The following is a 57,671-nucleotide window of genomic DNA, read 5'->3' as shown; positions in this document are numbered from 1 at the left end:
GAAGACTTTCATGTCTTGTCCTCATTGCCAACTAGATGCTGATTCCTGCCCCATGTTCGACATCACCCCAGTGCTTGTTTGGAGGCAACTTCTTTGCCCGCCGCGCGATATCGGCAAAGGTGACTGGCATGAAGTCCCAAACATCAACGCCAACATTCACGGAATTGCGCGACCCGCGCCAGTTGTCGTGAACGTGACCGAAGAACTGCAGGGCGCCTCTGCGGGCGTGGTTCCAAGTGATCATTGGGTAGTGGCTAAGTGTGTTGAGCTGGTTGTGCGGCCCGTCTCGAAGCTCTGCGAAATGGGAAACTGAATCCCAGGGTAGCTCCAGTGTTGGATTGTGATCGTGGTTACCAATAACCAGATGACGTTCTGCACCCGGCAATTGGTTGAAAATTTGCTCGACATAAGCACTGTCCTTAGCCTTGGAGCCAAAAGCAAAATCGCCCAGAATCCATAGCTGGTCTTCTGAGCCAACCACCTTCCACATGTTTTCCAGCATCGCTGCATCCATCTGTGATGCTGACACGAAAGGGCGGTTACAAAATCGCATGATATTTTCGTGGCCGAAATGCGTGTCGGCTGTATACCAGATTGTCATTGAGCGTTCTCTCGGTTCAGTTAGCTCGCCAGAGCCCGAAATTCCTCCGGAGTGTAGTCGAGCGCCAATAATTTCAGAAAAAGCAGATCCAGAGGCAATTGAGTCTCCATCCACTGCACTTTTTCAGCGTCAATGCTCAGATTAAAGCCATCAAACTTGTTGAGAGAAATGCAAATTTCTCGCCCGTTTTGAAAATCCCAAAGCAACTCGCAAAATGGAGCTTTTCCATTGTTGGGATGCGTTGAAAGGCCAGAACACTGAGCCAAGATTGTTGGCAATACATCCGCAAAGACAGCCCATACCTGTTGTTGCTCCTGTGTTTTCAATGTTTGGAAATTAGAAGTGGACCGCGATGCGGCCGACTTTAACGCAAGTACAGGTGCAAGCTTGGATAGGATAGCTTCCTTGGTGCGTGAGACATCGCCTGCTTTCACACTTACCATCTCACCATCCCACCAGTGAGCGGTCGATGGCGACTGAACCTAGAGATACTTGCGAAACACCCAAAGCGCAAAACAAGTCTGCATGGTTTGTATGTATACTTGGCATCACTACCCACCTTATATTTATAATCTGATTTTTAGATAATCTGAAAATGAGATTACTGGAAGTGTCCGAAGCATCTTACGGACACTCAATTGACCAAAACACTTCACACCAGCGGACATTTGGCGCTCATTGAAGCGCTCATTTCTGCCCGTAAATCCCAAAAACTCTCTCAGGCAGCCTTGGCAGAACGGTTGAGGTGTCATCAATCGTTCGTCGCGCGGATCGAGTCGGGTCAGCGGCGTATTGATGTGCCAGAATTGGTGATCATTGCGCGGGCGCTCGATGTTCCTGCGGAACACTTTTTCGAAGCCGTCATTAAAGCTGTACCGCCCGGGGAGCGACTTTAAGACTCTGATTTCGTTGATCAATCACGAATACCACAAAGGGTTTGTACAGCTTTGGGCGTGACCAAAGCATGACTTTTCGCGCCCAAAAACTCCCTCAAACCCCGTACTCAACATAGAGACGACTTTACCCCGAAAACATCGGTGTTAAGCCGCCTAATGTACAACCTATGTGTAGATAATGGACCCGAGTTAGAACGAAATGGGCAACCTATGGGTCACTTCACAGTCGGACAAACCCCCTAAACCTTGGATCAGCCGCATTTGGAATACCCGCAGGATCCGCAGGTCATACACCCTTCGACCATGCGCAGGTCGTATTGACCGCAGCTTGAGCAGGCCTGCCCGCGTGGTGCGTCCAGACCGACAACCTGGGCTTGCGGATCGGTTTTCAAGCCCATCCCCTCGCCGGCGATAAACCCGGTCGCGATCAGGTGTTGTTCGATCACCCCGCCGATGGCCGCAAGAATGGAAGGAATATATTTCCCCCCCATCCAGGCACCGCCGCGCGGGTCAAAAACCGCTTTCAATTCTTCCACCACAAAGGACACATCCCCACCCCGGCGGAACACGGCCGAAACCATACGCGTCAGCGCCACGGTCCAGGCAAAATGCTCCATGTTCTTGGAGTTGATGAACACCTCGAAGGGGCGGCGGTGGCCGTTCAGCACGATGTCGTTGATGGTGATATAAATCGCGTGTTCGCTGTCAGGCCATTTTACCTTATAGGTGTTGCCCTCCAACTCCTCGGGACGGTCCAGCGGTTCGGACATATAAACAACCTCGCCGCCTTCCGGCACGGGCACCGGCTTGTCCGCTTTGGTGTCATCAGAAACCGACAGAACCGACCCTGTGACGTCGTTCGGACGATAGGTGGTACAGCCTTTGCAGCCCGCGTCCCATGCCTCCATATAGACCTCTTTGAAGCTGTCAAAACTGATGTCCTCGGGGCAGTTGATCGTCTTGGAAATGCTTGAATCAATCCATTTTTGGGCAGCGGCCTGCATTTTCACATGTTCCAGTGGCGGCAGGGTCTGGGCGTTTACGAAATAGTCGGGCAAAGGCGCGTCACCCTTCAGTTCGCGCCAGAGCTGCACGGCGTAATCGACAACTTCTTCCTCGGTCCGGGTGCCATCCTTTTGCAGAACTTTGCGGGTGTAGGCATAGGCAAAGACCGGTTCGATGCCCGAGCTGACATTGCCGGCATAAAGGCTGATCGTGCCGGTAGGCGCGATTGAGGTCAGCAAGGCGTTGCGGATGCCGTGTTCGCGGATCGCGTCGCGCACGTCATCATCCATCTGCGCCATTGTGCCCGAGGCAAGGTAGGCGTCAGCGTCAAACAGCGGAAATGCGCCTTTTTCCTTGGCCAGATCGACAGAGGCCAGATAGGCTGCCCGCGCAATCGCCTTCATCCATGCTTCGGTCTGGGCTGCGGCCTCATCAGAGCCATAGCGCTTGCCAACCATCAACAGCGCGTCGGCAAGGCCAGTCACCCCCAAACCGATGCGGCGTTTGGCCTGCGCCTCGCGCTCCTGTTCCGGCAGCGGGAATTTCGATACATCCACCACATTGTCCATCATGCGTACCGCGGTCGCGACCAGCTCTTGCAGGGCGACCTCATCCAAATGTGCCTCTGCGTCAAACGGCTTGGCAACCATCCGCGCCATGTTGATCGACCCAAGCAAACAGGCACCATAGGGCGGCAGGGGCTGCTCGCCGCAAGGGTTTGTCGCGGCAATCGTTTCGCAATAGTTCAGGTTGTTGGCCTTGTTGATCCGGTCGATGAAAATCACCCCCGGTTCGGCATAGCTATAGGTCGCCTGCATGATGGTATCCCACAAGACGCGGGCCTCCACTGTGCGATAGACCTTGCCGTCAAACACCAGATCCCATGATCCATCCGCCTTGACCGCTTCCATGAACGGGTCGGTAATCAGCACGGACATGTTGAACATCCGCAAACGTGCCGGATCGGACTTGGCAGCGATAAAGGCCTCAACATCCGGGTGGTCGCAGCGCATGGTGGCCATCATCGCCCCGCGACGCGAACCGGCGGACATGATCGTGCGGCACATGGCGTCCCAGACATCCATGAAAGACAGCGGGCCAGAAGCATCCGCCGACACCCCCAACACATCCGCGCCCTTGGGCCGGATTGTGCTGAAATCATAGCCGATGCCGCCGCCCTGCTGCATGGTCAGAGCCGCCTCTTTCAGCATGTCGAAAATCCCGCCCATGCTGTCCGGCACTGTGCCCATAACGAAACAGTTGAACAGGGTTACCCGGCGTGCGGTACCCGCCCCTGCGGTGATGCGGCCTGCGGGCAGATATTTGAAATCTTCCAGCGCTTCATAGAACTTGCCTTCCCAATGATCCGGCTTGTCCTCGACCTGTGCAAGATCGCGCGCGATGCGCCGCCAGGTATCCTCGACCGTGGCATCATGCGGCGTTCCGTCAACGGCCTTGAAGCGATACTTCATGTCCCAGATTTGTTCGGCGATAGGGGCGGCAAAGCGGGTCATGAGGCAGTCTTTCTAAGCTGGGAGGCGGGCTGAGGTTCTAGCATAGGCACGCACAGGGGATTCGGGAACGGCAAAAGAAAAGCGAAGCAAGGGACAGGTTTACGCCCTCAGGCTTAGATCAATATATTGTGTGCCGCGCACGATCAACCACTACATGGGCGAATTTTCGATTTTCTACCTCTTGTAAATCAGTTCAGGAACTGCAACAGAAAGGCATGACCAAAACCGTGAATCTGATCAAACTTTCCGTCGGCACTGAAAGTGTCGAAGGCTTGACCAACTGGCAGGCAAGCAAGCAAGCCCAGACCACTGATGGTTTGCCCCGCCACGTGACACGAATGTGGCCCAAACGCGAGGCCGAAATTCTGAATGGCGGGTCAATTTACTGGGTCATCAAAGGGACAATTCAATGTCGTCAGGTCATCAAACGGCTGGACGAGGTCATAGGCAGTGATGGCATCCGCCGCTGCGCGATCGTGTTGGAACCGGAACTGATCCGCACCCAATCCAGCCTAAAGCGCCCATTTCAGGGCTGGCGCTACCTGACGCCAGAAGACGCCCCCATGGACCTGCCCGAAGGGCGCGAGGAAGAAGACGCCTTGCCCATCGAGCTTAATCAGGCCTTGGCCGAAATCGGCGTGCTTTAGACCAACCGCGCCAATAGCGCTTCCATCACTTGCACATCCCCATCTTCCAGCTCTGCGGTGCGGCTGCGCCATAATGTGGCCTGCGATTGCAGGACAAGTGCGTCGCCCAGCACTTTCAAATGGTTGGCACGCAGGGTTTCACCACTTGAGGTGATATCGGCAATTGCCTCGGCGGTTTCATTCGCCACTGTGCCCTCGGTCGCGCCCTGACTGTCCACCAACGCATAATCCGCTACCCCACTGGCCTGCAGGAACTCGCGCACCAGCCGGTGGTATTTTGTCGCGATCCGCATCCGGTGCCCATGGGTGGCACGAAACGCTGCTGCGGCGGCATCCAGATCGTCCAGTGTATCAACATCGACCCAACAATGCGGCACCGCGATGATCAAATCCGCATGGCCAAAGCCCAAAGCCTCGACCGGTTCGACCAGCTGTTCCCAAAGGGCCAGTTTTTCCTGAACCAGATCCGTGCCTGTCACCCCCAAGTGAATACGCCCTGCCGCCAATTCGCGCGGAATTTCACCCGCGGACAACAGGATCAGGTTCACCCCGTCGATCCCGTCAACGCGACCGGCATATTCACGTTCCGATCCGGTACGCTCAAGCGTGATTCCGCGCGCGCCGAACCATTCAAAGGTCTTGTCCATCAGCCGCCCCTTAGAGGGCACACCCAGTTTGAGCGTCATGTCGCGCCCTCCAGTTCCAGCATCAAATCGGGCCGCATTACACCACCCACGGCAGGGATCTCACCGCCCTGCCCCAATTGCCGCGTCAGCGCGTCATAGCGACCGCCGCTGGCGATGGCAGGCAGATCGGGGCGACCATTGGCACGGAACCCAAACACAAAACCGTCATAATATTCCATCGACGCACGGCCAAAGCTGGCTTGGAATTGCAGAGTTTGCACGTCTATGTCTCGCGCAGCCAACGCAGCCTCGCGGGCGGCAACACGCTCGACCGCTTGCGCAATCTGCGGCATGTCCACGCAAAGGTCGTGCAGTTGTTCCAAGGCCACAGGCATGGTGCCCTTGAGGTCCAGCAAAACGCCGATCAGATCAACTTCCTGTGCGGAAATCGGCGGTGCCTTGGCATCCGCACGCAGCACCGCGATACGTTGCTGGATTTCTGTTTCGCTGCGCTTGCCAATCGAGGGCGCGTCGGTTTCCACTTTGCCGGCCAGTAATGCGGCGCGGGCGGCGGGCACCGTTGTGCGCCCTGCAAAACGATCCAGCAATTGGCGAAACCGCTTGGGCCGCCAGATGTGACGCATCAGCGCATTCTTGCGGGCTTGGGTGGTTTTCAGCGCCGCCACCGCAGCCATCAGCACACCAATATCGCCGGTCACCGGCGTTACCGGCAACCCGCGAAGCGCCTCGGCGATCAGTGCAAAAACCTCGGCATCTGCTGCCGCCGGCCCCTCGCGGTCAAACACCTCATAGCCGACCTGCACAAACTCGTTGGCGCGGCTGGCGTTGTCTTCTTGGCGGCGAAATACTTCACCGGCGTAGGTATAACGTGCAGGTTCCGCACCGTGGGCCATGTGCATCTGCACAACGGGCACGGTGAAATCGGGCCGCAACATCTGTTCGCCGCGCAGGGCATCCGAAGTGACGTAAGCCCGGCCGCGAATATCCTCACCGTAGAGATCCAGCAAAGTATCCGCCGGTTGCAGGATCGGTGGCTCGACCAAAGCGGCGCCCTGCGCTTCGAACATCGCGCGCAGCGCTGTGGCACGGGCCAGTGTTTGTGAACGTGTTGGCATCAGTTTTGCGAGTCCAAGATTTCGCGCACTTTGACGACCAGTTGATCGCGCGGCACTTCGTATTGGCTGGGCAGTTCTTTGTATTCTTCCAAGCTTGCGCCCTCTGCCATCTGCGCACCAAGGATCAAATCCTTGATCTGGATTACGCCTTTTTCATGCTCGTCGCCACCTTCGATCACGGCAACGGGGGAACCGCGTTTATCCGCGTATTTCAACTGGTTACCAAAGTTCTTGGGATTGCCCAGATAGACTTCGGCGCGGATGCCTGCTTGACGCAGCTCCGCAACCATCGCCTGATAATCCGCCATCCGCGCCTTATCCATAACGGTGACGACAACAGGGCCGTCTGCCGTTTTGTCCAAACGTCCCTTGGCATCCAGCGCCGCCAGCAAACGGTCGACGCCGATGGATACCCCCGTCGCGGGCACTTCCTGTCCGGTGAAGCGTTTGACCAGATCGTCATAGCGCCCGCCCCCTGCGACAGAGCCGAAGTTGCGGGTGCGGCCCTTTTCGTCTTTGATCTCGAAGGTGAGTTCCGCCTCGAAAACAGGACCAGTGTAGTAGCCGAGGCCGCGCACCACCGAGGGGTCAATCTCGATCCTATCAGGACCGTAACCCGCTGCCGACATCAAGTCTGCGATCAGTTCCAACTCGTCAACGCCCTCTATGCCGACTGTGGAATCCGCAACCAGTGCACGCAAGCGCTCCACCGTTTGGGCACCGCTGTCCCGCTTGGCTTGCATAAAGCCCATCACGACGTCAGCCTGAGCGTCGTTTAGCCCAGCCCCCTTGGTAAAATCACCACTCTCATCCTTACGCCCTTCGCCCAACAGCGCACGAACGCCATCAACGCCCAGCCGATCCAACTTATCAATCGCGCGCAGCACTATGCCGCGTTCGGCCTCTTTGTCGACGCCCGACAGCCCAGCGACCTCCATCACGCCGTTCAACACCTTGCGGTTGTTGACCCGCACAATGTAATCGCCACGATCGATCCCGACTTCCTCAAGGCAATCCGCCAGCATCGCGCAAATCTCTGCATCAGCCGCCACGCTCGACGCGCCAACCGTATCCGCATCACATTGATAAAACTGGCGAAACCGCCCCGGTCCCGGCTTCTCATTGCGCCAGACCGGCCCCATCGCAAAGCGGCGGTAGGGTTTCGGTAAATCATTCTGGTGTTGCGCATAGACCCGCGCCAAGGGGGCCGTCAGATCATAGCGCAGGGCCAGCCAGTCGCCGGGCTTGTCGCTGTCGGCGTCCTCTTGCCATGCAAAAACCCCCTCGTTAGGGCGGTCCACATCAGGCAGGAACTTGCCCAGCGCCTGCACTGTTTCCACACCAGAGCTTTCCAGCGCGTCAAAACCATAGCGATGATAGACAGCCGCAATTTTGCCCAGCATTTCGGTACGATGGGTGACCTCTGCGCCAAAATAGTCGCGAAACCCTTTGGGGGTCTCTGCCTTTGGGCGGGGGGACTTTTTTTGCTTGGCCATGGGGCACCTCTGGGGGCAATCTGGAGTTGCTGCGCGTCTAGCCGATGGGGCGGCGCGGGGCAAGGTGCCCGCCTGCCTCTGCCCCCTTCCGGTGGCACAAAACCCGTGCTAAAGGCGCGGTTATGGAAAAGCTTGAAGAACAAATAGCCCATCTGACCCGCGCGATTGACGACCTGAGCGATATCGTGACACGTCAGGAGGAAGAGATTACCCATCTTAACCGCCGTGTGCATATGTTGATGCAGCGCGAGGGCGAGCGCGAGGCGTCAACCGGTGGTGCTGTGGTGATGGGGGACGAGCGGCCGCCGCATTATTGAGCGAAATACAGGCCAAGGGGTGTGGTTTCTTTAAAAGAAACCAGCCGGAATTTTCAAAAAATTCCGCCCCCTCTCAGCCGTTGGATTTCATCTCGCTGGCGACCACTTCACCATCGTGGATCAACTGCTCTGACCAGCGGGTATTGTCGTTAAGCCGCTCATAAGCGTTCACAAATACCGTTGCGCGCTCAAGTTTTTTCATCTTGGCACCACATGGCTTTCCCTTGCGCACGCCACAGACGCTTCCCTTAACCTTTTCATAAGCCTTGTCTGTCTCGCCGAAGGCCAGATGCTGGCCCGCCGGGCCATAGTGCAGCTGTTCGTAAAGTGACGGCGCACCAAGCAAAACCTGCGCGGCGGTCACCTGACGGGGACAGCCATCGTCAAAACCGGTAATGTAAAACGTGCGTTTGCCCGCCGTCCCGGGTTTGGAATCAAACAGTGTGTACCCGCTATCACTATTGCTATCCACCTTGCGCCCCAGAGGCTGGCGTTTCGCGGCACAGTTGCGCGCAATCACGCCGTAGGGCAACACCGTGCCATAATCCACTTCCGGCAGGTTACTTTTGGCGGTCTCAGTGGGCGCAACTGGGATCAGCCGGGAAAAGAAACCACCTGTCTTTGGCGCAGCAGGGGCAACCTCGGGCTTGGGCGCAATTGCGGCAAGTGCCACACCCTCGCCTGCGGGGGATTGGACTTCGGCGGTCTTGGCGGTCTCAAATGCTTCTGCCGAAAGGGTTCGCTTCGCCCCACCGGTCGCCGGTTTGTTTCGCGGGATGGCGCGCCGCAAAAGGCCGAACACCCCGCCTTGCGCCACCGGTTCGCTCGCCTTGGGCTGCGCCGGTGTATCGCTGCCTGCGTACGTGGGATCAGGGGGCACCGCACTGTTGACCGGTGCCACAGCCGCAGTGCCAAAGAACCCTTCGCGGGCAATTTCTGCATCACTCGGAAGGGCCTGAGCGGTTGGGTCACTTTCGACAAGGTCCACATCTGAAATGCGCATGACGCCATTCAAAGGATCGCCACAGGCTGACAAGACCAACAAAACGCCAAGTGATACACCAATTTTACGCACGATTACCCCGCAACTTGAACAGCCCACACTGTTGACGGATTGTTTACATTATCCATCCATGGCCGTCCACTTGTGATCAAAAATCGGCGTGTTTCCGGTCTAGATTTCCTCGACCTCCTGCACCCCGCCTAAAGAGCGGATCGCGCTTTTGACTTTGGGCGTCACGGGGAATTCCAACCCCAGATCAACCTCGACTTCCCCGGGCAAGGCCGGATCCCGCAGGCACAGTTGCACCGGCCCGCGCCCGGCTGAACGTGCCGCCTTACGTGCCCCCTCAAGCACATCAGCAACAGCAGAAATCGCCTCCGGTCCGTCGATAAACACCCGCAATCCCATGCTGCCCGCATCCTCGACCGCCAGTTCGACTGACGAAACCGAACGGCCCAACAGCTTAAGCTGGTCACTCTCCATCGTTGCCTCAACGGTGACCACCACCTTTGATCCGGTTTCCAGATGGTCACGCGCGGCCTCAAGCGTGTCAGAAAACAAGGTGACCTCATACCCGCCGGTAGGATCGGACAATTGCGCAAAGGCAAAACGGTTGCCGCGCGCGGATTTGCGTTCCTGACGCCCTGCCACGATCCCGGCCAACCGCGCGTTCATCGCACCACGATCGGCAACCTTCTCCGTCAACTCGTCCAGCGTCAGGAACGGCACCCCGGCATCCCGCCCCCATTTGCGCTTGAGCGGTGTCATGTAATCGTCCAGTGGATGGCCAGACAGGTAAAACCCGACAGCTTTGAATTCCTCGGTCAGCCGCTCTGCGGCCTCCCAGTCATCACAAGGCAACATGCGCGGTTCCGGCAAATCATCCCCAGCCTCCCCAAACAGGGAGACTTGATTGGATGCTTTCTGTTCGTGAATTGCCGCTGAATAACTAACCAATGGATCAAGCGAACGAAAGACGCGGGCACGGTTGTTGTCCAGCTGGTCAAACGCCCCTGAACGGGCCAACATCTCCAAGGGGCGTTTGCCAACCCGTTTCAGGTCAACCCGCCGCGCCAGATCGAACAGCGTAGCAAAAGGCTTTTCCACACCCTCAACTTTGCGCCCCTCGGTGATCAATTTCATCGCCTCGACGCCGACGTTTTTCAGCGCGCCCAGCGCATAGACCAACGCCCCATCCACCACCTTGAATGTCGCATCCGACCGGTTCACACAAGGCGGCACCCATGGCAGTTCCAGCCGCTTGCGCACCTCTTCGAAATACACCGAAAGCTTGTCCGTCAGATGAATATCGCAGTTCATCACACCGGCCATAAACTCAACCGGATGGTTCGCCTTCAGCCAAGCGGTTTGATAAGATACAACAGCATATGCCGCCGCGTGGGATTTGTTGAAACCGTAGTTGGCGAATTTTTCCAGAAGGTCGAAAACCTCCGCGGCCTTTTTCTTATCGACACCATTGGCCATCGCGCCTTTTTCGAATTTCGGACGCTCCTTGGCCATTTCCTCGGCGATCTTTTTACCCATCGCACGGCGTAACAGATCAGCCCCGCCAAGGCTGTAGCCCGCCATGACCTGCGCGATCTGCATCACCTGTTCCTGATAAACGATGATGCCTTGGGTTTCTGCCAGAAGATAATCAATCGACTCATGCACCGATTCAATCTCGCGCTGGCCGTTCTTGACCTCGCAATAGGTCGGAATATTCTCCATCGGCCCGGGACGATAGAGCGCCACAAGGGCCACGATATCTTCGATACAGGTCGGCTTCATCCGCTTCAGCGCGTCCATCATGCCGCTGGATTCAACCTGAAACACGGCCACCGTCTTGGCACTGGCATAAAGTTTGTACGACGCTTCGTCATCCAGCGGGATTGTCGCAATGTCGTCCATCAAGCCTTCGGGCGGTGTGAACAACTCCGTGCCATCCGCCGCGATGTGTAGGTGACGGCCAGAGGCCTTGATCTGGTCAACCGCATTCTGGATCACGGTCAAGGTCTTGAGGCCCAAAAAGTCGAATTTCACCAAGCCAGCCTGCTCGACCCACTTCATATTGAACTGGGTGGCGGGCATGTCCGAACGCGGATCCTGATAGAGCGGCACCAGCGCGTCCAATGGCCGGTCACCGATCACCACCCCCGCCGCGTGGGTCGAGGCGTTGCGCAACAATCCCTCAACCTGCTGACCATAATTCAACAGCCGCGCGACAACTTCTTCGTTCTTGGCCTCTTCGCGCAAACGCGGTTCATCCGCCAGTGCCTTTTCGATGCTGACGGGTTTTACCCCCTCAACAGGAATCATCTTGGACAGGCGATCCACCTGCCCATAGGGCATCTGCAAAACCCGTCCGATGTCGCGCACCGCCGCTTTCGACAAGAGCGCACCAAAGGTGATGATCTGCCCAACACGGTCACGCCCGTATTTCTGCTGAACGTACTGGATGACCTCCTCGCGCCGATCCATGCAAAAGTCGATATCGAAGTCCGGCATCGACACACGTTCCGGATTAAGGAAACGTTCAAACAGCAAGGAATAGCGCAGCGGATCAAGGTCGGTGATCAACAGCGCATAGGCCACAAGCGATCCCGCACCCGACCCCCGCCCCGGCCCGACCGGTATGTTCTGATCCTTCGACCATTTGATAAAATCCGCAACGATCAGAAAATAGCCGGGAAACCCCATGCCTTCGATGATGCCCAGCTCGAATTCCAACCGCGCCTCATATTCTTCCACACTTGCCGCATGTGGAATAATGGCCAGCCGGCCCTTCAGCCCCTCTTGGGCCTGCCGGCGCAATTCGGCAATCTCATCATCGGCGAACTTTGGCAGGATCGGATCACGACGATAGGTCATAAACGCACAGCGTCGCGCGATTTCTACCGTGTTCTCAAGAGCTTCTGGCAGGTCCGCAAATAGGGTGACCATTTCAGCTTCGGATTTGAAATAGTGCTGCGCCGTCAACCTGCGCCGGTCTGCCTGTTGATCCACATAGGCCCCTTCCGCGATGCAGATCAACGCGTCATGGGCCTCGTACATATCCGGTTTGGGGAAATAAACATCATTGGTGGCAACCAACGGGATGTTCATGGCATAGGCCATTTCCACCAGTCCCCGTTCGGTCAGGCGCTCGGCTTCGGGTTGACCGTTTTCGCCGGGGTGACGCTGCAACTCGATATACAGACGATCGCCGAATGCACCATGTAACCGTGCCATCAGGGCCTCTGCCGCGGGGCGCTGCGCGTTTTGCAACAACCGCCCCACCGGCCCGTCTGGCCCGCCCGTCAGGCAAATCAGATCCCCCGACAGCGCCTCCAGCTCCTCCAGCGTCACAGCCGGCAAAGCCCCCCCCTTGTCCACATAGAGACAGGAGTTCAGTTTCATCAGGTTTTCGTAGCCGGCTTCGGTTTGCGCCAGCAAAACCACCGGCGCGGGGGCTTTCTCCCGCTCGCCAGGTTGCGCCGTGACATAAGCCAGATCTACCTGACAGCCCATAATCGGCTGTACCCCCGCGCCGGCCATCGCCACGGAAAACTCCAATGCGGCAAACATATTGTTGGTGTCGGTCAAAGCCAGCGCCGGCATGCCCGCCGCACGGCACATATCCGGCAGCTTTTTCAGCCGCATCGCCCCTTCCAGCAAAGAGTATTCCGAATGGGTGCGCAGGTGAATGAATCGGGGGGACTGTGTCATGCCCAAAGACTAAGGGACGCGCCCCCCCTCTGCCAGTACCTGCGCCACCTGCCGCATCATTTTTCTTGCAACAGACCACCCGCCCCGCTTAGCTTACCTAAACAACGCCTGCGCACCCCGCGTTCTACGCCGCATCGAACGTCGCGCATCTTTTGGGCCAATTGTACCGCGGCAGGTTGATCCCATGGACATCACGTTTTCGCTGAACGGAAACCCCGTGTCTCTCACTGACGTATCCCCGACAATAACCCTGCTGGACTGGCTGCGCGAAGAACGCCACCTGACCGGCACCAAGGAAGGCTGCAACGAAGGGGATTGCGGAGCATGTACGGTGATGATCAGTGATGCGGATGGATCGCGGGCGCTCAACGGCTGTATATTGTTCCTGCCACAGGTGAATGGCAAACATGTCACCACCGTGGAAGGGCTGGCCGCGCCCGATGGTGCCCTGCACCCGGCCCAAACCGCCATGATCGACCATCACGGCAGCCAATGTGGCTTTTGCACCCCGGGCTTTGTGGTCTCCATGGCGACGGCCCACCTGAACGGGTCTGCCGATCACGATACCCAACTGGCCGGAAACCTTTGCCGCTGCACCGGCTATGCCCCGATCATCCGCGCTGCAGAGGCGATCACAGATCAACCTGTCCCCGATCACCTCCTCTTTTTGGCTTCAAATACTGAAGCACCACAGCCCGCCCAAACACTCCCTCTCGACAGTACGCTGGTCCAACCCCGCTCGGCTGACGCCCTCGCCACATGGTACGCCGCCAACCCTGACGCGACCCTGATTGCCGGGGCCACCGATGTCGGACTTTGGGTGACCAAACAGTTCCGTGATCTGGGTAAGGTGGCCTTCCTCAATCAATGTAGCGACCTGCGCGGGATCACAGAAACCGATCACGAAATCCGCATCGGGGCCATGACCACGTTGAGCGACCTTGAAACAGCCATCGCACCGCACCACCCCAGCTTTGCCGCGATGATCCGCCGCTATGCCTCTGTGCAAGTGCGCAATGCGGCAACCATCGGCGGCAATATCGCCAACGGTTCACCAATAGGCGACGGGCCGCCCGCGCTGATTGCGCTTGGGGCCACCCTTCACCTACGCCAAGGCGACAGGCGCCGCGCCCTCGTGATTGAGGATTACTTCATCGACTACGGCAAACAAGACCGCAGCCCCGGTGAATTTGTCGAGGCCATCACCCTCCCGAAACAGCCCGACACGCTGCGCTGTTACAAACTGTCAAAACGCTTTGATCAGGATATCTCTGCCGTCTGTGCCTGCCTGTCGATCACCCGCGACGGCGACACCATTGCCGCTGCGCGCCTTGCCTATGGCGGCATGGCCGGTATCCCAAAACGCGCCAGCACAGCCGAGGCGGCTCTGATCGGCAAAGCGTTTACCGAAGCAACCATACGCGAAAGTATGGGCGCGATGGTGCAGGACTTCCAACCGCTTTCGGACATGCGCGCCTCTGCCGGTTATCGCCTGCAAACTGCGCAGAACATGTTGCTGCGCTACCTGCACGACGCGCAGGGTACCGCCACAAACGTGCTGGAGGTTGCGCCATGAGCATTGCCAAACCCCTGCCGCATGACGCCGCGCGCCTGCATGTCACCGGCACGGCCCGCTACACCGATGATATCCCGACACCAACGGGGACGCTGCACCTTGCCTTTGGCACCAGCACACATGCCGCCGGCACGATCACAGCGCTGAACCTTGATCCGGTCAGAAACGCGCCCGGTGTGATTGACGTCCTTACCGACACCGACCTGCCGCATGATTGCGATGTCTCGCCTTCAAATCACGACGAGCCCCTGTTGGCCAAGACATCGGTCCACCATGTGGGCCAGCCCGTTTTCCTTGTCATCGCAACCTCGCATCTTGCGGCGCGACGGGCCGCGAACTTGGCTGAAGTTAACATCACCGAGGCCAGACCGATCCTGACCATCGAAGATGCGCTTGCTGCCAATTCGAGGTTCGAGGATGGCCCGCGCATCTATCAAAAAGGGGATACTGAAACCGCACTCTCTGCTGCGACGCATAGGCTGAGTGGCCGGATCGCCATGGGCGGGCAGGAGCATTTTTACCTTGAGGGGCAAGCCGCCCTTGTTCTGCCGCTGGAAGGCGGCGACATGCTGGTGCATTCATCTACTCAACACCCGACCGAAATCCAACACAAGGTCGCCCATGCCATTGGCAAGCCGATGCACGCTGTTCGGGTGGAAACCCGCCGCATGGGCGGCGGTTTCGGCGGCAAGGAAAGTCAGGGCAACGCGCTAGCTGTTGCCTGCGCTGTGGCCGCAGCACGCACCCAACGTCCCTGCAAAATGCGCTATGACCGCGATGACGACATGATCATCACCGGCAAACGACATGACTTCCGCATCGACTATACCGTGGGCTTTGACCCCGACGGGCGCATCACGGCGCTGGACCTGACCCATTACACCCGCTGCGGCTGGGCGCAGGATCTTTCGCTGCCGGTTGCCGACCGCGCCATGCTGCACGCAGACAATGCCTATCATTTGACCGACATCCGCATCACCTCGCACCGGCTGAAAACCAACATGCAATCCGCCACCGCCTTTCGTGGGTTCGGCGGGCCGCAGGGTGTGGTGGGAATTGAGAAGATCATGGATCATGTCGCGCAGCATCTGTCGCTTGATCCGCTGAGCGTGCGCCGCAGGAACTACTACGCTGATCTGATCGCGGATGTCGAAACACCTGCCACGGCCCCTGTCGCCCCCCCCTCGAACACCGATGCCGACAATGCGTCCCGCGGCGCAGACAAACCGCACCCGATGGCCCTGCCCTCAGCCCCCGACGGCCTACAAACCACCCCCTATAACCAGCCCGTTACCGATTGCATCATCAACGCCCTGACCGACCAACTTGCGACCGGTTGCGATTATGAGGGGCGCCGCCGGTCCATCGCGGCATGGAACGCGGAAAACCCGATCCTGAAACGCGGCATTGCCCTGACACCGGTGAAATTCGGTATTTCCTTCACCCTTACCCACCTGAACCAAGCCGGTGCTTTGGTACATGTCTATCAGGACGGTTCGATCCACCTGAACCACGGCGGCACTGAAATGGGCCAGGGGTTGTTCCAGAAAATTGCCCAGGTTGCGGCCAGCCGTTTCGGTGTGCCGGTTGACGCCATCAAGATCACTGCCACGGATACCGCAAAAGTGCCCAATACTTCGGCCACAGCCGCCTCGTCTGGCACGGATCTGAACGGCATGGCAGTGCAAAACGCCTGCGATGAAATCCGCGCACGGATAGAGGCCCACCTTGGCGAAAAATTCAAAACCAAAGACATTACCTTTGTCGATGGCATGGTAAAGGTTGGCGCAGAAACACTGACCTTTGCCCAAGCTGCCGCCTCGGCCTATGAAAACCGCATCTCCCTGTCGGCCACCGGGTTCTACAAGACCCCGGATATCCAATGGGACCGCATCGCGGGAAAGGGGCGACCGTTTTTCTATTTTGCTTATGGTGCAGCCTGCACCGAAGTTGTCATCGACACGCTGACCGGTGAAAACCGCATTCTGCGCACTGACATCCTGCACGACGCCGGCGCATCCCTGAACCCCGCGCTTGATATCGGCCAGATTGAAGGCGGCTATGTTCAGGGTGCGGGATGGCTAACCACCGAGGAACTGGTCTGGGACGATCTGGGCCAGTTGAAAACACATGCTCCTTCAACCTACAAAATTCCCGCCTGTTCGGACCGGCCCGATATCTTTAACGTCGCACTTTGGGACAAACCAAACCCGGCGCAAACGATTTATCGGTCCAAAGCCGTGGGCGAACCGCCGTTCATGCTGGGCATCGCCGCTTTCATGGCGCTTGCGGATGCCGTCTCGGCCTGTGGCAGCACCTATGGTGACTTGCAAGCGCCCGCCACAGCCGAAGAAGTGCTGGCCGCAATTGGGCGCGCCCGCGCATGACGGCGCTTTGGGTTGAAATCACCGAAACACGCGGTTCTGTCCCGCGTGATCCGGGCACCGCAATGCAGGTGACAGCGCAGGGCATTGCCGGCACCATCGGGGGCGGCACGCTGGAGTATCAGGCCATCGCAACCGCCCGGAAGATGCTGGGGAACGGACAGACGCGGCACAGTGAAACCCTGCCGTTGGGCCCCAATCTTGGCCAATGCTGTGGCGGGGTTGTGACCCTGCAATACACGGATGAACCACGCCAAACTGACGAAATGTCGGCGGTTGACTGGCCACTGGCTGGCCTGCCAACGGTGCCACAAAAACTTTGGCTTTGGGGGGCTGGCCATGTGGGACGCGCCGTGGTGCGCGCCGCCCCGCCACAGGCCTTTGACATCCAATGGATCGACAGCGCGACAGACCGCTTTCCCACGCAGGTTCCGAAACATGTCAGCGCACTGCCCACAGCGGATATGCCGCGCCTTGCCCCCCACGCCCCGCAAGACGCGCATCACCTGATATTCACCTATGCGCATGACATCGACCTTGCGCTTTGCGCAGCCCTGCTCAGACGGGGCGCAGCCAGCATCGGGCTGATCGGTTCGGCAACAAAATGGGCCCGTTTTCGCAAGCGACTGGCCGCAACAGGGCTTGACCCTGCGCCCATCACCTGCCCCATTGGCGACAAACGCCTTGGCAAATCACCCGACCAGATTGCAAAAGGGGTTGTTGCCGACCTGCTCGCTTTGCCCCAACCCGAGGCCCACTTATGACCGACACGCCGCTTCTTGACCTTTCGGGGCTGACCAAAGCCTATCCCGGCGTGATCGCCAATGACGATGTGTCGTTGAGCATCGCACCCGGCGAGGTCCATGCCCTGCTTGGGGAGAACGGGGCCGGCAAATCAACATTGGTCAAAATGATTTACGGACTGGTGAAACCCGACGCGGGCACGATGCATATGTTCGGCGCGCCTTTCACCCCTTCCGAACCGCGTGCGGCGCGTGCTTCTGGAGTCGGGATGGTGTTTCAGCATTTCTCCTTGTTCGACGCGCTGAGCGTGGCCGAGAACATCGCATTGGGCATGGAAGACGCCCCCAAGATGGGTGCCCTCAGCCAGCAAATTCGCGACGTCTCCGATACCTACGGCCTGCCGCTGGCCCCTGATCGTGTGGTCGGCGACCTCTCCGCGGGGGAACGCCAGCGCGTTGAAATTATTCGCTGTTTGCTGCAACAACCCAAGCTGTTGATCATGGATGAACCGACATCCGTACTGACCCCACAAGAGGTTGAAATCCTGTTTAAGACCCTGCGCAAGCTGAGCGCCGAGGGCACCGCGATCCTCTATATCTCACACAAGCTTGAGGAGATCCGCGCACTCTGTGACAGCGCGACCATTCTGCGGCTTGGCAAGGTTGTAGGCCATTGCACACCAGCCGAAACATCAGCCCGAGACATGGCAGAGATGATGGTTGGCAAGCTGTTGCAGACACCAACCCGGGCCGGAAAATCCCCCGGCGAGGTGGTGCTGGAACTGGCAAACCTGTCCGTAAGTTCTCCCAATGCCTTTGGTATGCCGCTGCGCGGCATTTCTGTCGAAGTCCGGCGTGGCGAAGTTCTGGGCATCGGCGGGGTTGCGGGCAATGGGCAGGACGAATTGCTTGCTGCGCTGTCGGGAGAAATGCTCAGCACCCCCGGCATGATCCGCTTCGAGGGTCAGAATATCGGCCTGTTGGGGCCAACTCCGCGCCGTGCCATGGGCATCCTGAGCGCCCCCGAGGAACGGCTGGGTCATGCTGCCGCCCCGGATATGTCGCTGACCGAGAACGCGATGCTGACCGCCGCCGCCCGCGAAGGGCTGGAAAGCGGCGGCATCCTGAATTGGGGCAAGGCGCGTGGCTTTGCCGAAAAGATCATCGAAACCTTTGATGTCCGCACCCCCGGCCCGTCAAATGCGGCGCGCTCGCTTTCAGGCGGAAATTTGCAGAAATTCGTGATTGGCCGTGAGGTTTTACAGCGGCCTGACCTCTTGGTCGTGAACCAGCCGACATGGGGTGTTGATGCCTCGGCGGCGGCGTCAATCCGTCAGTCATTGCTGGATCTGGCGCAGAACGGCACCGCCTTGGTGGTGATCTCGCAGGACCTTGATGAGTTGATGGAGATTTCAGACCGTTTTGCCGCCCTGAACGAAGGCCGCTTGTCAGAGCCGCGTCCCGCACAGGGGCTGACCGTGGAAGAGATCGGATTGATGATGGGGGGCGCACATGGGATGGAGGTTGCGCATGTGTGATCTGGAACGCCGTGAGTTTAAGGGCAAGATGAAGATGGGAGACAGCACTTGATACGCTTGGAAAAGCGCCCGCAGCCGAGCCGTGCATTTTCGCTGGCAACGCCGGTGTTGGCGGTTATTGCGACGATGTTTTTTGGCGGGCTGTTGTTTATGGCTCTGGGCAAAGAACCGCTATTGGCGATCAAGACGATTTTCTGGGAACCGTTGTTTGGCGAGTTTTCGTTTTTCTATCGCCCGCAGCTGATGATCAAAGGCGCACCTTTGGTGTTGATTGCCATCGGGCTTTCGCTGGGGTTCAAGGCCGGCATCTGGAATATCGGGGCGGAAGGCCAATACATCATGGGTGCCCTGTTTGGCGCAGGCGTTGGGCTGGCGTTTTATCCGGCCGAGGGCCACTATATCTTTCCGCTGATGGTGCTTGCCGGCGCGTTTGGCGGATGGGTCTGGGCGATGATCCCGGCCCTGCTGAAAGTGAAGTTCGGCACCAATGAAATTCTGGTGTCGCTGATGCTGGTTTATGTAGCAGAGCAGTTTCTGGCATCTATGTCTTTGGGGTTATTGAAAAACCCTGAAGGCTTCGGTTTTCCGGGGTCACGCAACCTGCAACAATATGAAAGCGCGTTTAACGCTGACCTGATCGAAGGCTCCGGTATGCATTGGGGTGTGGTTGCCGCGATGATTGCAGTGATCTTCGCCTATGTTCTACTCAGCAAGCACCGGCTGGGTTTTGCCATTCGGGTAACCGGAGAGGCCCCGCGTGCCGCCAAATTCTCGGGCGTGAATCCAACGCGGCTGGTGTTGTTCTGTCTGGGGACATCAGGGCTGTTGGCCGGTCTGGCAGGGATGTTCGAAGTCTCCGGCCCTGCCGGTCAGGTCACGATTGATTTCAATGTAGGCTACGGGTTCACCGCCATCATCGTTGCCTTTCTGGGCCGCTTGCATCCCATTGGCATTTTGCTGGCAGGCCTCTTGATGGCGCTGACCTATATCGGTGGTGACATCGCGCAAAGCCAGCTGGGCCTGCCCGCTGCCGCCATTCAGGTGTTTCAGGGGATGCTTTTGTTTTTCCTTCTGGCACTGGATATGTTCACAAATTACCGGCTGCGCTTTGGCCGGACAGAGGTGGCGTAATGGATCTTTCCGCAATCAATCCTGTCCTCTTTGTTGCAGGCTTTCTTGTGGCGGCGACGCCCCTGATCTTTGCCGCCATCGGCGAACTGGTGGTCGAAAAATCCGGCACCCTGAACCTTGGCGTTGAGGGAATGATGATCACCGGTGCGATCTGTGGTTTTGCCACCGCCGTGGAAACCGGGTCGCCCATCTTGGGCTTTGCTGCGGCAGCTTTAGGGGGTGCGCTGCTCAGCCTGTTATTTGCCTTTCTCACCCAGATCACACTGGCCAATCAGGTGGCTTCGGGCCTTGCCCTGACGCTGTTTGGTCTGGGGCTGTCGGCACTCTTGGGACAGTCCTATGTCGGTATCAAACCGCCGCGCCTGAATGACATCAACTTTGGCCCGCTGGCGGATATTCCTGTGATCGGGCCGATCCTGCTTACCCATGATATCATCCTTTACCTTGGCATCGCCTTGGTGGCGGCAACCTGGGCGGTGCTGAAATTCACCCGCGCGGGGCTGATCCTGCGGGCGGTGGGCGAAAGCCATGATGCAGCCCATGCGCTTGGCTATAAGGTCGTGCGCATCCGCACGCTGGCGATTATGTTCGGCGGGGCCTGCGCCGGGATCGGCGGGGCCTACATCAGCTTGATCCGCGTGCCGCAATGGACCGAGGGGATGACTGCCGGGGTTGGCTGGATCGCCCTTGCGCTGGTGGTATTCGCCAGCTGGAAGCCGTGGCGGCTGCTACTGGGTGCCTATCTTTTTGGCGGCATCACCCAATTGCAGCTGAATCTTCAGGGCGCAGGCGTTGCCATTCCGGTAGAGTATCTGGCAATGTCGCCCTATCTGATCACGATCATCGTTCTGGTGATCCTGTCACGCGACAAGTCGGCCGCACCGGCCTGTCTTGGCCGCACTTTCCATGCCTCTTCCTAGAGGCCAATCTGCAAACACCCGCCAAGGGTGAAACAACTGGGGAACACTATGACACTCACCAAACTCCTGACCGGAGCCGCCATGGCACTGGGTCTGGCCACCACAGCGATGGCCGAAGATAAAACCAAAGTCGGCTTTGTATATGTCGGTCCGATCGGCGATGGCGGCTGGACCCATGAACACGACAAAGGACGGTTGGCCGTCGAAGCAGAGTTCGGTGACAAGGTTGAAACCGTTTACGTGGAATCCGTGGCGGAAGGCCCCGATTCAGAGCGCGTGATGACGCAGATGGCGCTGGACGGTGCCGATCTGATCTTCACCACCTCTTTCGGGTACATGGACCCGACCATCAACGTCGCCAAAAAGTTTCCGAACGTAAAATTCGAACATGCAACCGGCTATAAGCAGGCCGAAAACGTCGCGACATATTCTGCGCGTTTCTATGAAGGTCGCGCCATTCAGGGCCACATCGCGGGCTCCATGACGGAATCCAACATCATCGGCTATATCGGATCCTATCCGATTCCCGAGGTGATCCGTGGCATCAACTCGGCGTTCATCCACGCCCGCAAGGTGAACCCGGACGTGCAGTTCAAGATCGTCTGGGCCTACACATGGTTTGATCCGGCCAAAGAAGCGGACGCAGCCAAGGTTCTGATCGAACAGGGCGCGGATGTGGTTTTGCAGCACACCGATTCCACCGCACCACAGGCCGCAGCACAGGAAGCCGGCAACGTGATCACCTTTGGTCAAGCATCTGATATGGCGCAATACGGTCCCAAGCCGCGCGTTTCTTCGATCATTGATGACTGGGCACCCTATTACATCGCCCGCACCAAGGCGGTTATGGATGGCACATGGACAACCGGCAACACGTGGGACGGCATTGGTGCCGGCATGGTTGGCATTGGCGAGATTTCAGATGCGGTGCCCGCCGAAGTCAAAGCTGAAGCGCTGGCGTTGAAAGCGTCACTGGCAGACGGTTCCTATCACGCCTTTACCGGTCCGCTGAACAAGCAGGACGGCACGCCGTTTCTGGCAGAGGGTGACACCGCGGATGACGGCACATTGGCTGGCATGAACTTTTACGTTGAAGGTATCGAAGGCGATATCCCACAGTAAGCCGGCAGACGGTTACAACAAAAAGGGCCAGCGTTTGCTGGCCCTTTTTCGTTCTACACACCACAGGATGGCTGCGATTTATGGAAACTTCTTGCGCACGCTTTCCGGTATCGGCCAGACTAAGCCGGTCTTGTCATCAAAGTGGTGGCACTTAATCCCCTCGGAATTGCCGTCAGTCTCGGCCAGATAGCGCATACACATACCAAGAGCCTTGATGATCTTCTTGTCAGTCGAGGTCGAGATATCAACCGCCTGCCCTGTCATATGTCGCGAGACAGACCCCCACGGGGCCTTATCTTTCATACATTTCACAAAACCGGCCTTGTCCTTGGCCGCATGGAAATCATCCAGTTCCTTCCATAAATCCTGATACCTCGACTGGCGGACAAACCAATAGATGTCACCGTTCTTGCCGTATTTATTCAGATGCTTGGCCCAGCCATTATACATGGCACTGGCCTGTCCTGCTTTGTTGCGCAGGCCCGACACAACCTTGATGGTTGTCCCCTCGTAATGCGATGAAACCTCAGTCAGAATGTCGATGATCTTTTTGTTAACTCCCGAAACCTTACCCTCGACGCGGCCGGGATACAGCGTTTTGCCAGTGTCAATCTTCTTCAGCTCTTTCTTGACGTCGGTCATCACCTCTTTGGTACACATGTCGGAAATCTTGGGCGCAACTTTGCTGGGGGCATCGCCTTTCTTTTCCGCTGAGGCGATGTAGGTGTCGTAAAAACTATCCGCCTTCTTCTCGATGTCGCTCCACAGACTTTCCCACATGGTTGGCGGCACGTTCTGGGCCTTGGCCTGTGCTTCCATCTGCTTTTTTACCGTGGTCTTCATTTTCTGGCGCTGGTCTTCCTTGGCCTTCTCCTCTTTCTTTTCCTCCGCCTTTTTCTCTGATTTCGCTTTGGACACACCGGCATTTAGTTTCTTGATGGTGTTTTTACCCGGATCCACCCGACCATCAGCCCGAAATTTACAGACACTGGTCTGAAATTCACTGATCGCCGCCTCCAGTTTCTTGGTATTGGCCCCGTCTGTCTTGAGTTTTGCAAAACCTACTTCCCCGGCGAACGGGTTCAGAAGCTTCTGTACGATTGCTACATCTGCAGCGTTGTTTTTTCCGCCTTTGCCAACGGAACCACTAAGCTTTTCTGCCATGGCTGAATTCCTTATCAATCAAAATGAATTGTAAACTGGCGTCAAAATACTCGCCTACGTTGGATTTTGGCGGTTTTTGGGGATTCTGGCAAGTCAGGTGATCCCCGCCGCACCGCTCTCACCTGTCCCTGCCCCCTCAAGATGGCCGCCGCAGCGTCACGCCGCCGCCCCCCAATCGTGGCCTTTCCTTTCGCCTTTCCGGCGATAGACTACGGCTGAAATCCCCAAGGAAAGCCCGCATTATGATCCGCCTGCATCACCTGAACCGCTCCCGCTCGCATCGCATATTCTGGTTGCTCGAAGAGATCGGGCAACCCTACGAAATCGTCGCATACGAACGTGACGCCACCACCAATCTGGCCCCGCCAGAACTGCTTGCGGTGCATCCATTGGGCAAATCACCTATGATCGAACTGGATGGCCGTCTGATCACCGAAAGTGGCGCGATTGTTGAGGTTCTTTGCCAGAAATACGCGCCGCATATGATCCCCGAGGCCGGTAGTGACGCCTATTTCAGCCACCTTGAAATGATGCATTTCGCCGAAGGTTCGGCAATGACGCCAATCCTGCTGAACCTCTATGTCGGTCGGCTCGGAGAGGCCGGTGCCCCTTTGCAACCGCGCATCAACGCCGAATTGGAAAACCACTTTAGCTATATGGAAAAGATGCTGCGCCCTTCGGGTCATTTCGTCATGGATGATCTCAGCGCCGCCGACATCATGCTCAGCTTTCCCGCCGAAGTTGCCCTGCGCATGGGGCGCGGCGAAGATTTTCCCGGCCTTGCGAAATTTGTCGAGGCCACGAAAGCCCGCCCCGCCTATGAGCGCGCAATGGCCAAGGGCAACTGCTGAACCAAAGCGGCGCGCAGGCACAGCCGGGCGCGCCGCCCTTTGGGTGCGAAACAGAAGGTTGATGCCTGTGCCGCTCCCCGCACCATGACGGCATAAGGCACCACCAACTGCCGATTGCACCCACGCGCAAGCCGTGCAACCAATTGCCCATGAAACACACGCTCACCTCCCCCGATGGCACCCGCGCCAGTCGCCTTGCCTTTGGCACCATGCAATTTGGCGGGCGCGCTGATGCCGCCCATGCACAAGAGATGTTCGAGGCCTGTTTGCACGCTGGCATTACCCATTTTGACACGGCCCATGTCTATACCGACGGGGCCTCTGAAACCCTGCTGGGCCAGTTCGTTCAGAACCACCGCGACCGGCTGATCATCGCGACCAAGGCGGCCTATGACGTTGCTGCCACCCGCAAGAATATCTTCGCCTCGTCGGAAACCTCGCGCCAGCGGATGCAAATCGACACTTTGGATGTCCTCTATCTGCACCGGTTCGACCCGCACACCGATCTGACGGAAAGTTTTGCCGCCTTTGCCGATCTCAAGGCGCGCGGCCATATCCGCCACATCGGCCTGTCCAATTTCGCCGCATGGCAAGTGGTCAAAGCCGCACAAATCGCTGCCGGTTTCGATCTGGAGGTCGCTGTGATCCAACCGATGTACAGCCTTGTCAAACGTCAGGCCGAAGTCGAAATCCTGCCGATGGCCGACGACCTTGGCATCCTTGCTGCGCCCTACTCACCGCTGGGGGGCGGGTTACTAACGGGGAAATATGCGCAAGGGGGTGCTGCGGGCCGGCTGACCGAAGACGACCGTTATGCCGCGCGCTATGGGCAGGACATGATGCACAGGGCGGCACAGGGCCTGAAGGAAATCGCCGCCGCCCGCGATGTACACCCCGCCACCCTGGCCGTGGCCTGGGCCACCCGCCACCCCACGGGGCCCACCCCAATTATTTCGGCCCGCTCGGCAGCACAATTGCAGCCTTCGCTAGAAGCCTTGACCTATGAAATGCCTGATGATCTTTACAATGAGATTGCCGCGCTTTCGCCAACACCTCCCCCTGCAACCGACCGCTTGGAAGAACAAAAATGAGTGACATTATTATTATCGGCGGTGGTATCGCCGGCCTGTCTGCCGCAGCACGCCTGTCAACAGACGCAAGGGTTACCGTGCTGGAGCAAGAAGCCAGCACGGGCTATCACGCCTCTGGCCGCTCAGCCGCGCTTTATGAAGAAAACTACGGGCTGCCCAGCACGGTTGCGCTGAACACAGCCAGTAAATCATATCATTACGAGGCCAACGGCGGATACCTAAGCCCACGTGGTTTTCTGATTGTCGCACAGGCTGACGAAAAAGAAGCCTATGAAAAAGACATGACGGCCTTGGGGCTGGACGCCATTTCCATTGACCGCGCCTGCGCCTTCCTGCCGATCCTGAACCGTGATCAGGTCGCCTTTGCCGGATACCATGCGGATGCATTGGATATTGATACCGATCGCCTGATGCAGGATTTCATCCGGGTGCTGAAGTCCAACGGCGGACAGGTCGTGGCGAAATCGCCGGCCTCCGCGATCAAACGCACTGCGCAGGGCTGGACCGTAACGGCGGGTGGCACCGATTACACCTGCGCGACATTGGTGAACGCAGCGGGTGCCTGGGCCGATCCTGTGGCCCAAATGGCCGGCATCGCGCCTCTGGGCATCGTTCCGCACCGTCGCTCGATGGCGCGCATCCCGGCCCCGGGCGGACATGACGTGGCCCAATGGCCGATGTTCTTTGGTGTAAACGAAGCGTGGTATGCCAAACCCGATGCCGGCGCTCTGATCGTCTCTCCCGCTGAAGAGGATGCCGTCGAACCGCATGATGCATGGGCGGATGATATGGTGCTGGCTGAAGGCATCGCGCGGTATGAAACCATGATGACAGAACCGGTCACCCGCTTGCTGGCCTCATGGGCGGGACTGCGCAGTTTTGCACCGGACCGCGCCTTGGTATTGGGGCCTGATCCCAGCGACGCCAGCTTTGTCTGGTGCGCCGGTCAGGGCGGTTACGGGTTTCAAACTGCGCCGGCAGCCTCGCAGTTGCTTGCGGATCTGGTGGTGGGGCGCACACCGGAACTGGCCGCGGATCTGGTGGCCCAGCTGACGCCAGATCGGTTACGCTCGTGAGCCGCGCCCTGCCCTCCAGTGCCAGCATCGCCACACCGGCGGAGGGCGCAAAACTGCACGCCCCCTCTGCCGCGCGCAATGCTGCTGCTATCGCGACTTTCCTGCGCGACAATGCAGCATCCGGCGGGCGGGCTCTGGAAATCGCCAGCGGGACCGGCCAGCATGTCATTACCTTTGCCGAAACCCTGCCCGGTTTTGACTGGCAGCCCACCGATATCGCACCCGAGCGGCTGCGCAGTATCGACAGCTATGTTGACAGCAGCGGCCTGCGCAATGTCCGGCCTGCGCAGATACTGAACGCCACCGCCGCCGGGTGGTCTGCGGAGCATGGCGGTCAGGATCTGATAGTGCTTGTTAATCTGTTACACCTGATATCCAAGACTGAAACCCGCGTTCTATTGAACGAAGCAGCGCAGGCCCTGACACCGGAAGGGGCGCTGATGGTCTATGGCCCTTTCACCCGTGACGGCAATCTGATCAGTGCCGCAGATGAACGGTTCGACGCCGAATTACGTGCGGCCGATCCAACAATCGGGTACAAAGATACCAGCGACATGCAAGAGTGGTTGTCACAAGCCGGTCTGACCGCCCTGTCGCAGGAAATGCCCGCCAACAACCTTGGCTTTATCGCCAGAAAGTCCGCATCATGATTGCCCGCATTCTGACCTTTCTAACCGTGCTGGCCCTTGCGGCCTGTGGCGGCAATGCGCCCCCACCCGCCCCGCCGGGCGTCCTGTTCGCGCCGAATTTCCGCGATGCAAAACCTGTCGACTTCGCCAGCCCTGCGCCGGCACGTTTTGCGGTCCATGGCATTGATGCCGCGCGTTTTCAAACCAGCATCGACTGGAACACCGCCCGCGCCAACGGGGTGAATTTCGCCTTTCTGAAAGCGACCGAAGGCGGTGATTTGCTGGATGTGGCGTTCAAGGACCACTGGCGCAGCGCAGGACGGGCCGGCGTGGTGCGTGGTGCGTATCATTTCTATTATTTCTGCACAGCACCCGAGGTACAGGCCCGATGGTTCATTCGCAACGTACCGCGCAGCCGCGGGTCTTTGCCGCCGGTGCTGGACATGGAATGGAACCCGTTTTCACCCACCTGCGCCAAGGTCCGCCCGCCCGCCGCCGAGGTCCAACGCCAGATGCGGGTCTGGTTGCGCATCGTTGAGGCACATTACGGTCAACGCCCAATCATCTATACCACCCCAAAATTTTACAGAGAGAACAACCTGAAAGCCTTTCGCGGGTATGAATACTGGCTGCGCACCACCGCCAAAACCCCGCGCGAGGCCTTTCCCGGTCAGAGCTGGAAGTTCTGGCAGTATAGCGCGACAGGGATCCTTCCCGGCATCAAAGGCGACGTTGATCTGAACGCTTTCTCCGGTGGACGCGAGGCATGGAACGCCTGGCTGGCAAGGCGCGCGCAGTAATGTTGCAAAGGCCGGCTAGAGCCGGACGGCACGCAGTGTTTTTGTGACGTCGCGCACGTCTGGCCAGTTCCATACCGCATCGCGCAAATGGAACAATCGGCTGTTGGTATGGGCCGAAATGCGGGTGTTTTCCAGAACCAGCCGATGCGGCACAATCGCCGCCTTGAATACGCGATAGTCACTTGAAAAAAGCACGCCGGCCAGAAAATCAAATGGCCGGTCCTGCAGGTTTCGCAATGCGGACAGCTGGCGCGAACCGTTGGTTTCAGTCAACCGCCGTGACTTGATCTGATAACGGACACCCTGCGCGTCGCGGGCATCGTATCCTTTGATCGACGGCCCCGCCATCTCCCACCCAAAGGCCTTACAAAACAGTGTTTCGGCATAGTCGCCCGCCGGATTGTTCGAAGATCGCACGGCCCCGCTGGATTTCAACAGGCCGGAAACCTCTGCATGTAGGGCCAATAGCTCGGAAACAGACCTTTCTTTCAGTAATTCATCCATTGTCGCTCCGATTTGAAAGGGTTTCTTCACCCTTCCAAATTCAGATTAACAAATTGTGAATCCCTCAGCCATCCACGCGGATTGTGGTGTTCTTGGGATCATAGGGGCTGTCCTCGACAATCTCGGCGTCCCACAGCTGATCTAGCATTTTCACCTTTAACTTGGTCCCGACAACCGCATGTTCCGGCTTCACATAGCCCATGCCAATGGATTTTTCAAAAGCCACAGAATAGCCGCCCGAGGTCAGACGACCTGTGCGTTCACCTTCTACATATAGCACCTCGCGGCCCCATGGGTCTGCGTCGGCAGGCCCGTCGATCAGCACAGTCACGCATTTCACGTTAACGCCGTGGTCCTCCATCGCTGCTTTTCCGTGAAACTCCTTTGACAGGTCGACAAAACGTGGCAGATCGGCCTCCAGCGGGGTGGCATCGCGGCCCAGCTCGTTGCCAAAGGCGCGATAGGATTTTTCCTGCCGCAACCAGTTTTGTGCCCGCGCCCCGACCAGTTTCATCCCGTGCTTTTCACCGGCTTTTTCAAGCTGGTCGAACAAGTAGTTCTGCATCTCAATCGGGTGGTGCAGCTCCCAACCCAATTCGCCGGTATAGGCCACACGGATCGCCCGCACCGGACACATGCCCAATTCGATGTTGCGCATGGTCAGCCAGGGGAAACGCTTGTTGGACAATACCGTTTCCGGCTCGCCGTCCTTGACGATCTCGTTCAGCACATCGCGCGATTTTGGTCCGGCGATGGCGAACACGCCCCACTGCGTGGTCACATCATGGCATTCGATATAGCCGAATTCAGGAGCTTTATCTTCGATCGCCTTGCGCAGGTAATCACTGTCATAGGCTGTCCAAGCCCCTGCACTCACAAGATAATACTCGTCCTGCGCAATCCGCACGATGGTATATTCCGTACGTGTCGTGCCCGCCCCGGTCAGTGCATAGGTCAGGTTAATGCGCCCCACGGACGGCAGTTTGTTACAGGTGAACCAGTCAAGGAAAGCCGTGGCACCGGGTCCTTTGACCACATGTTTGGTGAATGCTGTGGCGTCGATCAGGCCAACGCCTTCGCGGACCGCTTTGGCTTCTTCCACTGCGTACTGCCACCACCCCCCACGGCGGAACGACCGTGCATCGTGATCGTTAAACCCCTGAGGTGCGAAATAGTTCGGACGTTCCCAGCCGTTGACCCAGCCAAACTGTGCGCCACGTGCGGCCTGCCGGTCATAGGCCGGCGAGGTACGCAGAGGCCGGCAAGCGGGCCGTTCCTCATCAGGGTGGTGCAAAATGTAAACGTGTTCGTAGCACTCTTCATTCTTGCGGGCCGCAAATTCGGTGGTCATCCAATCGCCGTAACGTTTGGGGTCAAGCGACGCCATGTCGATCTCGGCCTCCCCGTTCACCATCAGCTGTGCAAGGTAATAGCCGGTGCCACCCGCCGCCGTGATGCCGAATGAAAAGCCTTCAGCCAACCACATGTTACGCAAACCGGGGGCCGGACCAACCAAGGGATTGCCGTCAGGCGTGTAACAAATCGGGCCGTTGAAATCATCTTTCAACCCGCTTTCCTCGCAGGACGGAATGCGGTGGATCATCGCTTCATACTGGCTTTCGATCCGCTCAAGGTCCAACTGGAACAGGTCCGCACGGAAGCTGTCTGGCACACCGTATTCAAACCGGGCCGGTGCGTCTTTTTCATAGACCCCCAAAATCCAGCCGCCGCGCTCTTCACGCACATAAGATTGCGCGTCCGCATCGCGGATTACAGGGTGTTCAACATTGCCCTCACCACGCCATTTTACCAGATCGGGATCCTGATCCATGACGATGAACTGATGTTCAACCGGAATGGCCGGCATCTTGATGCCCAGCATCTTGGCAGTGCGCTGTGCGTGATTACCCGATGCCGTCACAACATGTTCGGCAGTGATGACAAGCTGTTCGTCGGAGGGCACAAGGTTGCCGCCCTTTTCGACCATCTTTGTCACGGTCACCTCCCAATGGGTGCCGTTCCAGTGAAATGCATCCGCCTGCCACTTGCGTTCGATTGCGACACCACGCTGGCGGGCCCCTTTGGCCATCGCCATGGTGACATCCGCGGGGTTAATATAGCCGTCGGTTTCGTGATACAGCGCACCTTTCAAATCTTCGGTGCGGATCAACGGCCATTTCGCCTTTACCTCATCCGGTGTCATAAACTGATAAGGTACGCCGCATGTTTCGGCGGTAGAGGCATAGAGCATATATTCGTCCATACGCTCATCAGTCTGCGCCATACGCAAGTTACCGACAACGGCAAAGCCTGCGTTCAAACCGGTCTCTTCCTCAAGCGTTTTGTAGTATTTGATGGAATAATCGTGAATGTGGGTCGTCGCATATGACATATTGAAATAGGGCAACAAGCCCGCCGCGTGCCATGTCGAGCCCGAGGTCAGCTCGTCCCGCTCAAGCAGCATGACATCATCCCAACCAGCCGCTGCCAGATGATAGGCAATCGAGGTTCCCACGGCACCGCCGCCGACAACCAATGCTTTGACGTTCGTTTTCATATGCCCCGAATCCTTCTGACAGTGTTGCGTTTGTTTTACGCCGCCTTGCCGAGATCACGGTGCGTCAGCCGACCCAACATAACAAAAAACCGACCTTGTGCCGCTATCCGACTGTTTACGCAGCCTAGGCTTCAAGCATCAAAGCACCCGAACCGGCTGTCCTGCTCTTCCCGATAACGACAAGGAAGACATTCCTCGGTGCCGGCCCAAAAAATTCAGAGTCCGACATCACAGAAGAACCGCCGTTTCCAAGGCAGGAATTGACAAAGCCAGGGCAGCCCCGGACCGCAGTGTTATTGCGACAAGATCTTACCGGGGTTCATGATGTTCGCCGGGTCCAGCGCCTTTTTGATCAACCCCATCACCGCCAATGTTTCCGGCCCCAGTTCGCGCTCCAGATAGGGGCGTTTGCCCTGCCCGATCCCATGCTCACCGGTGCAGGTACCTTCCATCCCGATGGCCATATCATTGAGCCACGAAATGAAACCCTTGGCTCTGGTCACCTCGTCTGCATCCGCCATATTCACCAATACCGTGGCATGGAAATTACCATCCCCCGCATGGCTCACCGTGGGTGCGACAACCCGCATCTCTGCCGCCTTGGCCTCGGCCAGCGTCAGGGCCTCCGCCAGCCGTGAAATCGGCACACAGACATCGGATGCCACCGCGTCACAACCAGGCCTGATCGTCATCATCGCCCAATAGGCATCGTGACGCGCCTGCCAAAGCTTGTTGCGTTCCTCAAGGGTCTTGGTGGCGGTATACCCCATGGCGCCCTGTTCCTCAGCCAACATGCCAAAGGTCTCTGCCTGCTCTGCCACACCAGCATCCGATCCGTGAAACTCCAGCAGCAACATCGGCGACACCGGTAAATCCAGCTTGGAATAGGCATTCACCGCCCCGACCATGGCACTGTCCAGCAATTCGATCCGCGCCACAGGCACACCGTATTGGATCACCGCCATCACGGTTTTCGCAGCCGCCTCAACACTGGGAAACGAACAGCGTGCCGCAGACATCGCTTCAGGTATCCCCTGCAAACGCAGAGTAATTTCCGTGATGATGCCCAATGTCCCTTCAGAGCCGACCATCAGCCGCGTCAGGTCATATCCGGCTGATGTTTTTTTCGCCCGCCTTGCCGTGCGGATGATTGACCCGTCCGCCATCACCGCCTCGACGTTGATCACATTGTCCTTCATCGTGCCATAGCGCACCGCATTGGTGCCCGACGCCCGCGTCGCGGTCATCCCGCCAATCGACGCGTTGGCGCCCGGATCAATTGGAAAGAACAGGCCTTGGTCGCGTAAATGCGTATTCAGCGCCTCCCGTGTGACCCCCGGTTGCACGCGGCAATCCAGATCACCGGCATTAACCTCCAGCACCTTATCCATCTGGCTGAGGTCGATGGAGATACCGCCAAGCGGCGCATTCACATGCCCCTCCAGCGACGTGCCGGTACCAAAGGCGATCACTGGGACCTGATGGGCCGCACAAACCTTTACGATCTGCGCCACTTCGGCGGTCGACCGGGCAAAAACCACCCCATCCGGCATCTGGTTCTCGATCCACGTTGTGGTATGCCCATGCTGTTCGCAAATGGCCTGCCCGGTCTGAAACCGTTCGCCAAACTGCTGCTTTAGCACACCCAGCGCCGCTGCGATCCCATCCTTGTTGCGCACCTGCGCCCCACCATCAGCCATACAGTCTCTCCTTACTGCCCAAAGGCGATGCCCTCGCGCCGCGGGTCCGCCCCGCCTTGCAATTCATCCCCCATCGCAATCACATGCAGCCCACTGGTCAACCCGCGCGTGCCCACCTTGAATCCCATGGCCGTCAACCCCTCGGTCAGCTCAACCGATGCGGTTCCTTCCTCAAGGTCATAGGTGCCAAACCGGTTCACCGCATGGGGCACACTGACTGCCTGCTGCACATCCATACCCCAGTCGATCATCGCCACAATGGTCTGGGCCACATATCCAATGATCCGTGATCCGCCGGGTGACCCTACAGCCATCACAGGGGCACCATCCTTCATGACAATGGTCGGGGCCATCGACGACCGGGGCCGCTTGCCCGGTTCGATCCGGTTGGCAATCGGCACCCCATCCCGATGCGTCCGGAAGGAAAAATCCGTCAACTCATTATTCAACAGAAAGCCGCCCACCATCAGGCGGCTGCCAAAACCATTCTCGATTGTCGTTGTCATGCTGGCCACATTACCGGCCTTGTCCACGATCGAGATATGCGAGGTCGAGGGCAACTCGATACTCTCGTCATCCGCCCAATTCAGCGCATGATCCCATTTCGGTTCTCCCGCACTGACCTCCTCCAAGGCCATACCGGTATCCAACAGCTTGGCCCGCTCTGCCAGATAGGCCGGGTCCAGCAAACCGGTCACTGGCACAGGCACATAATCATCATCCGCCAGATAACGCCCACGATCGGCAAAGGCCAAACGCGCCGCATCGCCCATCAACCGCCGTACCGTCAAATCCTGCGGCCCTGCACTCAGATCAACCCCTTCGAGCGCGCCCAGTATCTGCCCGACGGCCACCGCACCAGAAGACGGCGGCCCCATGCCGCACACCTCATGCCCGCGATAAGGCGCACAGACCGCCGGTCGCTCCTTGACCTGATAAATCGCCAGATCAACCTCGGCCAGAACACCCGGATTGCCCTCAGCGCCTTGTACTGTCGCCACGATGTCGCGTCCGATCGGCCCACCATAAAACGCGGCGTCCCCGTCCTCGGCAAAGGCCGCAAGCGTCGCCGCATAAGCCGGGTTCTTCAACACATCCCCGGCGGCCACCGGCACCCCCTGCGGCATGAAATAGGCTGCCGTCACAGCTGAGGACGCCAGCCGCTCTGCATCCCCCACTACCAGTTTCGCCAAGCGCGGCGAAACCGTGAATCCGTCGCGCGCCAACGCCTCGGCAGGGACCAACAACGACGCCCAGTCCTGCGTGCCCCAACGCCGATGCACCTCGGCCAGCAAGGCAGGTGTGCCCGGCGTGCCAACAGAACGCCCGCCCACAACCGCGTCGAAAAACTTCAACGGCTCCCCCGCGGCATCCTGAAATAAACGCGGCGTCACCGCCAAAGGCGCGGTTTCACGCCCGTCCAACGTCGTCAGCTCTCCGGTTGCCGCATCATACCAAACCAGAAAGGCACCACCGCCCAGACCGGATGACTGCGGTTCGACCAGCCCCAGAACAACCTGCACCGCCACCAAGGCGTCTGCCGCCGTGCCTCCGGCAGCCAATACATCCGCGCCAGCCTTGACCGCATGTGGATTGGCCGCCGCGATCATCCACTCCGAAGCAACAACCGGCACACCGGCATCCTTGGAAGCCAATGCCGTGGCGATCTGCGCAGGCAGCCCCTTAAACACACCCGCGCCGCCCGCTTCCGGCTCAACAGCATCTGCCACCTGCTGCGCCCCCGCAGCTCCCGCCAGAACCACCGATAAAACACTCAGAACCTTCCACATGGCACCTCTCCTTGTTTCTCTTTTTGGCCTTAAATCCTGCGGGAGTATGAGGGCAGCGCCCTCATCAAATTTTCCCCTTTTAGGAAAATTAATAAAATCACATGCGGGCTTGCCCGCCCCTTTCGACAGGGGCCGCCGTCACAACATCGACGGGACCACCTGATCCGGTGGCCGGTGACCGTCATCAAAAGTTTTGATATTGATGATCACCTTTTCCCCCATCTCAAGCCGCCCCTCCAATGTCGCCGACCCCATATGCGGCAGCAACATCACGTTATCCAATTCGCGCAACCGCGGATTCACCGCTGTACCGTGTTCATAAACATCCAGCCCTGCGCCCTTGATCTCGCCCGCGCGCAGCATCCGCGTCAGCGCATTCTCGTCGATCACCTCCCCGCGCGAGGTATTCACAATCACCGCGTCGGGCTTCATCAACTTCAGCCGCCGCGCGTTCATCAAATGAAAGGTGCTTGGTGTATGGGGACAGTTCACACTGATCACGTCCATCCGCGCCACCATCTGGTCAAGGCTCTCCCAATAGGTCGCTTCCAGACTGTTTTCGATGCTTTCATGCAGTTTGCGCCGGTTGTGATAATGCACCTGCATCCCGAAGGCCGCCGCGCGTTTCGCCACAGCCTGACCGATCCGCCCCATGCCCAGAATTCCCAAACGGCGCCCGCTGACCCGCCCGCCCAGCAATGCCGTCGGGGCCCAACCAGACCATTCGCCCTTTTGCATCATCGCCATACCTTCGGACATGCGGCGCGTGACACCCAAAATCAACGCCATGGTCATATCGGCGGTATCTTCAGTCAATACGCCAGGGGTATTGCTGACCAGAACACCGCGCTGGCGGGCTGTGGCCACATCGATGTGATCAACCCCCGCCCCGTAGTTGGCGATCAGCTTCAGCTGCTCTCCCGCCTGTGCAATCATTGCCGCATCAATGTCATCAGTGACCGTGGGCACCAATACATCTGCTGTTTTCATCGCTTCGGTCAGTTCGGTGCGGGTCATCGCCGTGTCATCTTCGCGCAACCTGACGTCAAACAGCTCTGACAGACGGGTTTCTACCGCATCCGGTAACCGTCGCGTGACTACAACACTCAAACGTTTCTTTGACATGTCTCTCTCCTGGGCCTTGGCCTTCACTGCTCTGAGCGCCATGGTGTCCCATGCAAGCGCAAGGCACAAGAACCCCGCGCAGCAAAAGAGCAAACAAATCAAAGTGCAGGCAGCACCCATGTTCCGATTTTCGCTAATGCAGGCGCTTCTGGCGCTGCTGTTGTCCGTCCCGCTTGCCGCGTCGCCTGCCGGCGGCGGCAAGGTCGGCAGTGTCACCAGTCTCCCTTTGCCGCGCTATGTTTCGATGAAAGCCGCCGAGGGCAACGTACGCCGCGGCCCTTCCCTGTCACATCGCATCGACTGGGTCTTCAAACGCCGTGACATGCCGCTCTTGATCACCGCAGAACACGGCCACTGGCGCCGTGTCGAGGACCGGGACGGCATGGGCGGCTGGGTCCATTATTCGCTGCTTTCGGGAACCCGAACTGTGCTGATCGAACAGGACATGCTGCAATTGCATGTGCGGCCCGACCCAGGCGCACCGGTGTCTGCGGCGCTTGAGTTGGGGGTAGTCGCACGTTTGGGAGATTGCGATCTGGAATGGTGCGAGTTGCGTTCGGGCGGCTACAAAGGGTGGGCACCGAAATCACGGCTTTGGGGAGTTGGCGCTAGCGAACTGCGCAACTGAACGGATCAAAAAATAAGATTAAGACACTGTTAATAAATAACAAATACATGATATCAAAGCGCGTTTCGCGAATTGCCCGCGGGCAAGTACAGCGCGTCACCGCACGCAGCGGCGCAATTGCATGCCTGCCCGGTTTCCGACAGGGTGCCCCCAACACCCCCTGAAAGGACACCTCATGCGCGCCATTACCTATACTAAACTTGGCCCCGCCAAAGACGTTTTGCAGCTTCAAACCCTGGACGACATTGCCCCGCAACCCGGCGAGGTGCGCGTGGCCATTGCCTATTCCGGCGTAAACCCGTCCGATGTGAAATCCCGCAACGGCCGCCCCGGCATGACCACGCCGGCATTTGCACAAATCATCCCGCACAGTGACGGTGCCGGTGTGATCGAGGCGGTTGGCGGGGGCGTCGACGCCGCCCGTATCGGGCAACGCGTCTGGATCTGGAACGGCCAGTGGCAACGCCCGCAGGGCACCGCCGCCAGCCACATCACTCTGCCCGCCGCCATGGCAGTTCCCCTGCCTAATGATGTCAGCCTTGAAACCGGCGCGATCCTTGGAATTCCGGGGCTGACGGCGGCACTTGCCGTCTTTGGCGGCCATGACATCACCGGCCAGACCGTCCTTATTCAAGGCGGGGCCGGCACAGTCGGCTTGCTGGCTGTGCAATTGGCGAAATGGGGCGGCGCAAGGGTGATCACCACCTGTAGCCCGCGTGACACCGCCCGTGTGCAAGCCGCAGGTGCTGATGTGGTGTTGGATTACAGCGCCCCTGACCTTGCGGCACAAATCCTTACCGCCAATGACGGAGCCCTGATTTCAACGGTGGTCGAAGTTGAATTTGGCCTCAATATCGCGCTGGACGCCGAAGTGATTGCCCCCAACGGACGCCTTGCCGCCTATGGGTCGGCCAAAAGCATGGAACCAACCCTGCCGTTCCTGCCCCTGCTGTTCAAAGCAGTGACCATCGACATTCTGTTGATCTATCTGCTGCCACCAGCTGAACGCGCCGCAATGATCGACAAGCTGCACGCGGCATTGACCGCAGGCGCGCTAACCTGCCCTGTTGAACAGGTTTACCCGCTGGAGGACGCCATCGCGGCCCATCACGCGGTTGAGGCTGGCGGGCGCAGCGGTGCGATTCTGCTCAAATGCGACGGTTGATCTGACACGGGGCGCGGCTCCGCGCCCCCAATTGCCAAAGCCCGGACACCCGATTAGCCTCGTGATATTCAAATCACTGGATTTATCATGCGTATTATTGCCGTCCTGCTTTGCCTCGTCCTGCCCCTTGCGGCCCATACACAAACCGCTGAACAACCTACCGGCACCATCGCCCTAAGCGACAATGCCAGCGCGGATGCGGCCATTGCCAACCGGATTCGCGATATCCTGGGCGAGCTGGACGGTTATGACGACATCAGCGTGACGGTCTCCTCGGGTATTGTGACGCTGCGCGGCACCACATTGGACCCCGGCAAGGCCGACCGTCTGAACGAGCTGGCCAGCCGCATCGAGGGCGTTGTTGCGATTGAAAATACCGTTCAGGAAAGCACCGATGTTGTAGAGCGGCTGAACCCCGCCATGGACCGTTTCAGAACGCGCGCGACCCAATTGATTGCCTTTCTACCTTTGGCCTTGGTGGCATTGTCGGTGTTTGCGCTTGTGGTGGTCTTTGGCTTTTGGCTGGCGCGGCGGAAACAACCTTGGGACCGCCTGTCTCCCAATGCATTTATCGCGGATATTTACCGCCAGATTACCCGCCTGCTGTTTGTCATCGGGGGGCTGGTCATTGCCCTTGATATTGTGAATGCCACCGCCCTGCTGTCGGGCATTCTGGGGGCGGCGGGGATTGCCGGCCTCGCCATCGGATTTGCCGTACGCGATACCGTGGAAAACTTCATCGCCTCGATCATGTTGTCGATCCGCCAGCCCTTTCGCCCCAATGATACCGTCGAAATCGAAGGCGACACCGGCAAGGTAATTCGCCTGACATCCCGCGCCACAATCCTGCTCAGCTTTGACGGCAACCATATTCGCATTCCCAATGCCACTGTCTTCAAAAGCCGCATCGTCAACTATTCGCGCAATGCTGAACGGCGGTTCACCTTCGCGCTCAGCGTCGCGTCTGACGCCGATCTGGATCACGCCCGCACGCTTGCGCTTGAGGTGCTGAACCGTTTGCCCTTTGTCCTGTCTGAACCCGAAGCCTCGGTCTGGGTGGAATCAGTCGATGATTTCTGGATCACCCTGTCGATGGCCGCATGGATCAACCAGAACGAAACAAATATCACCCTCGCCCGCTCCGAAGCGATCCGGCTGACACAGGCGGCTTTTGACGCCGACGCCATCGCCGCCCCTGTGCCAAGCTACCGGATCGAGAACCTGCCGGTAGAAACGCAAGATATTGATAAAAAACAACTTACTGAAAGCCATAAACAACCTCAGACCCCAGCACCGGTGCAGGAAGTGGCCGCAACTCAGGATCAGGAACTGGAAAAAATCGTCGATCAGGAACGTGCAGAACTGTCACGCCACGACCTGTTGAGCGACACCGCATCAGAAGAATGAAGATTTTTGTAATTTGGGGTCTTGCGCGTGGATTTCTCTCGGACTATCTAGCGGCACGGATTGGGGTGTGGCCTAGTGGTAGGGCAACTGTTTTTGGTACAGGAGATCGTAGGTTCGAATCCTACCACCCCAGCCAAGTCTTTCTTACATGATGCTTGATTGTCCCGAGGGGCCAAAGCAGGCGCGAAATGCCCCCAATAATGCCCCCGTTTGTGGTGACCTTCGTTGCTGCTGTTCTAGCGGGTACAACGGGTGTCACGGGTGTGTACCCTTTCAGCATCGTCATCGAGGGAGCCGCCCCATGACGGGACGGCCCTTTCTTCGTGTGGCAGGCGCGACGGAAAAAGGCAGAGATGCTCTTTGCCCATCTTAAACGCATCCTCGGCCTGGGACGGCTCCGACTACGAAGCCCATGTGGCGTTCAAGACGAGTTTACCCTCGCAGCCACCGCCCAAAATCTCCGAAAACGGGCCAAACTCAAGCCAATGCCGCCCGCCGCAGGTTGAAGCGGCGGCCACGCCCTCGACATCTCAACAAAATCAAACCTCTACCCCAAACCAGCCTGCCGAAACCAAGGACTTTTTCAACGAATTCAGCTCAACCCTTCCAATGTTGCAGGACACATGAATGGCTGCTTTTAGTTCGCAAAGTGGAACCGAATGCTCGGAGTATTCTCATTCAATGGCGGCATTGATGAATTCTGAAACGAGTTTCAATCGCGTGCGATCTTTGGTTGCGATGAGCGACGTCTTTCGGGATTCGGGCATTTCTTCGATGTCAATTTCGCAAAGATTGTTTTTGATCAAGCTGCTGTTTTGAAGGAACAAGGCGACACCAATGCCCTGCAACACCGCTTCGCACATCAATGGGAAAGTCGTCATGATGGCTACGCGATTAAGGGAAATGTCGTAACGATCGCAAGTGTGGTCAAGTAAGCGGCGCGTGAGCGACCCCTTCTCGGGCACAATGACTGTCTCTTGTTCAAGTTCAGACAGTGAAATCTTGGTGCGCTTGGCGAAAGGGTGATCGCAGCGGCAATAGATCATGTAACGGGCGCTTTCTATATGGATCTTTTCCCAATGCTCGTGATCGGGCGCATCCGTGATCAAGCCTACATCCGCAAGGCGGTTGCCGATCATTGATTTGGCCGTCGTCCAATCGTAAAGCCCAAAATCGACGCGGATATCGGGAAAACGGCGCTGAAACCGGGCGATGATTTTCAGCGCGGGTTGTGGCGCATTTCCGATGATCTTGAGGCGCCCTTCTTTCATGGCGTTGAACCCCTCGAGCCTCTCGGTGACCTCTGCGCTGAGGGCGCTCATGCGGTCTGCCAGATCATAAAAATCCAGTCCGGTTGGGGTCAGTTCCACCCCGTCGCGTCCACGCAGCAAAAGAAGTGTCCCGACGCTTTTTTCAAGGTTGGCAATATGTTGCGTGATCGTGGATTGGGTAACGCCAAGCCGTGCGGCCGCAGCGGAAAAGCTCCCCTCACGGACGACATAGGCAAAGGCTTCGAATTGATGGTGGTTGGGGCGCATGATCTTTCCTTTTGCCCCTCAGATAGAACCCATCGGTTTCACTAATATGACGACACAAAACTGTTGTGCTCGCCACCTATTCCCTTGGTTGAACCAAAGGGGAATCACATGTCAGATTTGCACATCGCATCTGTCACCAAGCACTTCGGAGAGACCTCCGTCTTGAAAGGGGTGACCTTGGACGTGAAGGATGGAGAATTCATTTCACTTGTGGGCCCTTCTGGCTGCGGAAAGTCGACCCTATTGCGGATTATCGCAGGACTGGAAACGCCGACTAGCGGCACCATCGCAATCGGCGGTGCGGAGGTGACACAGCTCCGCGCCGCGGACCGCAATCTGTCGATGGTGTTTCAATCCTATGCGCTTTACCCGCATTTGACCGTGGCCGAGAATATCGCTGTGCCTTTGCAGATGCGCCAAATGACAGCCCTGCAGCGGTTGCCGGTGCTGGGCGGTATCTTGCCCGGTGCGCGGACGCATAAAGACGACATCGCCCAAGCTGTCCGGCATGCGGCCGAGATGCTGGAAATCGCGGCGCTTCTTGATCGCAAGCCAGGGCAATTGTCAGGCGGCCAACGACAGCGTGTTGCCTTGGGCCGCGCGTTGGTGCGCGATCCGGCGGCGTTTTTGTTGGATGAACCGCTATCAAACCTTGATGCGAAGCTGCGCGTTCAGACCCGCGCCGAGATCGCCGAGTTGCACCGCCGCCTGAAGGCCACGTTCATCTACGTCACCCATGATCAAGTCGAAGCCATGACCATGTCTGACCGGATCGCGGTGATGATGGGCGGTGAAATCCTGCAATGTGCGGCTCCAGATGTGATCTATGAAGATCCTGACGATATTCGCGTGGCTGAATTCATTGGCTCGCCCAAGATCAATGTCCTGCCCTTGGAGCGCAACGGTAGCGCACTAATGCTGTTTGATCAGGTTTTGAATTCTCACTTATCTACCGAAAGCCCAAAGGTGATGCAGATGGGTCTGCGCCCCGAGGCCCTGCAATTGACCCAATCCAAGCCGCATTTGACCGGACGTGTAGTGCATTTAGAAAATCTCGGATCAGAAGTCTTCGCCCAAGTTGCGCTAGACAGCAATGGATCGCGGGTGACCTTGCGAGCGATGCCAGCACAACGGCACAGATTGGGTCTGGGTGCGCAGGTTGGTCTGAGCTTTGATTTGAGCGCGGCGATAATATTCGACGCGGGGGGCGCGCGGTTGCGTCACGTCGAAGGTGCTGTCACCTGCGCACCTGAGGTGGCCTGACATGGTGGTATTGGAATCCAGCGTCGCAGCAGATGTCACCAAACCCAAAACCGACAACAGACCTGCGCGCGCGGGCTGGGGGTTGGTCGCGCCTGCCTTGGCGCTGATGGTCTTAATCCTGCTGATACCAATCATCGTGGCTGGTGTCCTGTCTTTCACCAACTATTCATTGGGCAACGCTGGTTTCGATTGGATCGGGCTGAAAAACTACGAACGCCTGTTCACCCGCTCCACTTACGAAAAGATGTTTGTCGCGACCTTTACCTATGTGGTCACAGTGGTGCCAATTTCCGTGGGTCTTGGCCTTGGAGCGGCTTTGCTTGTCCACTCATTGGGCCGGATCGGGGACATCTACAAAACGATCTATTTCCTACCTGTGATGGCCACGCTTCTGGCAATGGCAATTGCTTGGGAATTTATGCTGCATCCAACCATTGGCATGGTGAACCGTACGTTAGAAATGGCATGCGGCACCTGGTTCGAGGTCATCCCCTTCTTTGCAGGTGGTTGCGCCGATGGTTTCCCCCTGTGGCTGGGGGATCGTGACTACGCAATCTGGGTCGTGTGTTTCATTGGCATCTGGCAGGGCTTCGGCTTTAATATGGTGTTGTTTTTGGCCGGTTTAACGTCGGTGCATCGAGAGCTGTACCACGCCGCAGAAATGGATGGTGCCCGTTCCGGGTGGGAGCGGTTCTGGCTGGTCACATGGCCCGCGCTCGGACCAACCACTGTCTTTGTCGTGACCATTTCCTGCATTCGCGCCTTTCAAGTCTTTGACACGATCGAAGCCTTCTGGCCGCAAGGCGGCGGGCCGAACAAATCCGCATACGTGATGATGTTCGCGATCTTCGAGAAAGGCATCCAACAGAACCTGATTGGGATCGGCTCGGCCATCACGATGTTATTCCTGCTGTTCGTGATGTTTCTGACCCTGATCCAGCGCTGGCTGGTCGAACGCAAGGTGCACTACTGATGACACGTGATTGGTGGAAACATCTGGTGCTGATCCTTGGCGCGATAATCGTGCTGGCGCCGTTCTACATGATGGTCAGCTATTCGTTCAAAAGCCCCGGCGAAATCGACCGCGGTGAAGGCGGCTTTTTCGGCCGTCAGGAGCAGATGATCGACCCGCGCTGTATCGCCCTGCGCCAGCCGGGCCGCGCCGATATCGAAGCCGCCCGCACCCGGTTTTTGGGCCAAGACGACGCCAGTGTTCAGGCCTCTCTTTTGGCCGAGACTGAGGCTGCCTGTTCCATGCGGCCTGTCGTGTTCAACTACTCCAAAGCCTTCACCGAAGCGCCGCTTGTCCGCTATCTACTGAATGGCGTGGCCGTCACGCTTTCGATCTTCCTCATCCAAAGCGTTGTGGCCCTGCCTGCGGCCTATGCACTGGCAAAGCTGAATTTCTGGGGGCGCGATGCGGTCTTTGGGCTGGTCCTGTTCTGTCTGTTGATCCCTGTCCACGCCATTGCATTGCCGCTTTATATCGGGCTGGCGAAGCTGGGGCTGACCAACACTTATGCAGCCCTTGTCGTGCCTTGGACGATCTCGGTCTTTGGAATCTTCCTGATGCGCCAGTTCTTCATGACTGTGCCTGACGATCTGATTGACGCCGCGCGCATGGACGGAATGTCCGAGCTGACCATCGTCTGGCGGGTCATGTTGCCCACGGCAATCCCTGCGCTTCTGGCCTTCGCGATCTTTTCCGTCGTAGCCCATTGGAACGACTATTTCTGGCCGCGCATCGTTGTGACCGGAAACCGCGATCTATTCACCCCGCCATTGGGTTTGCGCGAGTTCAAGGGCGATGGGGACGGGTCGTTCTTTGGCCCGATGATGGCCACAGCCACCGTTATTGTCACACCACTGATTGTCGCGTTCCTGCTAGCACAACGCCGCTTTATCGAGGGGATCACGCTGTCTGGAATGAAGTAGGGCGCGCCTTGGCCCGCCCTACCCATAGCCCCGAAAGGGGATCATTGCCCCCCATACGGGGAACATCATTGGGGTCTACCAATCGCCAAACCGGACGTCCCCGCCAACTGGAGTAGAGATAATGAAAAATACCGTAACTGCAATGGCTCTGGCGCTTTCCGCCACCGCCGCTTTCGCCGAAGACAAGGTGACGATTGAGTTCGCCTATCCCTATAGCCACCTGTTTGACGTGACCTACGAGGCGATGATGCCTGCTTTTCAGGCCGCGCACCCGAATATCGAGGTAAAGTTCCGCGCCACGTATGAATCTTATGAGGATGCCACCAATACGGTTCTGCGCGAAGCTGTCGCAGGCAATTTGCCAGACGTCACCATGCAAGGTTTGAACCGTCAGGCACCATTGGTCGACAAAGGCATCGCCCAGTCATTGGCCCCGTTCATTGCGGCGGAGACCAATTTTGAGACAGAAGGCTACCATGAAGCAATGCTATCTCTGTCGACCTTTAATGACGAAGTTTACGGTCTACCGTTCTCGATCTCTCTGCCGGTAGGCTATTACAACATGGACATCCTGCGTGAAGGTGGCATCTCTGAATTGCCAACAACATGGGACGAGGTCATCACAGCCTGCAAAACCATGAAAGCCAATGGCATCGACAACCCAATCTTCTGGGGCTGGAACATCACCGGCAACTGGTTTGTACAGGCCCTATTGTGGAGCCAGGACAAAGCCATCGTCGAAGCAGGCCGCGTGACCATGGACAGCCCAGAGGCACTGGTCGCTCTTGAGCAGATGCAGGAAATCTTCACAGAGTGTGAAATGCAGAATCTTGAATGGAAGGCCGCTTTGTCGTCATTCTCTGCGGGTGATGTTGGTATGATGTTCTGGTCCACTTCAGCCCTCGGCGCGGTTGAACGTAGCCAAGGCGAGTATGAACTTGTCACGGGTCCATTCCCCGGTCTTGACGGTACCCCCAAGGGTCTGCCAGCAGGCGGTAACGCAGCGATGCTGACCTCGACCTCCGAAGATCCTGCCGTGCGCGAAGCGGCTTGGGCTTGGTTGAAGTTCATCACCTCTGGTGAAGGGGCTGCAGAAGTGGCTAAGACCACGGGCTACATGCCACCGAACAAGGCCGCAAACGAGATCATCCTCGCCGATTTCTACGACCAGAACCCTAACAAGCAGACAGCTGTGGACCAGCTTCCGCTGTTGCGCGACTGGCTGGCCTATCCCGGCGATAACGGCTTGGCCATCACGCAGGTGATCTATGACGGGATCGAACGCATCGTCACCGGTGACGCCACCGACATGAAAGAACTGCAGGAAGAACTGGTCGAGGAAATCGCTGACCTGCTGCCGAACGGCTAAACCAACCTCTGGTCGTCCTTGCGGGGGCGGCCAGATTTCTATTCTAAAAAGGTTAAAACCCATGAAGCTTGTGCATATCTCCGACATTCATTTGACGGCTCCCGGTGAACGCATGGGCGGACTGAACCCCCACAAACGTTTCGCCCAAGCGCTCGACGATGTGCGATCCCAGCATAGCGATGCTAAGCGGATCATCATCACTGGTGATTTGACCCATTGGGGCGAACCTGCGGCCTATGCGTCACTTGTTGATGCCCTTAACGATTTGCCCTGCCCTGTGCGTCTGTTGATCGGCAATCACGATGACCGCGCCGCCTTTCTTGCGGCCTTCCCGGACCATCCCAAAGACGCAGCGGGTTTCATCAACTACGCAGAAACGGTCGACGGCACGCGTCTGATTTACCTTGATACAACAGCCCCGCGCACCCATGCTGGCCACTTCTCCGCCGCGCGGCGCGATTGGCTTGAAAATGAATTGAAAGACTGCACCAGCGCGCGCCTGTTCATGCATCACAATGCCATGCCGATTGGCCTGCCTGCCGAAGATAAAATCGCTCTTATTCCCGAAGATCGCGCCCCGTTGGCCAAGCTCTTAAACATCTACCGCGACCGCATCGAGTATATTCATTTTGGCCATGTTCATGCACCCGTACACGGGACGTGGTGCGGCATTCCTTTTGCCAGCGTCCGCTCCACCGGCAATCAATCCTTGCCTGATCTGTCCGAGCAGGAGCTGCTGCAAGGCGCTCCCATGGCCCCGTCTTATGCAGTTATCCTAGCACAGGACACGGGCACCACTATTCATGAGATCCCATTCACTTGGGACGGGCCGGTTTTTAGTTCGGGGACCAATTGGGACGATTGGGCCAAACCCATGGCTGCAGAATGAAATTTATCCATCTCACAGACACCCATGTTACTGGCGACGGGACGCTCTATGGACAAGACCCCGCTGCGCGGCTGCGCGCCGCTGTCGCGTCTATCAATGGGGAACACGGTGATGCGGACTTCGTTGTCCTAACGGGTGATATGACCCATTGGGGTGACGCGGCGGCCTATGCGCGGTTTTCGCGAGAAATCAAAGCGCTCAACATACCCGTACATTTGATGGTCGGAAATCACGACGACACTGCTGCCTTTGGTGCGGCTTTCCCAGAGATACTCCGCGACAAAAACGGTTTTGTGCAAAGTGGTTTTGACACCCCGTTCGGGCGGTTCTTGTTGTTAGACACAAAAGACCTTGAATCGCATGCGGGCGCTTACTGTCCGGCACGCCAAACTTGGTTGGATCGCGAACTGGACCAAACCAGCGGCCCGATCGTCCTGTTCATGCACCACCCGCCATTCAAGACAGGCATAGCCGCAATGGACCAGATCATGTTGCGGGATGCTAAGACGTTCTACGATATCATTGCGCCACACAAAGCCCGTATTCGGCACCTGTTCTTTGGCCATGTGCATCGTGCGATCTTTGGGAGTTGGCGCGGCATAAGCTATTCCTGCATGCGCGGCCTCAATCACCAAGTCGCCCTAGAGCTGAACGGAACCGTCGATCATATTGCGGCAAATTTCGAACCACCGGCCTACGGTGTGGTTATGCTAACCGACGATCAAGTCACGGTTCATTTGCACGATTTTGCCGATCGCTCAGAGCGGTTTTTCCTTTGACGCGACCTTGTAGGCGACGCAGGAACGAACGCCACACGCCAGTCTGCCGGAAAACACCACGCTGGCCGAACTCCCCCCATTCAATGCCTAATAAGCCAAACGCCTTGGATTTATATATTAGAATTGATCGCAGGTGATTGGCACTTTTCCCCTTCCGCCGCCATCTAGCAATCGTGAACCGTACATTGGCGCAGCCGCAGCGAAAGGTCGCGTTGTCCGCAGTCTGTGAGTTAGGGCACGATGCAGCGAACGGCGCTGTTTCCCAGACCGGCCCTTGATGCAGATCGTAGCGAAGGTACCCCAAGAACCCATTTTGCATGATGTCGCACAATGATCGAACCTCGGCAAACCATCGCTGAAAACGGGTATTCTTTTGCTGTGAATATGCCTTATGCGCTAAATGATACTTCGAAAATTCCGGCACCAATTGCAGCGCTTTCTTTTCTGTAACATTGCGAAAAAGGGATTAACCTCGACCGTTATCCATGGCCGAGCGCCTTCAATCTGTGACCGACCTTCACGATAGCCTCAAGTGCAGGCACAAGTTCGCCACCCAGATCGGTCAAGGCGTATTCTACGGATGGAGGCGAGGTCGGCTGCACATTCCGCACCAGCACGCCGCGCTGCTCTAACTCACTCAAGCGTGTAGATAGCACCTTGGCAGAAATCGGCGGAATGTCAGTTCGTAGTTCGTTGAAGCGGCGCGGGCCCGCACGCAGCGACCAGATCACGTTGGCCGCCCATGCACCAGAGATCACAGCCATGCAATGGGTCAGCATGCATGGCGGCGGCAGGCTCGGGCTTTTGTTCTTGCGTACTTTGAGTGCCATGTTCGGTAACCAGGTTTCCATAAGGTAACTCGATATTTAAGTATCTAGGGGAAACCTAGTTGTCAACGGTTAGTCTCTGCGCCATCTCTTTTCCATCAGACCAATCAATTGGAGACGAGACGAATGAGACTTCACTACAAACCCGGCGCATGCTCAATGGCATCCCACATCATCCTGAATGAACTGGGCATCCCGTTTGAGCTCGACAAAACAGACACCGAATTGGGCACGACCGAAGCGGGCCAGGATTTCCGCAAGATCAGCCCGAACGGCTATGTTCCGGCTCTGGTCACCAACGACGGTGATATCATCACGGAAAATCCAGCCGTGCTCCAGTATCTTGCCGATCAAATACCCGATGCCGGGCTTGCGCCATCAAACGGGACGTTGGAGCGCACACGGCTTCAGGAAGCCCTCAACTTCGTATCGTCCGAATTGCATAAATCCTTCAGCCCGTTCTTCTCGGGGGCTGAGCTTAATGACGAGGCCAGAAAGAAAACCGAAGCCGGAGTTGGCCGTCGCGTCGCCCATATCGAACGGAGCCTCGCAGACGGTCGGGCCTTTCTTCTCGGCGATGCCTACACGGTCGTGGATGCTTATGCGTTTGTGGTGCTGAACTGGGCGGGTTTTGTCGGGGTGAGCCTTGGAGCGTGGCCGAAAACGCAAGCTTACGTGGCTCACATCGCGGCCCGTCCGGCCACTGTGAAGGCAATGGTTGCTGAAGGGCTCATCGAGCAGGAGCAGTTGGCATGAGCGAGTTTGCCGCCGTAACCGGCGTGCTGGAGACCTATTTTGATGGTCTCTATCACGCCGACACTGAGAGACTGGCCATGGCGTTTCACCCAAAGGCCATTTACGCAACGGCGGATGAGACACCGCTTCTTCACCGCACGATGGATGAGTATTTCCAAGTGGTGGCAAAACGCGAATCTCCGGCGTCACGTGCAGAGCCTCGGCGCGACGTGATCGAGGCCATAGATTTTGCGGGCGAGAATACCGCCTTTGCCCGTGTTCGCTGTTCTATCGGCGCGCGTGACTTCACCGACTTCCTGACCTTTGTGCGAACCGATGGTGCGTGGCGGATCATGGCCAAGGTATTCCAGATGACCGAACGCGAAACCTGAAAGGTACTGATATGCCATATGTAAACATCAAGGTGACGCGCGAAGGCGTTACTGCCGAACAGAAGGCCGAGTTGATTAGCGGCGTTACAGACTTGTTGGTCCGGGTTCTCGACAAAACCCCGGCGACAACCTTTGTCGTGATTGACGAAGTCGCGCTTGAGGATTGGGGGATCGGCGGCCTGCCGGTCGAACAATACCGGCGCGCAGGGGCTGGGTAATCGAAAAGGCGATCCACACCCCTATTTGTGATCTGTTCGAGATCGAACATCCCGTTCTTCTGGCGCCAATGGCACGCGTCAGCAGTGGGGCACTGGCGGCAGCAGTGAGCCAAGCTGGCGGTTTGGGTCTTGTTGGCGGTCGCTATAGCGACCCCGACTGCCTCGAACGCGAGTTCGACGCTGCAGGCGATGCGCGGATCGGGGTGAGCTGGCTGCGGCACTGGCACTCGGGGCCTAACGGCTCAGGTTTGTCACGCTTCAGGCGCTTCTTTGGCTTGATGTGCAGGGTCAGCTCCAGTTCACAGTAGATCCGATGAACGCGTTTATGCCCTCTCATGCATGTAAACATGCACTGCCGGGTAAGAGTATCCAGCCATACCCCTGAACGTTGCGCAGATACAGAAAACACAGGCCGAAGCCCCAGTTCCGCTTGTTGGTCGTCAAACGTTCCAACCAGTCGGCGATCTCTTCGTTCTCGTCACTTAGGATTGACTCCTTGCGGATCGTGGCTATGACGCGGACTGGTTCCGTAACGATCTGAAAAATATTGAGATTGAGCCGTGCATTCCATCGCGCAAGTCTCGCAAAGTGCGCCATTCCGCACGACAGATCACGTTACAAGCTACGCCACAAAATCGAGAACATGTTTGCCAAGCTCAAGGACTGGCGGCGCATCGCGACCCGCTATGACCGATGCCCAGAACCCTTTCTCTCGGCCATAGCACTCGCTGCAACCGTATTGTTCTGGTTATGAGGCCTGAGCCTCAATGGTGATATATACGTCATGTCTACACTATATCCCGTCGGTCCTTTTCTTTTGAAAATGATGGATTTGCCATGTCTACAAGTGTCGAATGGATTTATCGTCGTCGACAATGCAAATCAGGTAGACAAAAATAATTATTGTTTAGATTAAATATTTTTCTTATGGTTGCGAGGAACGCCTTTGGTTTCTGGCATCGCGGGATCTGCAACCCGATGATATCTCGAAATAAGCAATTCTGGGAGCCTTGTGATCTATAACTTTGATTTGGGGAAACAACGGAATAAATTTTCTAAAAATAGCAGTTGGTACGAAGATCAAACCCGGCTGCTTGAATAAAAAATCACGAACAGAGAGGTTACCATGAAAAAAACATCTAGAATTCTAGCAATCGCAGCGCTGATGTCGTCGGCGGCTATGGTTAATGCTGAAACGCTCCGTTGGGCCCGTGCAGGAGACGCTTTGACGCTTGATCCGCACTCCCAAAACGAGGGTCCAAGTCACACCATGCGTCACCAGATGTATGAGCCGCTGATCATCCGCGACACCGATGGCAATTTTGTTCCAACATTGGCCACAGATTGGGCGCCAAGTGCCGAAAACCCGAATATCTGGGTCTTTAACTTGCGCAAAGGTGTAAAATTCCACGACGGCGCAGACTTGACAGCCGAAGACGTTGTGTTCAGCTTTGAGCGTGCAAAACAGCCCACCTCAGACATGAAAGAGCTGATCGGCTCTATCACTGCGGTGCGTGCAACGGGCGATCACACAATCGAGATTGAGACAGACGGTCCAAACCCGATCCTGCCCTCCAACCTGACAAATCTGTTCATCATGGATAAAGGTTGGACAGAGGCAAACAACACCACCAAAGTTCAGGATTTTGAAGGTGGCGAGATCACTTTTGCGACGACGAATGTTAACGGCACAGGCGCTTACAAACTGGTGAGCCGTGAACCGGACGTAAAAACAGTCATGACCCGCAACGATGACTATTGGGGCCGCGATGAGTTCCCCATGGAAGTCAGCGAGATCATCTATACTCCCATCCAAAACGCCGCGACCCGTGTAGCCGCGTTGTTGTCTGGTGAAGTGAACTTCCTTCAGGACATGCCGGTACAGGATTTGGCTCGTGTTGACAGCGCTGATGGGCTGACGGTTAAGCAAGCACCACAAAACCGCGTTATCTTTTTCGGCATGAACCAAGGTGCCGATGACATCGAAGCGGATAACGTAGACGGTAAAAACCCGCTGGCTGATGTGCGCGTGCGCAAGGCGATGTCGATGGCGATCAACCGCGATGCGATCCGTCAGGTTGTGATGCGTGGTCAGTCAGTGCCCGCAGGAATGATTGCACCGCCTTTCGTGAATGGCTGGACTGCCGAGATGGACGCTGAGAGCAGCACGGACGTTGATGGTGCCAAGGCGCTGATGTCTGAGGCTGGTTATGCCGATGGTTTCTCTATCCGCTTGGATTGTCCCAATGACCGCTACATCAACGATGAGGCGATCTGTCAGGCGGCCGTTGGAATGCTGGGTCAGATTGGTGTCAAAGTGAACCTTGACGCGAAGCCAAAGGCACAGCACTTCCCGCTGATCACAGATGGCAAGACCGACTTCTATATGTTGGGTTGGGGCGTGCCTACCTATGATTCCGAGTACATCTTTAACTTCCTGGTGCATGGCCGCGAAAGCGATATTGGCACATGGAATGGTACAGGTTTTGACAATGACGATCTGGACGCCAAGATTGAATCACTTGCGTCAAACACGGATCTGGATGCGCGTAACGCAGACATCGCCAGCATTTGGCGCACAATCCAAGACGAGCAGCTTTATGTACCAATTCACCACCAAGTGTTGAACTGGGGCATGAGCGATGGTGTTGGAATTGAAGTTGATCCAGAAGATCAGCCAAGGGTCAAATATTTCACGATGAAGTAAATTGATCCAGGTCGCCCGTACCTGTTGCGGGCGACCTTTTCCTTTGCTGGCACGGACATCATAGGCGCGCTGTCTCTCTGTAAATGATCTGTAAAACTGCTATGTAGCCCTTGCGCTGCATGGGCACAGAAAGCTTCAAGATGCTGCATTTTATCTTCAAACGTGTTTTGCAGTCCCTGCTGGTGCTGTTGGTCACTGGTGCCATTGCATTCTCGATGTTCACCTTTGTAGGCGATCCTGTCGAAAATATGCTGGGTCAGGAACGCACGATGGAAGACGTCGAGCGTTTGCGAAGCCAACTGGGTCTGGATAAATCGGTGCCGGTTCAATATTTCCGGTTTCTGACCGAAGCAGTCCAAGGCAATTTTGGAGTTAGCTACCGTCAGGGTCGGCAAGTGTCTGTGATCCTGATGGAGCGCGCGCCCGCAACGCTGGAGCTGGCCGCCCTATCGGCCCTGTTTGCCGTGGCTTTGGGGATTGTACTGGGCGTGTTCACCGCCATTCGCCGCGACGGGTTTGCCGCGAATTTCATTATGTCGACCTCGCTGATTGGGGTGTCTCTGCCTACATTTTTGATTGGTATCTTGCTGATCTACCTGTTTTCCGTGACCTTAGGGTGGTTGCCCAGCTTTGGCCGTGGCGATGTTGTACACATCGGGTCGTGGACGACTGGCTTCTTGACTGAATCGGGCCTTAAGGCGCTGATCTTGCCTTCGATAACTTTAGGTCTGTATCAGATGACGCTGATCATGCGGCTTGTCCGTTCCGAGATGCTTGAGGTGTTGCGTCAAGACTATATCCGTTTTGCCCGCGCCCGAGGCTTGAGCGACCGTGTCATCAACTTTCGCCACGCCCTCAAGAATACCATGGTGCCAGTCATTACGGTGATCGGTTTGCAACTGGGGGCCATCATCGCCTTTGCCATTATCACCGAGACTGTTTTTCAATGGCCCGGTTTGGGTCTGCTGTTTATCAATGCAATCCAGTTTGTCGATATCCCGATCATGGCTGCCTATCTGATGATGATCTCTGTGATGTTCGTCGTGATCAATCTGTTTGTTGATATTCTCTATGCCTTCATCGACCCTCGTTTAAGGACTGCTGCAAAGTGACCGATCAACCCAACGCGGCTCAAAGTAGCCTGCCTCCTGCCGCTCCTTCACAACTGCGCCGCGCGATGGACAGTGATCTGTTCTATGCCTTTCGCCGCTCGCCTGTGGCTATGGTTTCCGCGATGGGTGCGGCCCTGCTCATTCTGTCTTCGGTCTTGGCACCCTTCATCGCGCCTACCAACCCATTTGATCCCGCATCATTAAACCTGATGAACGGCTTCACACCGCCTATGACCCCCAACGCCTTTACCGGCGAGAGTTTTTTGCTGGGCACAGACGATCAAGGCCGCGATGTGTTTTCCACCATCCTTTATGGCATGCGAATTTCACTATTTGTAGGATTTTCAGCCGTGTTGTTTGCGGTGGTTTTGGGCATCTTTTTGGGCTTGCTCGCCGGATACTTTGGTGGCTGGATCGACAGTCTGATCATGCGGATCGCTGACGTGCAGCTGACATTTCCGTCGATCCTTGTAGCGATGCTGATCTTTGGCGTGGCCAAGGGGATCACCCCGATTGAGCATCGCGATCAAATGGCGATCTGGGTGCTGATCCTCGCCATTGGCCTGAGTGATTGGGTACAATTTGCAAGGGTCGTGCGCGGGGCTACGCTGGTTGAAAAGAACAAAGACTATGTATCCGCAGCACGTCTGATCGGGCGTCGGCCCTCGGCCATTATGATGCGCCACATATTGCCCAACATACTGTCGCCGGTGCTGGTAATCGCCACCATTTCGCTTGCCTTGGCAATTATTGCGGAGGCCACGCTTAGCTTTCTGGGTGTCGGCGCACCACCGACGCAACCGTCATTGGGGACTTTGATCCGTGTCGGCCAAGGTTATCTGTTTTCGGGTGAATGGTGGATCTTGTTTTTCCCTGCCTGCACCCTGCTGGCACTGGCATTGAGCGTGAACATGCTGGGTGATTGGCTGCGTGATGCACTGAACCCGAGGCTGAAATGACCGAACCTGTACTGTCCATCCGTAACCTTACTGTCGAAATTCCGACCCGCCACGGGCTGATCAAACCGGTTGAGAACGTGACCTATGACATTCGCCCCGGTGAAATCCGCGGCGTTGTGGGCGAAAGCGGTGCAGGTAAGTCGATGACCGGCAATGCGGTGATTGGCCTGCTGGATGACCCTGCGCGTATCGCATCAGGTGAAATCTGGCTTAAAGGCCGCCGCATCGACAACCTGAACATGGACGAAAAGCGCGCTATTCGCGGCCACGAAATTGGCATGATCTTTCAAGACCCGCTAACCTCGCTTAACCCGCTATTCACCATTGGTGAACAGCTTGTTGAAACCATCCAACTGCATCTTAAGGTATCTGCCAGTGAAGCACGCGCACGTGCGTTGAGCTTACTGGACCGCGTATCAATCCCCGACCCGACCACACGTTTTGACCAATATCCACATCAGTTCTCAGGTGGTATGCGGCAGCGCGTCGTCATCGCGCTTGCTCTATGTTCCGAACCGTCTGTCATCGTGGCGGACGAACCGACGACAGCGCTTGATGTTTCTATTCAGGCGCAGGTGTTGGACTTGATCAAAGAACTTGCACGCGAGACGCAGGTGGGTGTGATCCTTGTAACTCACGACATGGGGGTGATTGCAGACACCACAGAACAAGTGACGGTTATGTACTCTGGCAAGGTGGTGGAAAGCGGCACTACGGATCAGGTGTTAGGCGCACCCGCACACTCGTACACCAAATCGCTAATCTCTGCTGTGCCACGCCCGATGGTCAAACTACACCGCTTTCCGCAGGTCAGCTACGGCGACCGAGACACGAAGTTTGAAATTGAAGATCTTGCGCGAAATTGGGAAAAGTCTGAATTGTCCAAGTCGGGCAAGCTGCTTGAAGTCAAAGGTATCACCAAGAATTTCCTTGAAAAGTCCGCTATCCTGCCCTCGCGCCGCAAATATTTTACTGCCGCCGATGAGGTCTCTTTCGACATTAAGGATGGTGAAGTATTCGGCCTCGTTGGCGAAAGCGGATCTGGCAAATCTACTGTGGCCCGAATGATCGGCACACTCCTGCCTGTTGATGACGGTCAAGTCTATTTTGATGGCGAAGACGTTACAGCAATGTCGTCGGAGCAATTGGCAAACTACCGCAAGCAAATCCAGATGATTTTTCAAGATCCGTTTTCAAGCTTGAATCCGCGTATGAAGGTGGAAAGCATCGTCGCCGAGCCGCTGCTACACCACAAATTACTACCCCGGGATCAAGTAAGCAATCGGGTGCATGAACTATTGGACCGTGTAGGGCTGACCCGCGCGGCAGCGTCCAAATATCCGCATGAATTTTCGGGGGGCCAGCGCCAGCGCATCTCAATTGCCCGCGCCTTGGCCACACAGCCACGGTTTTTAATCTGTGACGAGCCGACAAGTGCTTTGGACGTTTCAATTCAAGCGCAGATCCTGAACATTCTCAAAGATCTACAGGAACACTTAGGTTTGACGATGCTATTTATCAGCCACGACTTACCAGTGGTGCGCCAAATGTGTGACCGTGTTGGCGTTATGAAACAAGGAAAATTGATCGAAGTGCAGGACACCGAAACTTTGTTCACCAACCCGCAACAAGACTATACAGCCCAGCTGCTTGACCTCATGCCGCGGTTGTCCCAATTGTCCGGGTAAAGGGGTACGTCTTTTGCATATTCGCCCTTTCGACTACACAATGCCACATAACTTTGAAGACTGGGCTGTGATATGACAGGTAATGAAAAGATCGAGCCAGCCAAACTGGGGCAACTCATTCGTAAATGCCGTCAACGGCGGAATTTGACGCTCAAAGAGCTGTGCGAGAAAGCGGGCATGTCTGTGGGCTATTTATCTCAGGTCGAGCGGGGCAATGCGACCCCGTCTCTTGGAACTCTAGCGCAGATTTCTCATGCATTGGACCTCGGCCTAGACTATTTTGTCGCGCGACCAAAACCAGGAGATTCCGTATCCTATGCCAAGCAGCGGCCCAAGTTCTCGATCTCCGACACAGGCGTCTCCTATGAGGCCTTAAGCTCCGAGTTTCCCGGTCACGAACTTTCGGCTTTTATCATGAATTGCCCGCCAAATTTTCAATCTGAAACGTTTCAGCACGAAGGCGAAGAGTTCATTTATATTCTCAGCGGATCCATCGAAAAGACATTGGATGGAGAGGCATTTACGCTGCGCGAAGGTGACAGTCTGCACTACAACGGCATGATCCCGCATTCGTGGAGGACGTTGGGCGAGACACCGGCGCATATGCTGTGGACCGGAACGCTGGTTGTGCTGCAAGGCGCTTCAAAAAACCGGCTGCCAGGCCAAAGCGGCTGAGGTTTACACACTCTGTCATTCTGGAGGTTTCTTATGGCTGATATTGCAGGAAACAGACTGGCGCGCTTACGTCAACGGATGACCGATACGAAAACGGATCTTGTCGCTCTTGGTCCTAGCAGCCACATGCAGTGGTTGCTAGGGTTGACACCACATGGGGATGAACGCCCGGTTATGGCGCTGGTGACTGCCGACCATATTGGTGTGTTAATGCCGCAGCTCAACGCAGATGCATCCCGCATACAATGCCCCGACGTCCCCTTTTTCGTCTGGAGGGATGCGGACGGACCGCATGCTGCTTTGACAGATCTTTTGAAGACGATCAACGCTACGGATGCTGGTCTAAATATCGTGCTGGATGAAATGATGCGAGCCGATTTCGTGTTTCTTTTGTTAGATCAACTCAAGAACCCAACACATCGGTTTACGGCAGACACCGTAGGTGCTTTGCGTGCCGAAAAAGACGCCGAAGAACACAAGCTGCTGCGCGAAAGTGCGCTGTTGAACGACGCGGCGTTTAAGGTGGCGTTTGACGCTATTCACAGCGGCATGTCCGAGAGGGATCTGCGCGACATCCTTGTTGGGCACTACAAAGCCAATGGAGCCGAAATCGCATTTTGCACAGTAGCTTTTGGTGCAAACAGTGCTTTCCCGCATCACCACACAGGGTCCAGCACGCTGCGACCAGAGATGCCCGTATTGATCGACGCGGGATGTCGTTTAAACGGATACCCTTCGGATATGACACGATGTGCATGGTACGGTTCCAAACCTAGTTCACAATTTTTGCAAGTTGCGGGGATTGTCGAACAAGCTGTTCAGGCCGCCAAAGCCGCCGCCCTGCCCGGTGCTTTGTGCAGCGATATTGATCACGCTGCCCGCAAGGTGATCACAGATGCCGGATTTGGCCCGGAGTTTTTACACCGGACAGGGCATGGTTTAGGTATTGATGTGCATGAACCGCCCTACATTGCCGCGAATTTCAAGCAACCGCTGGTGGCAGGCAACGTCTTTTCCATCGAACCGGGTATCTATCTGAAAGACACATTCGGCATTCGCCTCGAAGACATTGTGTATCAACATCCCGACGGTGCCGAAGTTCTGTCGGGTATGGACCGCACGATACCGCAGCTTCGTGTCAAAGACTGAACGGCGGGATGCATATGTCCAAGCCACAGGTTTTGCCTTCCTCAGGCGGGTGCAGATTCTGCTTGTTTCATGGCATAGCAGCCTTTGATCGGTGCAGATGCAGAAATACACCCGGTTCCATTGCCCGGACGCGGCCCGCGTCGGGATGATCCGCCGGAGAGCAATTTTGAAAAGCTGTGTGACCGGGTTTTTTCAGAAATTAGAAGCCCTGCACATGAGCCTTTCTACTGTATGGGGTCCAGCATGGGCGGCTGGATGGCCTATGAAATTGCGCTGAGGTTTGAACATATCGGCGTGTTGCCCAGCGGGCTCATTATGCTTAGCTCCCCGATGCCGAATGCACGACAACAGCTGCCCGAACTGGACAACCCCGAAACCGGGGTTGCCGACATCATCGGGATAAATCCGATCTTTGAAGAGGTTATGCAATATCCGGAACTATTAGAATTGATCCTGCCGAGCATGCAGGCAGATTTTCGAATGTGTAATGCTTACGAGCCTTCGGCCGGGAACATGGTGAACATCCCAATTCTGGGACTTGCCGGAATCGACGATCCGTTGGTCACGCCAGATGCAACGCTTGGCT

The 57,671-nt window shown here is 57.0% G+C and carries 50 protein-coding genes, 1 tRNA gene and 4 pseudogenes (1 of these 55 only partly in view); 37 read left to right on the top strand and 18 right to left on the bottom strand.

The features are described 5' to 3' along the window. Positions 1-31: 31 nt before the first annotated feature. The gene (locus HKX44_RS16465; RefSeq protein ID WP_276152458.1) at positions 32-601 is read right to left on the bottom strand and encodes a metallophosphoesterase; all 570 of its coding nucleotides are present in this window, start codon (positions 599-601) and stop codon (positions 32-34) included. 20 nt (positions 602-621) lie between these two features. After that, on the bottom strand, positions 622-1,044 hold the full coding sequence (locus HKX44_RS16460) for a hypothetical protein (protein ID WP_276152457.1): 423 nt from the start codon (positions 1,042-1,044) through the stop codon (positions 622-624). A gap of 195 nt (positions 1,045-1,239) precedes the next feature. On the opposite strand from HKX44_RS16460, the gene HKX44_RS16455 reads away from it, so the two are divergent. Then, on the top strand, positions 1,240-1,497 hold the full coding sequence (locus tag HKX44_RS16455; protein WP_276152456.1) for a helix-turn-helix transcriptional regulator: 258 nt from the start codon (positions 1,240-1,242) through the stop codon (positions 1,495-1,497). 251 nt (positions 1,498-1,748) lie between these two features. On the opposite strand, the gene HKX44_RS16450 is transcribed toward HKX44_RS16455, so the two are convergent. Beyond that, positions 1,749-4,016 carry an adenosylcobalamin-dependent ribonucleoside-diphosphate reductase gene (locus HKX44_RS16450; RefSeq protein ID WP_276152455.1) on the bottom strand — a complete coding sequence of 756 codons (2,268 nt, stop codon included), beginning with the start codon at positions 4,014-4,016 and terminating at the stop codon, positions 1,749-1,751. Positions 4,017-4,231: 215 nt separating this feature from the next. Here HKX44_RS16450 and HKX44_RS16445 point away from each other — a divergent pair, with 215 nt between their 5' ends. Beyond that, positions 4,232-4,663 carry a DUF1489 domain-containing protein gene (locus tag HKX44_RS16445; protein WP_276152454.1) on the top strand — a complete coding sequence of 144 codons (432 nt, stop codon included), beginning with the start codon at positions 4,232-4,234 and terminating at the stop codon, positions 4,661-4,663. Here HKX44_RS16445 and hisG read toward each other — a convergent pair. From hisG to hisS, 3 genes are read right to left on the bottom strand one after another with little or no spacing between them, the layout of a single operon-like run. After that, positions 4,660-5,349, bottom strand: coding sequence for an ATP phosphoribosyltransferase (hisG, locus tag HKX44_RS16440; protein ID WP_276152453.1), 690 nt, complete (start codon positions 5,347-5,349; stop codon positions 4,660-4,662). The genes HKX44_RS16445 and hisG overlap by 4 nt on opposite strands. Further along, positions 5,346-6,425 carry an ATP phosphoribosyltransferase regulatory subunit gene (locus tag HKX44_RS16435; protein ID WP_276152452.1) on the bottom strand — a complete coding sequence of 360 codons (1,080 nt, stop codon included), beginning with the start codon at positions 6,423-6,425 and terminating at the stop codon, positions 5,346-5,348. The genes hisG and HKX44_RS16435 overlap by 4 nt, the downstream gene beginning before the upstream one ends. After that, entirely contained in the window at positions 6,425-7,921 is a 1,497-nt protein-coding gene (gene hisS, locus HKX44_RS16430) for a histidine--tRNA ligase (protein ID WP_276152451.1), read from the bottom strand. The genes HKX44_RS16435 and hisS overlap by 1 nt, the downstream gene beginning before the upstream one ends. Positions 7,922-8,043: 122 nt before the next feature. Between hisS and HKX44_RS16425 the strand changes: the two genes are divergently transcribed. Continuing rightward, positions 8,044-8,238 (top strand): SlyX family protein, encoded by a 195-nt coding sequence (locus tag HKX44_RS16425; RefSeq protein ID WP_276152450.1) that lies wholly within the window; start codon positions 8,044-8,046, stop codon positions 8,236-8,238. A 73-nt stretch (positions 8,239-8,311) separates the two neighbouring features. Here the strand turns inward: HKX44_RS16425 and HKX44_RS16420 are convergent, their stop codons facing one another. Both HKX44_RS16420 and dnaE read right to left on the bottom strand, forming a co-directional pair. Further along, positions 8,312-9,313: a hypothetical protein gene (locus HKX44_RS16420; protein ID WP_276152449.1), complete on the bottom strand. Its 1,002-nt coding sequence runs from the start codon at positions 9,311-9,313 to the stop codon at positions 8,312-8,314. 99 nt (positions 9,314-9,412) lie between these two features. After that, positions 9,413-12,949 carry a DNA polymerase III subunit alpha gene (gene dnaE / locus HKX44_RS16415; protein WP_276152448.1) on the bottom strand — a complete coding sequence of 1,179 codons (3,537 nt, stop codon included), beginning with the start codon at positions 12,947-12,949 and terminating at the stop codon, positions 9,413-9,415. Positions 12,950-13,133: 184 nt separating this feature from the next. Between dnaE and xdhA the strand changes: the two genes are divergently transcribed. From xdhA to HKX44_RS16380, 7 genes are read left to right on the top strand one after another with little or no spacing between them, the layout of a single operon-like run. Next, positions 13,134-14,525: a xanthine dehydrogenase small subunit gene (xdhA, locus tag HKX44_RS16410; RefSeq protein WP_276152447.1), complete on the top strand. Its 1,392-nt coding sequence runs from the start codon at positions 13,134-13,136 to the stop codon at positions 14,523-14,525. Further along, the gene (gene xdhB / locus HKX44_RS16405) at positions 14,522-16,912 is read left to right on the top strand and encodes a xanthine dehydrogenase molybdopterin binding subunit (RefSeq protein WP_276152446.1); all 2,391 of its coding nucleotides are present in this window, start codon (positions 14,522-14,524) and stop codon (positions 16,910-16,912) included. The genes xdhA and xdhB overlap by 4 nt, the downstream gene beginning before the upstream one ends. Beyond that, positions 16,909-17,673, top strand: coding sequence for a xanthine dehydrogenase accessory protein XdhC (gene xdhC / locus HKX44_RS16400; protein WP_276152445.1), 765 nt, complete (start codon positions 16,909-16,911; stop codon positions 17,671-17,673). The genes xdhB and xdhC overlap by 4 nt, the downstream gene beginning before the upstream one ends. Further along, positions 17,670-19,190 carry an ABC transporter ATP-binding protein gene (locus HKX44_RS16395; RefSeq protein ID WP_276152444.1) on the top strand — a complete coding sequence of 507 codons (1,521 nt, stop codon included), beginning with the start codon at positions 17,670-17,672 and terminating at the stop codon, positions 19,188-19,190. Before xdhC ends, HKX44_RS16395 begins: the two co-directional genes overlap by 4 nt. 48 nt (positions 19,191-19,238) lie before the next feature. Next, positions 19,239-20,321: an ABC transporter permease gene (locus HKX44_RS16390; RefSeq protein ID WP_276152443.1), complete on the top strand. Its 1,083-nt coding sequence runs from the start codon at positions 19,239-19,241 to the stop codon at positions 20,319-20,321. After that, the gene (locus HKX44_RS16385) at positions 20,321-21,241 is read left to right on the top strand and encodes an ABC transporter permease (protein ID WP_276152442.1); all 921 of its coding nucleotides are present in this window, start codon (positions 20,321-20,323) and stop codon (positions 21,239-21,241) included. Before HKX44_RS16390 ends, HKX44_RS16385 begins: the two co-directional genes overlap by 1 nt. Positions 21,242-21,289: 48 nt before the next feature. After that, positions 21,290-22,363, top strand: a complete 1,074-nt coding sequence (locus HKX44_RS16380; protein WP_276152441.1) for a BMP family ABC transporter substrate-binding protein — start codon at positions 21,290-21,292, stop codon at positions 22,361-22,363. 78 nt (positions 22,364-22,441) lie between these two features. Here HKX44_RS16380 and HKX44_RS16375 read toward each other — a convergent pair whose 3' ends face one another. Further along, positions 22,442-23,527 carry a peptidoglycan-binding domain-containing protein gene (locus tag HKX44_RS16375; protein WP_276152440.1) on the bottom strand — a complete coding sequence of 362 codons (1,086 nt, stop codon included), beginning with the start codon at positions 23,525-23,527 and terminating at the stop codon, positions 22,442-22,444. 242 nt (positions 23,528-23,769) lie between these two features. Here HKX44_RS16375 and HKX44_RS16370 point away from each other — a divergent pair, with 242 nt between their 5' ends. The 5 genes from HKX44_RS16370 (at position 23,770) to HKX44_RS16350 (ending at position 27,974) form a co-directional block, all read left to right on the top strand. Then, the gene (locus HKX44_RS16370; RefSeq protein WP_276152439.1) at positions 23,770-24,378 is read left to right on the top strand and encodes a glutathione S-transferase; all 609 of its coding nucleotides are present in this window, start codon (positions 23,770-23,772) and stop codon (positions 24,376-24,378) included. Between the two features lie 149 nt (positions 24,379-24,527). Next, entirely contained in the window at positions 24,528-25,469 is a 942-nt protein-coding gene (locus tag HKX44_RS16365) for an aldo/keto reductase (protein WP_276152438.1), read from the top strand. Beyond that, entirely contained in the window at positions 25,466-26,545 is a 1,080-nt protein-coding gene (locus HKX44_RS16360) for an FAD-binding oxidoreductase (protein WP_276152437.1), read from the top strand. The genes HKX44_RS16365 and HKX44_RS16360 overlap by 4 nt, the downstream gene beginning before the upstream one ends. Next, positions 26,542-27,195 (top strand): DUF938 domain-containing protein, encoded by a 654-nt coding sequence (locus HKX44_RS16355; RefSeq protein WP_276152436.1) that lies wholly within the window; start codon positions 26,542-26,544, stop codon positions 27,193-27,195. The genes HKX44_RS16360 and HKX44_RS16355 overlap by 4 nt, the downstream gene beginning before the upstream one ends. Further along, positions 27,192-27,974: a GH25 family lysozyme gene (locus HKX44_RS16350; RefSeq protein WP_276152435.1), complete on the top strand. Its 783-nt coding sequence runs from the start codon at positions 27,192-27,194 to the stop codon at positions 27,972-27,974. The genes HKX44_RS16355 and HKX44_RS16350 overlap by 4 nt, the downstream gene beginning before the upstream one ends. A 15-nt stretch (positions 27,975-27,989) precedes the next feature. Here HKX44_RS16350 and HKX44_RS16345 read toward each other — a convergent pair whose 3' ends face one another. From HKX44_RS16345 to HKX44_RS16325, 5 genes are all read right to left on the bottom strand, one after another. Beyond that, a complete protein-coding gene (locus HKX44_RS16345) occupies positions 27,990-28,478 on the bottom strand; it encodes a hypothetical protein (RefSeq protein WP_276152434.1) in 489 nt (162 codons plus the stop codon). A gap of 64 nt (positions 28,479-28,542) precedes the next feature. Next, a complete protein-coding gene (locus tag HKX44_RS16340; protein ID WP_276152433.1) occupies positions 28,543-31,035 on the bottom strand; it encodes an FAD-dependent oxidoreductase in 2,493 nt (830 codons plus the stop codon). Positions 31,036-31,328: 293 nt separating this feature from the next. Further along, positions 31,329-32,735, bottom strand: a complete 1,407-nt coding sequence (locus HKX44_RS16335; RefSeq protein WP_276152432.1) for an FAD-linked oxidase C-terminal domain-containing protein — start codon at positions 32,733-32,735, stop codon at positions 31,329-31,331. A gap of 11 nt (positions 32,736-32,746) precedes the next feature. After that, positions 32,747-34,525 (bottom strand): gamma-glutamyltransferase, encoded by a 1,779-nt coding sequence (gene ggt, locus HKX44_RS16330; RefSeq protein WP_276152431.1) that lies wholly within the window; start codon positions 34,523-34,525, stop codon positions 32,747-32,749. A 138-nt stretch (positions 34,526-34,663) separates the two neighbouring features. Further along, positions 34,664-35,650: a D-glycerate dehydrogenase gene (locus tag HKX44_RS16325; protein ID WP_276152430.1), complete on the bottom strand. Its 987-nt coding sequence runs from the start codon at positions 35,648-35,650 to the stop codon at positions 34,664-34,666. A 118-nt stretch (positions 35,651-35,768) separates the two neighbouring features. Between HKX44_RS16325 and HKX44_RS16320 the strand changes: the two genes are divergently transcribed. The 5 genes and pseudogenes from HKX44_RS16320 to HKX44_RS16300 all read left to right on the top strand — a co-directional run. Then, positions 35,769-36,278, top strand: a complete 510-nt coding sequence (locus tag HKX44_RS16320; protein ID WP_276152429.1) for an SH3 domain-containing protein — start codon at positions 35,769-35,771, stop codon at positions 36,276-36,278. 175 nt (positions 36,279-36,453) lie between these two features. Next, positions 36,454-37,443, top strand: coding sequence for an NADPH:quinone reductase (locus HKX44_RS16315; protein ID WP_276152428.1), 990 nt, complete (start codon positions 36,454-36,456; stop codon positions 37,441-37,443). An 87-nt stretch (positions 37,444-37,530) separates the two neighbouring features. After that, positions 37,531-38,850 (top strand): mechanosensitive ion channel domain-containing protein, encoded by a 1,320-nt coding sequence (locus HKX44_RS16310; RefSeq protein WP_276152427.1) that lies wholly within the window; start codon positions 37,531-37,533, stop codon positions 38,848-38,850. Between the two features lie 61 nt (positions 38,851-38,911). Beyond that, a tRNA-Gln gene (locus HKX44_RS16305) sits at positions 38,912-38,986 on the top strand. A 202-nt stretch (positions 38,987-39,188) separates the two neighbouring features. Then, a pseudogene (locus HKX44_RS16300) lies at positions 39,189-39,356 on the top strand (IS5/IS1182 family transposase); the annotation flags it as partial. A 168-nt stretch (positions 39,357-39,524) separates the two neighbouring features. Here the strand turns inward: HKX44_RS16300 and HKX44_RS16295 are convergent. Beyond that, the gene (locus HKX44_RS16295) at positions 39,525-40,172 is read right to left on the bottom strand and encodes a substrate-binding domain-containing protein (protein ID WP_276152468.1); all 648 of its coding nucleotides are present in this window, start codon (positions 40,170-40,172) and stop codon (positions 39,525-39,527) included. Between the two features lie 87 nt (positions 40,173-40,259). After that, a pseudogene (locus HKX44_RS16290) lies at positions 40,260-40,388 on the bottom strand (LysR family transcriptional regulator); the annotation flags it as partial. Positions 40,389-40,496: 108 nt separating this feature from the next. Between HKX44_RS16290 and HKX44_RS16285 the strand changes: the two are divergent. The 6 genes from HKX44_RS16285 to HKX44_RS16260 all read left to right on the top strand — a co-directional run bounded on the left by HKX44_RS16285 (position 40,497) and on the right by HKX44_RS16260 (position 46,623). Beyond that, positions 40,497-41,651: an ABC transporter ATP-binding protein gene (locus HKX44_RS16285; protein WP_276152426.1), complete on the top strand. Its 1,155-nt coding sequence runs from the start codon at positions 40,497-40,499 to the stop codon at positions 41,649-41,651. Position 41,652: 1 nt separating this feature from the next. Continuing rightward, entirely contained in the window at positions 41,653-42,624 is a 972-nt protein-coding gene (locus HKX44_RS16280) for a sugar ABC transporter permease (protein WP_276152425.1), read from the top strand. Next, a complete protein-coding gene (locus tag HKX44_RS16275) occupies positions 42,624-43,586 on the top strand; it encodes a carbohydrate ABC transporter permease (protein ID WP_276152424.1) in 963 nt (320 codons plus the stop codon). Before HKX44_RS16280 ends, HKX44_RS16275 begins: the two co-directional genes overlap by 1 nt. 121 nt (positions 43,587-43,707) lie before the next feature. Continuing rightward, positions 43,708-44,955, top strand: coding sequence for an ABC transporter substrate-binding protein (locus HKX44_RS16270; RefSeq protein WP_276152423.1), 1,248 nt, complete (start codon positions 43,708-43,710; stop codon positions 44,953-44,955). Between the two features lie 61 nt (positions 44,956-45,016). Further along, on the top strand, positions 45,017-45,844 hold the full coding sequence (locus HKX44_RS16265) for a phosphodiesterase (protein ID WP_276152422.1): 828 nt from the start codon (positions 45,017-45,019) through the stop codon (positions 45,842-45,844). Further along, positions 45,841-46,623 (top strand): phosphodiesterase, encoded by a 783-nt coding sequence (locus tag HKX44_RS16260; RefSeq protein WP_276152421.1) that lies wholly within the window; start codon positions 45,841-45,843, stop codon positions 46,621-46,623. Before HKX44_RS16265 ends, HKX44_RS16260 begins: the two co-directional genes overlap by 4 nt. Positions 46,624-47,102: 479 nt before the next feature. On the opposite strand, the gene HKX44_RS16255 is transcribed toward HKX44_RS16260, so the two are convergent. Further along, complete coding sequence (locus HKX44_RS16255; RefSeq protein WP_276152420.1) at positions 47,103-47,453, bottom strand: helix-turn-helix domain-containing protein; 351 nt, start codon at positions 47,451-47,453, stop codon at positions 47,103-47,105. A 123-nt stretch (positions 47,454-47,576) separates the two neighbouring features. Here HKX44_RS16255 and HKX44_RS16250 point away from each other — a divergent pair, with 123 nt between their 5' ends. The 3 genes from HKX44_RS16250 to HKX44_RS16240 are packed head-to-tail and all read left to right on the top strand — an operon-like array spanning position 47,577 to position 48,795. Beyond that, positions 47,577-48,206 carry a glutathione binding-like protein gene (locus tag HKX44_RS16250; protein ID WP_276152419.1) on the top strand — a complete coding sequence of 210 codons (630 nt, stop codon included), beginning with the start codon at positions 47,577-47,579 and terminating at the stop codon, positions 48,204-48,206. Further along, positions 48,203-48,577: a nuclear transport factor 2 family protein gene (locus HKX44_RS16245; RefSeq protein WP_276152418.1), complete on the top strand. Its 375-nt coding sequence runs from the start codon at positions 48,203-48,205 to the stop codon at positions 48,575-48,577. Before HKX44_RS16250 ends, HKX44_RS16245 begins: the two co-directional genes overlap by 4 nt. Before the next feature lie 11 nt (positions 48,578-48,588). Further along, on the top strand, positions 48,589-48,795 hold the full coding sequence (locus HKX44_RS16240) for a 4-oxalocrotonate tautomerase family protein (RefSeq protein ID WP_276152417.1): 207 nt from the start codon (positions 48,589-48,591) through the stop codon (positions 48,793-48,795). Positions 48,796-49,030: 235 nt separating this feature from the next. On the opposite strand, the pseudogene HKX44_RS16235 reads toward HKX44_RS16240, so the two are convergent. Further along, positions 49,031-49,284: pseudogene (locus tag HKX44_RS16235) on the bottom strand (hypothetical protein); the annotation flags it as partial. Here HKX44_RS16235 and HKX44_RS16230 point away from each other — a divergent pair. The 8 genes and pseudogenes from HKX44_RS16230 to HKX44_RS16195 all read left to right on the top strand — a co-directional run. Beyond that, a pseudogene (locus HKX44_RS16230) lies at positions 49,282-49,549 on the top strand (transposase); the annotation flags it as partial. The pseudogenes HKX44_RS16235 and HKX44_RS16230 sit on opposite strands and share 3 nt — an antisense overlap. Positions 49,550-49,921: 372 nt before the next feature. Next, the gene (locus tag HKX44_RS16225; RefSeq protein WP_276152416.1) at positions 49,922-51,502 is read left to right on the top strand and encodes an ABC transporter substrate-binding protein; all 1,581 of its coding nucleotides are present in this window, start codon (positions 49,922-49,924) and stop codon (positions 51,500-51,502) included. Positions 51,503-51,642: 140 nt separating this feature from the next. Beyond that, positions 51,643-52,614 (top strand): ABC transporter permease, encoded by a 972-nt coding sequence (locus HKX44_RS16220; RefSeq protein ID WP_276152467.1) that lies wholly within the window; start codon positions 51,643-51,645, stop codon positions 52,612-52,614. Between the two features lie 65 nt (positions 52,615-52,679). Continuing rightward, on the top strand, positions 52,680-53,573 hold the full coding sequence (locus HKX44_RS16215) for an ABC transporter permease (protein ID WP_276152466.1): 894 nt from the start codon (positions 52,680-52,682) through the stop codon (positions 53,571-53,573). After that, positions 53,570-55,261: an ABC transporter ATP-binding protein gene (locus tag HKX44_RS16210; protein ID WP_276152415.1), complete on the top strand. Its 1,692-nt coding sequence runs from the start codon at positions 53,570-53,572 to the stop codon at positions 55,259-55,261. The genes HKX44_RS16215 and HKX44_RS16210 overlap by 4 nt, the downstream gene beginning before the upstream one ends. Before the next feature lie 72 nt (positions 55,262-55,333). Next, the gene (locus tag HKX44_RS16205) at positions 55,334-55,936 is read left to right on the top strand and encodes an XRE family transcriptional regulator (protein WP_276152414.1); all 603 of its coding nucleotides are present in this window, start codon (positions 55,334-55,336) and stop codon (positions 55,934-55,936) included. 33 nt (positions 55,937-55,969) lie between these two features. Continuing rightward, entirely contained in the window at positions 55,970-57,085 is a 1,116-nt protein-coding gene (locus tag HKX44_RS16200) for a Xaa-Pro peptidase family protein (RefSeq protein WP_276152413.1), read from the top strand. Positions 57,086-57,169: 84 nt separating this feature from the next. Continuing rightward, positions 57,170-57,671, top strand: partial view of an alpha/beta fold hydrolase gene (locus HKX44_RS16195; RefSeq protein ID WP_276152412.1) — the 5' portion only. Its footprint extends 176 nt past the window's final position; only the first 502 of its 678 coding nucleotides appear in the window; it begins with the start codon at positions 57,170-57,172; the stop codon falls past the right edge of the window.

Origin of the sequence: Sulfitobacter sp. M05 (genome assembly GCF_029285175.1) — a bacterium.
In the GTDB taxonomy this organism is placed as follows: domain Bacteria; phylum Pseudomonadota; class Alphaproteobacteria; order Rhodobacterales; family Rhodobacteraceae; genus Sulfitobacter.
Note: the sequence above shows the minus strand (reverse complement) of the source record. Positions and strands in the feature narration are given on the sequence as shown.

Bases quoted from the DNA above. Each gene is read 5' to 3' on its own strand.
- HKX44_RS16465 (WP_276152458.1), bottom strand. From the start codon at position 601: ATGACAATCTGGTATACAGCCGACACGCATTTCGGCCACGAAAATATC.
- HKX44_RS16460 (WP_276152457.1), bottom strand. From the start codon at position 1,044: ATGGTAAGTGTGAAAGCAGGCGATGTCTCACGCACCAAGGAAGCTATC.
- HKX44_RS16450 (WP_276152455.1), bottom strand. From the start codon at position 4,016: ATGACCCGCTTTGCCGCCCCTATCGCCGAACAAATCTGGGACATGAAG.
- HKX44_RS16445 (WP_276152454.1), top strand. From the start codon at position 4,232: ATGACCAAAACCGTGAATCTGATCAAACTTTCCGTCGGCACTGAAAGT.
- hisG (WP_276152453.1), bottom strand. From the start codon at position 5,349: ATGACGCTCAAACTGGGTGTGCCCTCTAAGGGGCGGCTGATGGACAAG.
- HKX44_RS16435 (WP_276152452.1), bottom strand. From the start codon at position 6,425: ATGCCAACACGTTCACAAACACTGGCCCGTGCCACAGCGCTGCGCGCG.
- hisS (WP_276152451.1), bottom strand. From the start codon at position 7,921: ATGGCCAAGCAAAAAAAGTCCCCCCGCCCAAAGGCAGAGACCCCCAAA.
- HKX44_RS16425 (WP_276152450.1), top strand. From the start codon at position 8,044: ATGGAAAAGCTTGAAGAACAAATAGCCCATCTGACCCGCGCGATTGAC.
- dnaE (WP_276152448.1), bottom strand. From the start codon at position 12,949: ATGACACAGTCCCCCCGATTCATTCACCTGCGCACCCATTCGGAATAC.
- xdhA (WP_276152447.1), top strand. From the start codon at position 13,134: ATGGACATCACGTTTTCGCTGAACGGAAACCCCGTGTCTCTCACTGAC.
- xdhB (WP_276152446.1), top strand. From the start codon at position 14,522: ATGAGCATTGCCAAACCCCTGCCGCATGACGCCGCGCGCCTGCATGTC.
- xdhC (WP_276152445.1), top strand. From the start codon at position 16,909: ATGACGGCGCTTTGGGTTGAAATCACCGAAACACGCGGTTCTGTCCCG.
- HKX44_RS16395 (WP_276152444.1), top strand. From the start codon at position 17,670: ATGACCGACACGCCGCTTCTTGACCTTTCGGGGCTGACCAAAGCCTAT.
- HKX44_RS16385 (WP_276152442.1), top strand. From the start codon at position 20,321: ATGGATCTTTCCGCAATCAATCCTGTCCTCTTTGTTGCAGGCTTTCTT.
- HKX44_RS16380 (WP_276152441.1), top strand. From the start codon at position 21,290: ATGACACTCACCAAACTCCTGACCGGAGCCGCCATGGCACTGGGTCTG.
- HKX44_RS16375 (WP_276152440.1), bottom strand. From the start codon at position 23,527: ATGGCAGAAAAGCTTAGTGGTTCCGTTGGCAAAGGCGGAAAAAACAAC.
- HKX44_RS16370 (WP_276152439.1), top strand. From the start codon at position 23,770: ATGATCCGCCTGCATCACCTGAACCGCTCCCGCTCGCATCGCATATTC.
- HKX44_RS16365 (WP_276152438.1), top strand. From the start codon at position 24,528: ATGAAACACACGCTCACCTCCCCCGATGGCACCCGCGCCAGTCGCCTT.
- HKX44_RS16360 (WP_276152437.1), top strand. From the start codon at position 25,466: ATGAGTGACATTATTATTATCGGCGGTGGTATCGCCGGCCTGTCTGCC.
- HKX44_RS16350 (WP_276152435.1), top strand. From the start codon at position 27,192: ATGATTGCCCGCATTCTGACCTTTCTAACCGTGCTGGCCCTTGCGGCC.
- HKX44_RS16345 (WP_276152434.1), bottom strand. From the start codon at position 28,478: ATGGATGAATTACTGAAAGAAAGGTCTGTTTCCGAGCTATTGGCCCTA.
- HKX44_RS16340 (WP_276152433.1), bottom strand. From the start codon at position 31,035: ATGAAAACGAACGTCAAAGCATTGGTTGTCGGCGGCGGTGCCGTGGGA.
- HKX44_RS16335 (WP_276152432.1), bottom strand. From the start codon at position 32,735: ATGGCTGATGGTGGGGCGCAGGTGCGCAACAAGGATGGGATCGCAGCG.
- ggt (WP_276152431.1), bottom strand. From the start codon at position 34,525: ATGTGGAAGGTTCTGAGTGTTTTATCGGTGGTTCTGGCGGGAGCTGCG.
- HKX44_RS16325 (WP_276152430.1), bottom strand. From the start codon at position 35,650: ATGTCAAAGAAACGTTTGAGTGTTGTAGTCACGCGACGGTTACCGGAT.
- HKX44_RS16320 (WP_276152429.1), top strand. From the start codon at position 35,769: ATGTTCCGATTTTCGCTAATGCAGGCGCTTCTGGCGCTGCTGTTGTCC.
- HKX44_RS16315 (WP_276152428.1), top strand. From the start codon at position 36,454: ATGCGCGCCATTACCTATACTAAACTTGGCCCCGCCAAAGACGTTTTG.
- HKX44_RS16310 (WP_276152427.1), top strand. From the start codon at position 37,531: ATGCGTATTATTGCCGTCCTGCTTTGCCTCGTCCTGCCCCTTGCGGCC.
- HKX44_RS16295 (WP_276152468.1), bottom strand. From the start codon at position 40,172: ATGAGCGCCCTCAGCGCAGAGGTCACCGAGAGGCTCGAGGGGTTCAAC.
- HKX44_RS16285 (WP_276152426.1), top strand. From the start codon at position 40,497: ATGTCAGATTTGCACATCGCATCTGTCACCAAGCACTTCGGAGAGACC.
- HKX44_RS16280 (WP_276152425.1), top strand. From the start codon at position 41,653: ATGGTGGTATTGGAATCCAGCGTCGCAGCAGATGTCACCAAACCCAAA.
- HKX44_RS16275 (WP_276152424.1), top strand. From the start codon at position 42,624: ATGACACGTGATTGGTGGAAACATCTGGTGCTGATCCTTGGCGCGATA.
- HKX44_RS16270 (WP_276152423.1), top strand. From the start codon at position 43,708: ATGAAAAATACCGTAACTGCAATGGCTCTGGCGCTTTCCGCCACCGCC.
- HKX44_RS16265 (WP_276152422.1), top strand. From the start codon at position 45,017: ATGAAGCTTGTGCATATCTCCGACATTCATTTGACGGCTCCCGGTGAA.
- HKX44_RS16260 (WP_276152421.1), top strand. From the start codon at position 45,841: ATGAAATTTATCCATCTCACAGACACCCATGTTACTGGCGACGGGACG.
- HKX44_RS16255 (WP_276152420.1), bottom strand. From the start codon at position 47,453: ATGGCACTCAAAGTACGCAAGAACAAAAGCCCGAGCCTGCCGCCGCCA.
- HKX44_RS16250 (WP_276152419.1), top strand. From the start codon at position 47,577: ATGAGACTTCACTACAAACCCGGCGCATGCTCAATGGCATCCCACATC.
- HKX44_RS16245 (WP_276152418.1), top strand. From the start codon at position 48,203: ATGAGCGAGTTTGCCGCCGTAACCGGCGTGCTGGAGACCTATTTTGAT.
- HKX44_RS16240 (WP_276152417.1), top strand. From the start codon at position 48,589: ATGCCATATGTAAACATCAAGGTGACGCGCGAAGGCGTTACTGCCGAA.
- HKX44_RS16225 (WP_276152416.1), top strand. From the start codon at position 49,922: ATGAAAAAAACATCTAGAATTCTAGCAATCGCAGCGCTGATGTCGTCG.
- HKX44_RS16220 (WP_276152467.1), top strand. From the start codon at position 51,643: ATGCTGCATTTTATCTTCAAACGTGTTTTGCAGTCCCTGCTGGTGCTG.
- HKX44_RS16215 (WP_276152466.1), top strand. From the start codon at position 52,680: ATGGACAGTGATCTGTTCTATGCCTTTCGCCGCTCGCCTGTGGCTATG.
- HKX44_RS16210 (WP_276152415.1), top strand. From the start codon at position 53,570: ATGACCGAACCTGTACTGTCCATCCGTAACCTTACTGTCGAAATTCCG.
- HKX44_RS16205 (WP_276152414.1), top strand. From the start codon at position 55,334: ATGACAGGTAATGAAAAGATCGAGCCAGCCAAACTGGGGCAACTCATT.
- HKX44_RS16200 (WP_276152413.1), top strand. From the start codon at position 55,970: ATGGCTGATATTGCAGGAAACAGACTGGCGCGCTTACGTCAACGGATG.